Raw genomic sequence first — 57,671 nt, forward strand, 5'->3', positions numbered from 1 at the left:
CTAAAGGGTGGAGTCTTCTCAGAAAACTAGATAATACCCATCGCATACAGGGCAAGAAGCGCACCTACAATACCTAGACGCACCAGATATATCGATGCATATTTTCTGATTTCGGAGTTATCAGGACCCGTTGATAATGCACCAGAGTACCCGAAGGTACCCGGCACACCGTACGCTACAGACCCGACAGTATAGGGGTTCTGGGGTGCTGCATAAGCGGGGACACCAGACTGACCCTGCACTGGATAACCCGCCGACAAGGCAGGATGCGCCACATGGTGTTCCGCACCCCGACCCGTCAACTGTACATCGGAATTATTGCCAGATACGTTTTCTACCGGCTCGTGAGCCACATTTTACCTTTCACACCAAGAGCACTCGAATGGGGCACGGTGCGGCACCCCGCAGTGGTTATACACCGGGTTTCGTGAAGTAGTCCTTATGGTTCATCCACGAGGCATGCCGGACGAAAATAATCGAGAAAATAAGCTCTGCCACGGGTACTGCCCCAGCCACGAGGAATATGATAAAAATGGCAAGTAATCCCGAGGATCCAAACGCCGTTATCATCGCTATACCGCCCAAGAGCATTAAACCAGCAAGCACAATCCCCAGAGACGAAAGCACAATGCCAATAATGTTAATGACAAGCACCCTCACATGGTGCTGATTTTTCCTGACGGCAAGCAGCCCAAAAATATGACATATCGGGTACGCGATAAAAATGACAAGGAAAATCGACGACCCCGTGATTGCTGAGGTGTTATCTTCACGGCATATCCGCTGCGAGTATTCACTCCACGAGTAGCTGCCGGTTCCGCAGTCGCTAAGTTCGATGATCGCACCGATAAGGTTGAAAGTCATCGCAACAATACCGATCGCAATAAGAGCACCCACAATGCACAGACGCAGCAGGTACATCAGCGAACGTTTGCGGACAATCTCATCGTGCGGGTTTGCCGGATATGCAGTGTACGGGTATGCGGCTGGATTCGGCACTGCATATCCCGAATATCCGGGTACGACATGCGGATTCGCATAGGGATTTGGAGGCGTCGATGGACTCGGCGCAGGGTATCCCGGTTGTAACCCAACATACCCTGGCGCTGACGGAGCAGTCTGCTGGTTCTGGGCGTTGCCGGAGTTGTTGGGGTTTTGTTTATCCTCGGGTGAGGGATCCGACTTTGAGGTACGCCCGCTGTGTTCGTGCTGCGATGCGCCGCCGGTTCCGGCGGTTTTATGTGCGGTGCTGTCCCCCGAATGCTCGTCTACAGGCGACGTCGCCGAAGATTCCTGCGGCGTAGTTCTAGGTTCCTCAGGCTGACGGGAAGAATCATCGTTTTTCATGGGGTCTGTGCTCATATGTACATCCTCGTTACCGGTAATTTTTGTGTAGCCCGGCGCGCGGGTGCCTCGCTACACCAACGTTGGGTTATGTCATACACTACCACGCTTGCAGGGAGTAACGGCTGCAATCATGGCACGTTGGGGAGCGGATGAGCTCAGGAACTCATTACGGTATATCAGAGTCTGAGCGGTGTGTACTCTGTGCTTCGGCCTTAGTCAGCGTATGGTCGTTGACTGCCTGGTCTTCAGACAGGGAAGACTCTTCTGACAGTTCGCGAGTCTCTTGGGCTTCACGTTCGGCACGGGAGGGGAACCTGCGGAAGATCAGGAAGACGAATATAAGGGAGCATAAAATCTCGATCACGAAGGACGCCATAATCCAAATGGTCAGAATGGGGTACGAGCCTCCCAAGAGTTTCCATAGTGTTCTTGGCCCGTGAATAAACACCAAAATATAGGCGAAAAATCCGGTGATAACGGATGCCGCCAGGGCGCTGAACAGGTTTCCCACCATAACAAGCCCCATAGATTTATTCCGCGCATACGCGACCGCAAACCAGCCGTGCAGAGACAGGTACATGAGGGGAACCGCGCCGATAGGGTCAAGCCCGATAGCCTCGAAAAAATACACCAGCGTCAGTGCAGGCACCACGAGGAAAAGCATGCGGACAAGGTACAGGCGCCGCACGGGTGGCGGCGTGGAACAAGCCTGATCCCAAAAACCCGGGTTATATTTTTCGCTCATAGGTACCCTGTCTGCCGCTGGCGTTGTGAAGCACTGCCGGAGGCGCCATCGAGAAAGCACTCAATACTACGGTACGAGATGAAACTGAGATAACGCTGAAACTTACGCCCTATTTACTGAAGCGTCACCAAGAGCTTGCAGAACGCAGCAAAAATTTCAGAGTTTATCCCTCGAAAATCCCGCGGGCACGATCCTTACGCACGGTGTGCGCCGGGAAAATTCGGCCGCTCATGCTGATGTAAACGCCCGGTTCCAGCAGGTTAAGTGCGGAAATCGCAGCCCCCAGGTTGAACCCCGCATCCGAATGCGCCATGACCGCCGGCTGCATGGCACCGGTCAGCACCACAACCTTTGACCCCAGATCGGCGTGCTTGGCGATGTATCGGGCGGATTCGCTCATTGTGTCGGTCCCGTGGGTGATGAGAACCTGGTCGTGTTCAATCGCGTTGAGGGCGGCAACGAGTTCGGCGCGGTCTTCGTCGGTCATATCCAGGCTGTCTTTGCCGATGAGCGCGCGAATATCAAAACGAATGTCGGTGAGCACTCTCGACAGCACATCGTGCGCGGCAGGCTTGCCAATATCGAGGGTGCCCGCCACCGAGTAGAACTTATCGATAGTTCCGCCGGTTGCCAGGATAGTGATAACGTCCGGGTTTTTGATGGTGCTCATGGGCGCGGGCTCCTTAGGGGCTGAAACATCGCCGGGGGTGTATCTTTGCCCCGGTACCGCATATATTCTAGGGCATTGGAGCGATTTTCTTTACGTTCTGTGGCAAGAATTAGACAGCTACGCTTCACCCACTATCCGTCTAAATTTTAATGCCGGGGAATGCATCTGCTTTTATTATCAGATAAAGCATACAGAAGCATTGCCTAGATATCTCCGGGATACCATCAACGGCGGGTTTTCTAGTGTCATCAGCTGGTCGTCAACAGGAAAACGTCTCCTACCGCTCTGCCCGTAGAAGATAACAGTCTCTATCAGTATATTCTTCAGGGCAGCCTCAAGAATCATTAGAGAATATCAGTTACCCAAATCAATACTTCGAGAGATCCTTTCTAGCATCATTTACCAACTACATAGCCAGAAAAAGAACATAGGAATATTAGTTTAATTATTTTAAAACCGTAGCCAAAAACGGCGCTGAAGCACTATCTTCCACCGTGGCCACCTGCTCAGGTGTTCCCGTGGCAACGATCTGACCGCCTCCCTCTCCCGCGCCAGGGCCCATATCAATCACATAATCAGCCGTTGCGATAATTCGCATATCCAACTCGACCATCACTACCGTATTACCAGCATCAACCAAAGTCTGAAGATGCGATATCAAACGGTCAGCATCTGAACAGTGCAGACCGGTAGTGGGTTCATCAAGTACATACAGAGTGTCGCCGCGTTGTGCCCGTTGCAACTCCGTGGCTAGTTTGACGCGCTGTGCCTCACCACCAGATAACTCAGTCGCAGGCTGCCCCAAACGCAGGTAACCCAAGCCGACATCTCTCAACGCAGCCAGTGAACGCGTAACCTCCACTTCGCCGTCGAAAAACCCCAGAGCTTCCTCTACACTCATTTCTAAAATTTGGGACACATTCTTACCACGCCAGAGTATTTCTAAGGTGCTTGACTGGTAGCGGGTACCTTGGCAGTCCGGGCACTTTGTGTACACCGAGGGTAAGAAGAGTAGCTCTACCATCACCGACCCCTCACCTTCGCAGGTGGGACAGCGCCCGCCCGCTACGTTAAAGGAGAATCTGCCTGGTTTGTATCCCCGGCGTTTGGCTTCTGTTGTATCGGCAAAACGACGGCGCACATGGTCAAAGAGCCCTGTATAGGTGGCAATATTGGAACGAGGTGTTCGCCCAATAGGTTTCTGATCGATGGCAACCACGCGGCGTATACCGCTGAAATCACCTTCAACAGTTCCCCTCGTTTCAGGGGCCTGTTCGGCCCTTAAAATTTCATCTCCCTCTACGGGTGTTTCATCTACCTGCACCGTTTTACCTAGTCGATGACCTATCAGTTGAGGTAGGCACTGGCTGACTAAGCTAGATTTCCCCGAACCTGAAACACCTGTGACGGCAGTGAGAACCCCTAGTGGGATTTGTACATCCACGTTATGGAGATTATTTCGGCTAACTCCAGAAAGTTTTATCCACTGCTCAGGTTTCCGAGGAGTATGCGGTGGGAGCCCACTGCCTCCAAAGAGATAACCGCGTGTAAGAGATTCCTGGACGTGGGCTAAACCATCAACTTCACCGCTGTAAAGGACTCGACCACCATGTTCTCCAGCTCCCGGCCCTACATCCACAATCCAGTCAGCATGTTGCATTACTTCAATAGAATGTTCCACCACAAACAGACTATTTCCCCGTGCTTTGAGTCCGTCAAGAACGTCAAGAAGCGCACGGGTGTCTTGAGGATGTAGACCAGCAGAAGGTTCATCTAATACATAGACCACACCAAAAAGTTCAGACGTCAGCTGAGTAGCTAAGCGCAAACGTTGCAGTTCACCACCGGAAAGGGTAGGAGTCATTCGATCAAGAGAAAGATAGCCTAAGCCGAGGTCGATAATGGGGCGAAGACGCTCAATGAGGACAGCGGCCAGCCGAGAGGTAGCGGCAAGTTTTTCAACAGGCTGAGGGGGATTTTTATGAGCTTCCGGTTCTGTCTCAGCAACAAGTTCACTTGTGTGACTGCCTGACTCTGTAGCTTCTTCTCCCCTTTTTTGGTGTAAGCTTTGCCCGAGCGTTTCTTTCTCATCTGCCTTCATAGTGATTGTGTGGGAAGCATCTTCAACAGCTTTTTCAAGAAGATTGGTTAGCTCATAGAGAGGGAGCTGGGAGAAGTCAGCAATATCTAACCCTGCAAAGGTTACTGAGAGAGCCTCTGGTTTGATGCGTTTACCGTGGCAGGCTGGGCAAGGGATTGATGTGAGAAACTGCGCTACCTTGCGTTTCATGGAGGCACTTTTAGTATTAGCAAAAGTATCCAGTACATAGCGTTTTGCACCCACGTAGGTGCCGCTATAAGAAGGTTCAACATGTGCTTGTTTAGCCGCTTGAGCCTCAGCAAGTGTCATACGCGAATAGACCGGTACATGTGGTGTTTCGTCCGTATAAAGAATCCAGTCGCGATCTTTTTTGGGAAGATCTTTCCAGGGGATATCTACATCGTAGCCAAGTGCCACCAATACATCTCGAAGCTGATGACCGTGCCAGGCGGTAGGCCAAGAAGCTATGGCTCGTTCACGGATGGTTTTGGTGGGATCGGGAACCATGTGATCTTCGGGTACTTCATAGACTCTGCCAATTCCATAGCATTGAGGGCATGCCCCCTGCGGGGTGTTGGCAGAGAAATCCTCGGCATAGAGCATGCTCTGATGCTCTGGATATTGGCCGGCGCGTGAATACAACATACGAACCAGGCTTGAGATGGTCGTGATGCTACCAACGGTCGACCGGGAGTTTTGTCCACCTCGCTGTTGTTGCAGGGCTACAGCGGGGGGCATCCCTGTAATGGAATCGACGTCGGGCACTCCCGCTTGATCGATAAGACGGCGGGCATAGGGGGCCACCGACTCTAGATAACGGCGCTGCGATTCTGCATAGAGGGTTCCGAACGCGAGGGAAGATTTACCTGATCCTGACATGCCGGTAAAGACCACGAGAGCATCACGGGGCACAGAAAGATCAACATTGCGCAGGTTATTTTGACGTGCGCCCAATACTTGAACATTTGGCTGGATGTGAGTTTCTTTATTTGTGGTGGATTCGGGTAAATCGCTCATAGATGAATTTGACCAATCGCTTCTGTGTGAGGCACCGGTAGCCTCAAAATCGTTGTGATCTTTTGTCGTTTGCCATTTTACTCCCTATCCCGGCGATTCGTAGACAACGATTTTTATTCTCTTTCACATGGGGGGGGTGAAGATCTTGTTCTACCACCTCTATGCTATGGTAAGTTTGCTGAGGAACTAAAAGTCCCTTGAGGTTGATAAAACACTCGCTCTCCTGTGAAGTATGTTACTGATCCGCACGGTAGCATTCCTGCCGCTCAGTAATTAATTCTTGAAAAAAGGAATAGGTAGAGGGGATTAAGATTTCGCTTAATTCCCTCTATTTTTTAAGTCTTACCAATACGAGGTATTAGTTTGAGTGGCTTCAATAAATTTGGCATCAGCCCACACTTCAGACTCGATCTGAGCCACATCACGCATCCGTAAAAGTCTCCTCCGGCCGGTGCATCGCTGAACAATTCCGAAATAATCCCGTCTGAGGGTCAAACAAAGCCTTCGCGTGAGCGTCCCAATGAGTCACCCACCTACCGCCGGAACACAGAACGCACCCATACCCCAAGACGTACCCCAACCTTCTCCGGACCAGGCAAAACCGTCCGCATAAAAGCCTCCACGAACCTTTTCACCCAGGACATACCCACCTCACACACAACACTGGCAATAGGAAGGAATAGCTTCCAGAAAACCGTAGGAGCAACCATAAAAAGGAACCAGCACACAACAGGATGCTCACATAAAACTTCAAAATCTTTCATGAGTCTCTAAATCCTCCCCGCCACCATCGACATCAAAAAAATTTTCTCGAACACAACAACGCACACCCAGACCACGACGACATGAATAACTTTCATAAGTGAGTCGGGGATAAACAGGAAAAACGCAACAAGTAGAGTAAAAAACTTTCCCGACCTCAACCCGCAGAGCATCTACTAATACATCCCTTAAACCGTCTACGCTTTACACCCCCACAGGTTAGGGTGCTCTGTAGGGTGTACACAGGTGGAGACCGGATCGGCGACACCACGAAACGAGGCGCTCAATAATGTATTACGCATGTGGCAAGTAAAAACACGGCACCGCCCGACAAAAAACTTGCAACATCACACCAGCAAGCGGTTCCAAGACACAAAAAATGTAGTCACCCTAGGGAAACCGTAGGAGCAACCGCCTCAAAGCTCATATCATATTGAACCCATATGATATGACATGGAAAGGAACAAAATTACTTATGCTTCAACATTTGTAAACCTTATGAAATATTATTTCCTCGCCTTCTGAACCTTAAACCATGCGATTTCGCGGTAGAACGGGTTCTGCGGAGTCACATCCATGAAGGAATCCTGAGCCGATGCCGCATCGTCGTTCATATTGGCGGCACGGTAACGAGTATAAATATAGATAACAGGTTTCCCCCCACTGTTTCCCTGCGCATAACCAACATTTCCAATAATGCTTCCGCCTGTGCGACCTTCAAAGCTGCCAGTTTGTACTTTTTCTTTAGATAACTAAAATGAAAGAATATCAATAGTTCGAGTTGTTTTCTGTTTCGATTGTCTAGTATGAGGTCATTCACTGGAAAAATCGTTCCAAACATTCCAAAGCCCAAAAACAACTACAAAGACAATGAATAATACAATGAGGATGATAAAAATACCGAAAATCTTTTCACCGGTGTTTAGTTTTTCATCATCCCGCAAATTGCTTTTAGTGGTCATGGTTATTTTCCTTTCTTCCGATATTTTTAATATCAAGAAAATATTGACAAGACTAGGCCGAAGAAAATGACCAGAATTTCAAAATTCGTTCCAATAAAATCATCTAAAGTGACTTACGCTTCCCCTTTAGCAGTAGTGATAGTCCCGGTCTCTACCACAGACCGAACAATCGACAGCATCCGCGTAATCAGCTCTATCAGCAATCGTGACCAACAAAAACTTTGGGCTAGGCGGTAAATCCTGTTCGTATGCCCAATTAACCATCCGAAAAGACATTGAATCTATATATCCTCTAAAGGTCTTCTAAAACCGATGTTTCTAAGCCGCTACTAGAGCTGTCCACGGAGCCGCGTGTGTCAGCTCATCCGGTGCGATCTGTAATCCCCAATCCTGCAAAAGGATTACATACCGATACATGCGTGCTTGCAAAATCTACTCGGGTTCTCCTACACAGGCAGGCGTGTCAGACCGGCTTCGAGGAAAACAAAACTTCAGCTTGGATGAGTTATTTACACTTGCTGGTGCGCTTGATCTAACTGTTGGTGATCTCCTTGGAAACAGCATTGTCTCCGCACATGTTCCCGCTCCTTCGTATATAGAAGAAGGCCAAGGACGGATTAAACGAAAAGTCGCCCCGATCGGCTTCATACCGAAAGGGGCGAGATACCAGATTCTTTCTGGTGAAGAGTGCGCCCTGTGGGGCTCGAACCCACGACCTGCGGATTAAAAGTCCGTAGCTCTACCAACTGAGCTAAAGGCGCGCCGTCCCGCGTGAACGCGAAGACATCATCTACTATACACTACAAATCCGTCACGAGTCGCCTTCGCAGATATGATTTTCGTCCGGCTGAATCCTTCGAAAAACTCGTGCCCTGCCCGTTACACTAAACTCCTATGACTCATCGTGCACATCATCGCCCAGTATCTCAGCCCAGCGAAAAGTTTGAGCGCCGCGTCGGCGGTGAAGATCCCGCCGCCCGTGATGAGGCGGCGCATACGTCTGCCCGCATTCTGCTGGAGCGCGGACGCCAAAACTCTGATCCGGAGGTTGCCGCCCGGCTCATAGACTTCACTGACGAATACGGTATTGAGGCGCTTGCGCAGCTCTGGTCTCATTCACCCGCGCGTTCCCTCCCCGGCGCGCTATGGCGCATGTATTCCCTGCGCGACATGGTACGACGCTACCCGAAGGCCACCGCACAAGCGTTCTCTACCGGTATGGGTGCCGATTACCGTTCGCATCTGCTGGCGGGGGTACCAGACCCGCCAGGCGCCTCCGAGGTCGTCAAAACGGCGGACAAAATTCTGGCCGGTCTCTACAGCGGCGATATTGATATAGCTCTCGAACGTTTTGCGGCGTTCGCGCGCGTGGTGGCACTGGGGCTGCGTCTCAACTATGAGCGTGCAGATATTAGCCGACTTTCTGGCAACCCGCAGGGGGTGCATCCGCCCAGTCACGAGGTTCGCCGCGAAGGCATTGAACGCATGTTCCGCGTGCCCGAACAATCCCGAAAACTCGTGAAAATTGCCGAGGATTTGGAGGCGACCGCCGCGCACTGGCGGGCAAGCGGCGGACTCGAAGCATTGTAGCCCCGCATGGTACTCGCGCGCTATCAAATCCCGGGAAAATACAGGATTCGGAACTGATGCCGGGTGTTCTGCTTAGAGCTCATGTACCTTGACGGAGGCTCGGCGCGGGCGGATAATTTAAGACAAGATGTCGGGTTGCTAATAGGTAGCCCCGGGCTCCAAATCATTTGCCGCTTCGAGCGGCCTTCCGCCGAGAGGCGCTCCCAGCCCGACATCGCTAACGTTCACAGCGGGAAGGCTATCATGCAGCCTTCCCGCTGTTGTATTCTCAAGCCGCCGCGCGGGAAGTATCAGACCCGCGCACCCTAAGCACACCCGCGTTAGACTGTAACTATGTTGCACCGCATCTTTCCACAAGCCAACAGCTCACTCACCTCGCTTGCACAAATCTCGGTGCAGGTGGCGGAGGCGGCGGCGCTCCTCTCCGAAATGGTTGGCTCATCTACCTCCGAATACCCCGAGCTCTTCGATCGCATGCTGGTGCACGAGGCGAACTCGACCGACCTGTTCTTCATGACCCTCACCACCGTGCGAAGCTCATTTGCCACCCCGGTACCCCGCGAAGACCTCTACACGCTGGCCCGCAAACTCACGAACGCGGTCGAAAAGCTCACGAGTGCCGCGCACATCCTTTATCTGCACAAGATCGACGGTTTTGCCCCGCATATTACCGCAATACTCGATATTATTCAGCGGCAGGCTGTGCTGACCGAGGCAGTAATTCCCAAGCTCGCCGATATTAAGGGCCTGGATAACTATTGGATGGATATGCTGCGTATCTCGCGCCAGGCCGTTCGCACCGCCGAAGAGTACGATGCAGAACTCGCCGAACGCTTCCCGATGGAACGCTACCGCCGGTACACCAAGTTCATTGCCCAACTGGTCGAAGCGGCAAATGCGATGCGCGGCGTGTCTTCTGAGATCGGGCGTATTATCGTGCAGGAGTCCTAGTGGTTCTGCTCAGTATTCTGTGTGTGGGCGCGTTTCTTTCCGCGATTTTTGTGACCGGCATGCACGATGCCTCCAATGCGATCGCGGTGCCGGTACGCACCCGCACGATGGGCGATACCGCGGCTCTGATTACCGCCGCGCTGTTCAACGGTATCGGGGTGTTTGCGGCGTATCTGCTGATTACCGATATGAGTGTGCCCTGGATTGCCGTTCCCAGCGGGCATTTGGGCCTTCCGGGGCTGACCGCCGCGCTTATTACCGCCGCCTTATGGGGTGTGGCAACGTGGGCCTTACGCATGCCAGCCTCCTCAACGCATGCCCTCATCGGCGCCCTGGCCGGGGTGGCGTGGTATGCCCGGGTCGATGGCGAAGGTTCACGGTTTATCCCCGCGATTTTCGATGCCACTCTGCTGCCGCTCCTCTACCTGCCGCCCCTGATTTTTCTTCTTTCTTGGCTTTTGGTGATCCCGTTTTATCGCTTAGCGATCCGCTCTTCGCCCAGCAGTGTGAACCGGCATTCGCGTGAGGTGTTGGCGGTGTCGGCATCCGCAATTTCGCTTCTGCACGGTATGCAGACTGGGTACCTGTACCTGTTGGTGCTGCACGTGCTGGGTGCGGTTTTTCCGCTTCCCACGCGGGACCTCCTCCCCTGGCATGTGCTCACTATTGCGCTGGCTCTGGCGGCGGGCACGCTCACGGGTGGGCGGCGCATCGGCTACACCTTCGCCTACCGTATGGTGCGCTTAGATCCAATGCGCGGCGCGGTAGCTCAGGGCACCACGGCTCTTATGCAGGCGCTCGGGTACTTCCTGCTGCAGCTGCCGTTCTCGTCTTCGCACCTGGCGACCGCATCCGCACTGGGGGCTGGGGTGAATCAGCGGTTTAACTCGGTGAAGCCGAAGATCGTTGCGAACATTATGCTGACCTGGTTTGTCACGCTTCCGGCATGTTTTTTGTGTGCGATCGCCCTCATGATGGCTCTTGATGGCATATTTGGGTAGAATTTTTCCCCCTAATGTGGGCTGGAATGCTCGCTTATTCCCGCGCAACTCCGTAGAATTCTAGACAACCCTATATATTTCCGCCCTACGTGCCTTATGCGCAGGCCTTATATATTCCTTGGAGAGCTTTGTTTTCCTCTGTCGCCGTCATTGTACGCACGAAAGATCGCCCGGTCTTTCTCGCACGTGCCCTGCAGAACATCGCCGAGCAACGGTATACGCAATACACCGTATACGTGGTCGATGACGGCGGAAATCAGGAAGAATCGCAGCAGATTATTGACCGCAGCCCGGTTGCGGCGCAGACCGTTCTTCTTCATGCTGCGGGCGGCAATATGGAGGCGGCCTCTAACCTGGGCGTGCGCTCCAGTGAGTCTACCTATATCGCCATTCACGACGATGATGACCTGTGGGATCCCCAATTCCTGGAACGTACCGTCGCAACCCTTGATGAGACCGGTGCCGATATGTGCGTGGTACGGATTATTGAGCGTTTTGAGCAGCAAACCGAGGACGGTTTTATTGTTCTGAACGAACGCACCTTCCACGAAGATCTGCCCGCGATGGGGCTGCAGTTCCTATTCCGCACCAACCGCGCGGTTCCGATTGGCGTGCTGTACCGCCGCACCCTGCACGAGAAGGTGGGGTATTTTGATGAGGAACTTCCCGTGGTGGGCGACTGGGAATTCAATATGCGCGCCGCCATGGCCGGTGAAGTTCAGCTTCTGGACGAGCCGCTGGCGTACTGGTGCAAACGCCCCGATGCGACGGGTTCTGCCGCTAATAGCGTGAGCCACGAGCAGCAGCATCGTATTTTTGATGCGCAGGTGCGCGCCAACGCGATCCGTGAAGATCTTGCCGCCGGGGCGCATATTGGTCCCTACCTTTACCAGGCACACCTGACGAATGAACTTGACGGCCGTTTATTGGAAACTCTAGAGGCGCTTCAAGACGTTCAGGAACGTTTGGAACGTCTCGAAAATATGCAGCAGGAACAGTGTGAGCGGCTGCACCGCATGGAGCGGGCGATGTCGTGGAGTGGCAAACTTTCGCGTTTGCGTGCCGTTTTTTCGCCTAAAGATTCATCAAGCAAATAGGTACGCATATGACTCGTGTTCTTGTTGTCGGCGATATTGGCCAGCCCGTCTACCATGTGGGGGACGAGGCCATGACGATCAGCACCGCCGAATACCTGGCGGATGCAGGAATGCAGGTTATTTTAGCAACCCGTGACGCCGAGCAGAGCAAGCGTTATCTGGGGGCCGGGGGTTCGTCTGTATACGAATATATGCCGTTTTTACTGTTCCCGTGGGCGCCTGCCGAGCGTGAGATCACGTTGGAACGCCTCGAAGAGTTTCTTGTGAGCGGCGTTATGCCGAATCTGCCCGACTTTTGCCCGTCGGCGCAGCAGATCCGCGATTTTGTAGAGGGTATTCAATCGGTGGATGCGGTCGTCATCTCCGGCGGCGGCAACCTGAATTCGCGCTACGGCTGGCTGCTGTATGAGCGCGCCGCTATCGCATTAGTGGCGCAGTACGCAAAGATTCCGGTCTTTGTTTCCGGGCAGTCGATTGGTCCCGTGCTTTCCCCGCGCGATGAGGAAGTTCTGCTGCGTATGCTGCGTTCGGCAACCTCGGTGGCGGTGCGCGAGCGCAGCTCCTACGAGTGGTGCCGCGAGCACGATCTTAAGGCGCTTGCGGGTGTGGATGATGCCAGCGACTACCGGGTGCATACCCCGGAGATAACGCTCGATTATGCGGAAACGCGGGTTGAGGTTCCTGAGCTTCCCGAGCGTTATGTGTGCGTGACGGTGCACGAGGTTTCGGGGAGCAAAGTACACGAACTAGCCGCTTTATTAGACAAGATTTACGCCGAATATGGGCTGGCGGCGGTCTTCCTGGGGCATATGGGCGTCCCAGCGTCGGAGGGCGGGCGCACCGGTGACTATAAGGCGCATGAACTGGTTGCCGCCTCCATGAAATCTCCGGCGACGGTGATACCGATTCTGCACACGGATGCGACGGTGCGCATTCATCAGGGTGCCGCGCTGAATATCACCGACCGGTACCATCCCGCGGTTTTTAGCCTTAGCGCCGGTATTCCTGCGGTTGCGCTGGTGCCCGATGCGTTTACCGAGATGCGGATTTGCGGGGTTATGGGGCATTACGGGATGCAGAATTTTATGACTCCGCTTCATATGCTCGGCACCGACATTCCCGAGAAGCTCATTGCGTCTGCGCTCTCACTCAGCAGGGGTCAACGCCAAGAGCTGCGGGCGCGGCATGAGGCAGTGACCGCGCTGCTTCACGCGTGGCGTGAGTATCTTGCGGCCTCTGTGCGCGGGGAAAAGCAGGCGCATATGCCGGAGAGTATTTCTGCGGCTGTGGCGATTCCCGCCCTGGAACCGTCCCTAGAGGCGATTAACAATGCGGTGTGTGAGCTTTTGCTGAAGACTTCGCTGGCCGAAGGCAACGAATGGGCGCTTTCGGATCGCATGCACTCGTGGGAGGCGCATATGCGGGGTGAGTTTGAGCGTGCCGAGGATGAGCTGCAGACGTTGAAGCGTTCGCGGATGGTGCGGGCGGCGCATCGTACCAGTCGACAGGTGCAGGCGATGCGGCATATTGGGAGCCGGTTCCGGTAGCCTTACCGCCCCTAACCTCTTTTAAAAAAGAGCCTTGCCAAACATCAGAGATCCCGCTTTGTTTCGAATGAGGAGCCTTTGATGCATATCATCCAAGGGTGCAAAAGACCTGCGGCGGCACAACTTCAGGGCGGGTAGACTAGAACTATGGCACACGCATCCATGAAGGAACAATTCTTAAACTATGTCCGCGCCGGGGCTCACCGCGTTCGGGCGGGATTTTTTCAGTCTATTCAGATCACGATTGCTTCGATGGGGGCGTATCTTTTTGCGGAGCGTGTGCTGGGGCATGAGGAACCTATTTTTGCGGCGGTCGCGGCGCTGGTGTCGCTCGGGTACGTGAGCGGCTCTACCCATTCGCGGCGCATTCTGGAGGTTTCGTTCGGTGTGAGCCTGGGTATTCTGATTGGCGATCTGTTTTTGCAGATGCTCGGGCGCGGCATCTGGCAGGCCACGCTTGCCCTGTTTATTTCGGTACTTCTGGCCAGATTCTTAGATAAAGGCATTATTTTTACGATTCAGCTCAGTTTTCAGGCATGCCTGGTGATTCTGCTGCCACCGACCTCGGATTTGCCGTTTACCCGCAGCCTTGACGGCGTGATCGGCGGTGTTGCGGCGTTCCTTATGATGTTTTTGATGCCTAAAGACCCGCGAAATGGGTCACGTCAGCGTGCCGAGGCTCTTATGAGCGCTTTCTCGGATGTCTTCTTTCTGGCGGCAAAGGCGATTCGCCGGTACAACTACGATCAGGCGTATCAGAGCCTGCAGGATTCGCGTAAACTTCAGCCGCTGTATGAGGCGAGTAAGAACGATTTGGTGACGGCGCGCGGTATGGCGCAGCTTTCGTGGGCGGGAAAGAAGACCCGAATCGAGCTTGATCGACTGGCGCAGACTCTCGGGGCTATCGATTTGGCGATCCGCAACACCCGCGTGTTTAACCGACGCATGGCATCCACGATTGCGCATGTGCAGCTGCGCCCGAAGGCTCTTGAAAAGCTTTCGGCGGCGCTCGAGGAGCTGGCGCTTGCCGCCCAGAGTACGGGACTGGGTATGTATTCCAGTACCGAGCATGAGCGTGAACACTATATGGAGGTTGCCCGCGAGCGCCTGATTTCTCTTGCCGAGACTCTGGAACCGAAGCATCTGGGGGTAGAAACCTTTGAGGGCGAGTCGTTGGTGCTTATGCTGAGGCTTATAACCGTGGATATGTTAGAGGCTACCGGTATGGATCATGAGGATGCGGTCGCCACACTAGTACCGCTGGGCGAGGCCGTGACGGAGCATGCGCCGCGTACCTCCGAGATTCCGATTGTGCAGGCTGATGTTGCGGGCGCTCAGGAGGAGGATTTGCGCACCCGCACCGTTAATATCATGCTGCGCGATGAAGACCTCGAAGAGGGGCTGGGGTAGGTCTTTCCTGCTCGTATCGTATGGCTGATGGTGTGCGTCTAATCCCCATGAGATCCGTCTATAAAACCCGACCATGAGACCCGCGAGCAGATAGTATTTCGGCGAGCAGATAACGAATTGCTATCTGCTCGCCGAAATACTCTGCTCGCGGTTCACGTCACGATGTGCGGCAGTTATTTATCCTGCGGGAAGAGCAGGTTCAGCGCCTCGCCTAAGGTGGCGACCTCGCGCACGGTCACCCCATCGGGCACCTGCCCCACGCCCGTTGGGGATGCGGGCACCAGCACATGCGTGAACCCCAGCCTGCCAACCTCGGCAATACGCTGGCGAATACCCGGCACGGCACGCACCTCCCCGGCCAGGCCGACCTCGCCAAACACCGCGAGTTTACGCGGCAGCGGCTTATTCTGCGCGGCCGATGCCAGCGCCATCACGCACGCCAGATCGGCGGCGGGCTCGGCGATTTTAGCGCCTCCCACTGTGGAAACATAGCAGTCGAGTTTGCCCACGTTCAGCCCGGCACGGCGCTGCAAAACCGCCAAAAGCATCTGGATGCGCGCCGATTCCAACCCCGCCACCGTGCGCCTGGGCGCAGGTGCCACCGCTTGATCCAACAGCGCCTGGACTTCGGCCAAAAGCGGGCGGCGCCCCTCCATCGTCACGGTCACGCAGGTTCCCGCCACCGGATGCGGCGTGCGCGAAACGAACATGCCGGACGGGTCGAGCACGGGCGCAATCCCATCCTCGTGCATATCGAAGCAGCCGACCTCATCGGTGGGGCCGTATCGGTTTTTGATGGCGCGCAGCATACGAATATTGGAGTGTTTATCGCCCTCGAACTGGCACACCACATCGACTAGGTGTTCCAGCAGTCGCGGCCCGGCGATCGTGCCTTCCTTGGTCACATGCCCCACCAGCAGGGTGCACATATTGCGTGCTTTCGCGGTGGCGATCAGCGATGCGGCAACCTCGCGCACCTGCGTAACACCCCCGGCGCTGCCCTCAACATCTGCGGAGGCAAGGGTCTGCACCGAGTCGATCACCAGCATCGCCGGGTCTACCTGCTCAATATGCGCCAGCGCGGTTCCCAGGTCGGTTTCGCTCGTTAAGTACAGGGTGTCGGCAACGGCGTGGATGCGGTCCGCACGCAGCTTAACCTGCGCGGCGGATTCCTCACCGGTCACATACAGCACGTCGCGGGTTTTCGCGCGGGCACGCTCAGCGGCGGGGGTTCGCGGGGTGTATCCGCGCGCGAAGGTGGCGGCAACATCCAGCAGCAGGGTGGATTTGCCCACGCCGGGTTCGCCAGCCATCAGAATCACGGCACCGGGCACCAGTCCCCCGCCGAGCACCCGGTCGAATTCAGGGTTGCCGGTGCTCATATAGGCGGCGACGGTCGAGTCTACCTCGCCGATCACCTGAGCCGGTTTCTGCACGCTGGATGCGGTACGGGTGCGCGCCACGGTACCCCCGGCGGCTTCCTCAACGGAGCCCCAGGTTTGGCATTCACCGCATCGACCCACCCATTTGGCGGTGGTCCAGCCGCATTCGGTACAGCGGTAGGCGGGGGTTCCTTTAGTGGTTTTTGTGCGTGCAGCCATGGTTTTTATTGTACGGGCGACCCTGACGTTTTAAACACCTAGATCGTCAAAAGCCGAAGAAGAGAATATCGGGGTGGGGCGCGCACAAAGGCGGTGACACAGGCTAAAACGATACAATATATTCCGTGCAGACAGATTACAGTGAACTCCTCCTGAAGACCATTGCGCAGATCGCCCCCGGCACCGAGCTGCGTGAAGGGTTAGAACGCATCCTCCGCGGGCGCACAGGCGCACTCATCGTGCTCGGTTCAGACCGCACCGTCACAGGGCTCTCCTCCGGTGGGTTCACCATCGACACCGAATTTTCTGCCACCCGCCTGCGTGAGCTCGCCAAGATGGATGGCGCGATCATCTGTGACCGCGACGCCACCCGCCTGCTCATGGCGGCGGTACAGCTCATGCCGGATGCAACCATCGACACCAACGAATCCGGAACACGCCACCGCACCGCCGAACGCATGGCAATCCAGACGGGTTTCCCGGTAATCTCGGTCAGCGCCTCTATGTCCGTCATTTCGGTGTATGTAGACGGCACCCGGTACACGGTCGAAGACACCCAATACCTGATGGCGCGCGCCAACCAGGCAATCCAGACCCTTGAAAGTTATAAGAAACGCCTCAACAAGGTGCTTTCCACGCTGTCCGCGCTCGAAATCGAATCACACGTTACGCTCAGCGATGTCGCTATCACCCTGCAGCGCATGGAGATGGTACGGCGTATTATCTCTGAAGTCAGTCACTATGTGCTTGAACTCGGTGTGAACGGTCGCCTGGTGGCGCTTCAGCTTGAAGAGCTCCGCAGCCCCGATATGGCGGGTATCGACGTTATTCTGCATGACTATCTGCCGCGACCCACCGCGCAAAGCATCTCTATTGCAACTCGGGCTCTGCGCGACCTTACCGACATGGATATTGTGGACCTCACTATGATCGCCCAGGCCGCAGGGTTCGGCGATTACGAACTCGACACTCCCCTGCAGCCGCGCGGCTACCGCCTGCTTGACGGCATCGCCACTATTCCGAACACAATTGCCGAACGCCTCGTTGAACGATTCGGCACTTTGCAGGCGCTCATGGCCGCATCCTTAGAGGATCTGCGTGATGTTGATGGTATAGGCGAGCATCGTGCCCGCACCGTGCGCGAATCGCTTTCCCGCATGGCGGAAAGCAGCCTCGAAAAATACCTCTAACATTAGCCGGGTACGGTCCGAAGAACACCAGCCACCCGATAGAAAGAGCCTTTATTTCAATAAAGCGTTAAAAACTCTCTTTATTGAAATAACGGCTCTTTCTATACATCTTTTATATATTCCTGCCGGGGAATACCGTGGGCGCTATTTCAACAGGAAGTTCACTCGCTGCGAGGTCACCCCGTTCACGGTAGCCGTCACCCAATATGTACCCTTCGCCGTATTCTTCAGCGCATTACACCCGGAGGTATTGAGCTTACGATCCCACGCAACATCGCTGGCGGCTTCCTTACCCGCGGGAATCTCGGTCCTCTTCGTAGGAGTGGGCGTGCACTTCGCAGACGAATACACCTGGGTATCGCCCGATGTAATGTTGATCTCCACACCCTCGGCAACCTTCTCGCCGCCAATAAAGCAGGGATTACCCGCAGAATTTGTGTACACCACGTGGAACGACGGCATTTCACCGGGCGCATACTGCTTCTTTGAAGGCTCGACCGTCACCTTCAGATCCTTGGCATTGCACAGAGCCACGGCTGGCGTTGCGGATGCGCTCGCCGATCCAGACGGAGTTGCACTGCCGGATACCGCTGGGGTCCCAGAAACGGACGGGGTTGCCGATGCGTTCGGGCTGCCGGATGCTGAACCGCTCACCGACCCCGAAGGCGCAACCGTAGAAGGTGTGGGGCGCGCGCTGAAATTCTGGAAAGGTTCGCCGGTGGCTGTCGCCTCTGCGGCGGCATCGTCTTGAGGACCCTTATTAATCTGGTTCACTAGGGTGGTAATACCAACAATGCCAACCAGCAAAACAAGAATAAGCACTACCACGGCAACGATACGACGGCGGCGGTATACTTCGGGGGGTAATTCGGGACCAAGTTCAGACATACCGTTAAGAATAACGGTTTTTTGGGTGTCGTGCATGCAAAACCATATATATAAGCTACATGGAATAGATAAAAATACGTTGCCTGTATATTGTGGGTCAATTGGCACCCGATACCCAATATCACCTACTCTAGAAACAGTAATACATTACAACGCAAGCAATTATTGCCATGTTCAATTTAAAAAACTCACACGAACTACACCACCGCATAAATACTTGGTACCAGCACCATGCCCGCGACCTGCCCTGGCGCCGCGCCGACTGCACGGCCTGGGGTGTGATGGTGAGCGAATTCATGCTGCAGCAGACCCCTGTGAACCGCGTGCTTCCCGTTTGGGAAGAGTGGATGCGCCGCTGGCCCACGCCCGCATCCCTCGCTGCCGAAGACAGTGCGGAGGCGGTGCGCGCCTGGGGTCGTCTGGGCTACCCGCGCCGTGCCCAACGACTGCACGGTGCGGCGGTCGCTATTACGAAGCATCATGACGGCGAGGTTCCGGCGGATTATGACGAACTTCTTGAGCTTCCCGGCGTAGGGGCATACACCGCAGCGGCGATTACGGTCTTTGCCTTCGGCAGACGCGCCACCGTTATCGACACTAATATTCGCCGGGTGCACGCCCGCGCCGTCATGGGCAAGGCACTGCCCCATAAGCATTTGAACGTCGCCGAAACAACCCTTGCCGAAGAGCTGATGCCGCAGAATACCGCCGTATCCTGCGTGTGGAACGCCTCTGTTATGGAGCTGGGCGCACTTGTGTGCGTTGCCAAGAACCCCCGCTGCGAACAGTGCCCTCTTGGGGATATCTGCGCGTGGGTGAAGGCGGGAAAACCACAGGCCGAGTATACGCCTACGGGGCAGAGCTGGCACGGCACCGACCGGCAGCTGCGCGGTGCTATGATGGCGGTTCTGCGCGCCGCGCACGCACCGGTGCCGCGGGAGCTTCTAACGGACTTCTCCACCGATATTACAGTTCCCGATGCGCTCAAGGTTCCGGTGCAGGATTTACGCAAACTCGACTCGCCCCAAGAACAAATCGATCGATGCTACAGCGGGCTTCTCAAAGATAAACTCGCGAAAGAGCGTAAAGACAGAGTTTCGCTTTAGGTTTTGGCCTTTTATGCACTATTCCCCAACTCACGATAAACCCCGAAAAAATATTGTTTTCACCTGAAATCTTTGGAAAAATGGAGAAAACATTCTGGAAAGCTCATTTCTTTATGAAGGAGGACTCCATGAAAATAGCGGTCATAGGGGCAACCGGCACTATCGGCTCGAAAATCGCCGCCGAACTGGAAAAACGCGGTCACGAGGTAGTGCCGATCAGCCGCTCACACGGGGTAGATGTTTCATCGCTCGCAGATTTAAGCGCGGCGCTGACCGGAGTGGATGTTGTGATCGACGCGATTAACAACATGATCATGAGCAGCAAAAAGGCGCAGACAGCCTTTATCAGCACCTCCAGCAATATCGCGCAAGCGGCGGCTGATAACGATGTGAAGCGCATCGTCTGCGTCTCGATCGCCGGAGTAGAAAACCCGGCGGTTAGCCGCGGATACGGCTACTATGCGGGCAAGGCGGCACAGGAGAAAACCTATCAGGATTCCGCCGTAGACACCGTTATTATTCGTTCGACGCAGTGGTTTGAGCTTCTTGACCCCATTGTTCAGCAGGTTACGGTGGGGCCCGTCTCGGTGCTGCCGACCATGAAAATAGCACCTATTCCCGCAGAGGCGGCAGCACATCTGGTATGCGATGTTGCCGACGGTTCCGAGAAGGTACCGGGTACGGGCATCGTCTCGATCCGCGGTGAAGAAGAAGGAACAACGACGGAGTTCGTGAAGCGTCTTCTCACGGCACGCGGCGAGGTCGGCGGCAAAACGCCGAAGGTGGTGCGGCAGCTGCCGTATTTCGGTTCCGCTATTGCCAAGGGCGGGCTGATTCCCGATCCCGCAGATCACACCGTCTCCACCACGCTTGAGGAGTGGCTGGCAAGCCTGTAGCGGTTTCGATATTGCGCGAACCGATGTGGTCTTCGTATGTACGAAGACCGCATCATCGCGTTAAGCGCTCATACACCTATGCGCCCTTATGCTCAAGAAACCCGATAAGCCTGTCGAGCAGGTCTTGCAGCTGTTCACGCTCTTGTGAAGTGAATTCGGCGCTCATGGCACGCTCGACGGCGCGAACCTTCTCGTCGGCCTGAACAACCAGTTCTTCGCCCGCATCGGTGAGGGTCACGATATTCACGCGGCTATGAACTTCTGAGGGCACACGGGTAATCAGGCTTTTCGCATCCAGACGAGCAAGAATGGTGGCCATCGTCTGCGGGGTTACCGCTGCGGCACGCGCCAACTGCGCCGCCGACTGCCCGGGCACATAGTAGAGCGAAGTCATGGCGGCATACTGTGCGACGCTCAGATCGTACTCGCGCAGAACCTTAGATTTGACCGCCATCATCGCCTGCTCGGCGCGTTTAATCGACGACCCTATGCGCGACCGGGTTTCGGCGAGATAGGCTTCTTGCCCCTGTCCCGGCTGCGGAGGGTATTTTACAGACTGCTGTGATTTTTCCGATGATGCGGGCATGTACTAAGCATACTATCCCCCGACTCCGTCTCGCTTTATTATTCACCGACATACACACTTATCAGAAGCGCAGCGATATTGGGAGGGGTACAGCAATAATTATCAGAAGCACGGCAAAAACACCCTGCACAACTAAGGCTTGTCCCCGAACCCTCACGCGAAGGATTCGGGGACAAGCCTTAGTTAGTAACTCCCGCAGGATTGCCTACAGGGGAAAGCCGCTAGTCAGAGGCCCCTCCGGTAATCTGCTCGGCTTCTTCCACGGCAGATTCCGCCATCTTATTGACGGTCTCCAGGGGTAAATCCCGCATCTGCTGCGAGGAGAAGACGAACTTCGCATCGTCGCCTTCACCCTCGACACCCACGGTAATCTTCTCGCCAGGCTTGATTTCGCCGAAGAGGATCTTCTCGGAGAGAGCATCCTCAATATTACGCTGCATTTCGCGGCGCAGCGGGCGGGCACCCATCGCCGGGTCGTAACCCTTCGAGGCCATGAGAACCTTTGCGGCATCCGTAAGCTCGATCGACATTTCCTGATCTGCCAGGCGCTTTGCCAAGCGACCCACGAAGAGATCCACAATCTGCAGAATCTCGTTCTCGGAGAGCTGCGGGAACACGATAATATCGTCCACACGGTTCAGGAACTCGGGGCGGAAGTGTTCCTTGAGGTTCTCCATCACGCGGGCCTGCATGCGCTCGTAATCGGCGTCGCCGTGATCCATCGCCTGGAAGCCCACGGGAACGCGACGGTTCACATCGCGTGAGCCGAGGTTCGTGGTCATAATGATCACGGTGTTCTTGAAGTCCACCACACGACCCTGTGAGTCGGTCAGGCGACCGTCTTCAAGAATCTGCAGCAGCGAGTTGAAGAGATCGGTGTGAGCCTTCTCGACCTCATCGAAGAGCACCACCGAGAACGGCTTGCGGCGCACCTTCTCGGTCAGCTGTCCGCCCTCGTCGTAGCCCACGTACCCGGGAGGCGCACCGAAGAGTCGAGACACGGTGTGTTTCTCCTGGTATTCGGACATATCCAGGGTAATCAGGGCGTCTTCATCGCCGAAGAGGAATTCTGCCAGAGCCTTCGCAAGCTCGGTCTTACCAACACCGGTTGGACCAGCGAAGATAAACGAGCCACCGGGGCGGCGCGGATCCTTCAGACCGGCACGGGTGCGGCGAATCGCACGGGAAAGAGCCTTGATAGCGTTATCCTGACCGATCACGCGCTTGTGCAGCTCATCCTCCATCTTGATCAGACGCGAGGACTCTTCTTCGGTGATCTTGTACACCGGAACACCGGTTGAGGATGCGAGTACCTCAGAGATAACCTCGGGGGTCACCTCGCCGAAAGCATCGCCGTTTTCGCGCCAAGCCTTCTCAGCCTCAGCCTTCTCGGCGAGTACCTTCTGCTCCTGATCACGCAGTGCGGCGGCCTTCTCATAATCCTGACCCTTGATAGCGTCTTCCTTCTGCGTGCGCAGCTTCGACGCCTTCTCGTCAAGAATCTTAATCTCGGGCGGGGCGGTCATCCGCTTGATGCGCAGGCGAGCACCTGCCTCATCAATCAGGTCAACGGCTTTATCCGGTAAGAAGCGGTCGGAAATATAGCGTGCCGCCAAGTTCACGGCAGCCTCGATCGACTCGTCGGTAATGGTTACGCGGTGGTGAGCCTCGTACTTATCGCGCACACCCTTGAGAATCTGTACGGCGAGCTCCTGGGAAGGCTCGTCCACCTGAATCGGCTGGAAGCGGCGTTCCAAGGCGGCGTCCTTCTCGATGTGCTTGCGGTACTCGTCCAAGGTGGTGGCACCGATGGTCTGCAGCTCACCGCGAGCCAGCATCGGTTTTAGGATGGAGGCAGCGTCGATAGCGCCCTCTGCGGCACCGGCACCGACAAGGGTGTGAATCTCGTCGATGAACAGGATAATGTCGCCACGGGTGCGAATCTCCTTGAGCACCTTCTTGAGGCGTTCCTCAAAGTCACCGCGGTACCGGGAGCCCGCAACCAGGGAACCCAAATCCAGGGTGTACAGGTGCTTATCTTTGAGAGTTTCGGGGACATCGCCGTGTACGATGGCCTGCGCCAAGCCTTCAACGACGGCGGTTTTACCAACACCGGGTTCACCGATAAGCACGGGGTTGTTCTTGGTGCGGCGTGAGAGAACCTGCATTACGCGTTCCATCTCGTGGTGACGACCAATCACCGGGTCAAGCTGACCCTCGCGTGCGGCGGCGGTGAGGTTACGCCCGAACTGATCGAGAATCGTCGAACCCGCCGGGGTGCCCTCGCGGGAGTTGCCCGCGCCAACACCGGCAGTTTCCTTATTCTCGTTGTTGCCGGGGTATCCGGAAATAAGATCCATCACGGCCTGGCGAACCTCGGCACCCTGCACGCCTACTTTGGAGAGAACCTGGTTTGCCACGCCTTCGGAGGCGCGCACCATGCCCAGCAGGATATGTTCGGTGCCGATATAACCGTGGTTAAGCTGAATGGCCTCACGCATGGAAAGTTCGAGGACCTTCTTGGCGCGCGGGGTGAAGGGAATGTGACCGCTTGGCGCCTGGGGGCTGGGGCCCACAATGCTCTGCACCTGTTCGCGCACGGCATTCAGGGTAACCCCGAGGGACTCAAGGGCACGGGCACCGATGCCCTCGCCCTCGTGAATCAGCCCGAGCAGCAGATGCTCGGTGCCGATGTAATTGTGGTTGAGCATGCGTGCTTCTTCTTGGGCAAGCACCACAACGCGCCGAGCTCGGTCGGTAAAGCGTTCAAACATTGCGCACTCCTTGGAAATTTTGCTTGATACTAGATTACGTGGAAAAGCGCGGTTACGGTGCACTGTTCGCCATCAAGAGAACGTCTGTGTCGCTATTTTTCGGGGAGCCTTTTACCGAGTCAAAACCGGGATGCGCATCGGGCGTTTCTCGACGGTCATAAACATTTTCATGAAACTTTTATCGGGCTCTATCAGAAGACCTAATATTGCTTTAGCTTATAGCAATACTAATGTACCTCCGCGCCCTTTACTAAAACGTTATAATTCTGCTTCGGTATTTAGATTCTTAGGGGACATTCTTGAGGATTGCTCTCATAAGATAACGGGGATTCCATAAACACCAAGAAAAGGCCCGGGGCGATACCCGCCACGTGATTACCTAAATACATATCACGGGGCTAATAAAAAAGCCGGAAGATGATAGCTCTTCTCATGAAGGGCTTTTTCTAAAACCTCGTTATACAGAAGGCGGGATAACACTTGATGTGTCATCCCGCCGTCGGCAGATGAAATACCATCACAGAATTAGCGATGGTATCAATACTATTTACTTACCTTCTGCCTTCATAGCTGCGTAGTAAGCATCCTGAATTTCCTGGTGGATGCGGCCGCGATCAGAAACTTCGTAACCATTTTCGCGTGCCCACTTACGAATTGCAGCGGTTTCAGGGTTACGCTTCACCGGAGCGGAAGAGCCACGACCACCGCGGGAACCGCGCTGGGAGGCGCCTACCTGAACGCGACGACCCTTAGAGGCGAACGGACGAATTGCATCACGAAGACGAGCGGCATTAGCACTGGATAGGTCAATCTCGTAATGAGCTCCGTCGAGGCCGAATCGTACAGTCTCTTCTGCGGGACCACCATCAAGGTCGTCCTCAAGAATAATGCGCACCTTCTGTGCCATAGGGGTTTTCTCCTTAGTTTGGTTTATTGCTCCAACTATGAGTTTTTACACTGCACGTTGTCACACTCTCTAATTTATCTCCTTCATAATAACAGAAATAAATGACTAATGACTACCAACATAGAGAATTCTAAGGAATGACACAGAATAGTGTTGTCATTTAACGGTTATATTTATTGACGCTCCGTTTTATTACCCGTTTTATCAGTACCAAAAGGATTTACCGTTCCTTGTGAACCCTTTACCTTCTCGTACCACTGTTGAGCGTCTTTTTCGACATCACGCTGTGCTGAACGTTCGGCGCGATCCGCTCGGTTAATCCAACGCAAAATGAAATATAACGCAATCCCGGCAAAAATAGGAGGCAGCAGCGCAATCAAAATCTCCATGAAAATCCCTCACAACCTTTCGTGCTGATGACAGCATACCCGATAGCGCAAAATGCCGCCCGATAACGCATACTCGTTACGAACGGCATCTACGGTTTAACACGGTTTACAGACCTTTACGAAAGAAAAGCCTCGATCAAGCCCGAAATTACGACTCCGGTTTCATCAGCGGGAACAATATAGTTTCACGAATACCTGGCTGACGCACCACGGTTCCAGGGCGTTCAGGGTCCTGTTCACCCGCCAAAAGCATAATCAGACGGTCAACGCCCAGCCCGAGACCGCCCATCGGCGGTGCACCGTGCTCTAGGGCGCGCAAGAAGTCCTCATCAAGTTCCATCGCCTCGTCATCGCCCGCAGCAGCCTTATGGGACTGCTCAGTCAAACGCTCGCGCTGAATCACAGGGTCGATCAGCTCAGAGAACGCGGTACCGCGCTCCATACCGCCAATAATCAGATCCCACGCCTCAATCGTGCGGGAACCATCACGGTTTGGCCGCGCCAGAGGCTGGGCGCTTGGCGGGTAGTTATATACAAAGGTCGGGTTCAGCAGTGTTGGCTCCACGATTTCGCCGAAAAGCTCAATCACAAGTTTCTCAGCATCCCAGGCGGGATCCACCTCAACCTCATGCTTGGCGGCGATCTCGCGCAGCGTCTCAGCGGGGGTATCCGGGGTTATTTCAACGCCCACAGCCTCAGACAGTCCGGGGTAGACGCTCAGCCACGCCCACTCACCGCCCAGGTCGATCGTGCCATCCTCGGTCTCAATCGCGGTAACCCCGAGCTCCTGTGCGCACGCAACGATAATCTCCTGCATACGCTCGGCCATCACGTACTGATCGGCGTAGGCTTCGTAGCATTCCAGGGTTGTAAATTCGGGGCTGTGCGTTGAATCCACGCCCTCGTTGCGGAATACGCGACCAATTTCGTAGACGCGCTCAATGCCGCCCACCACGGCACGCTTAAGCGGAAGTTCGGTGGCGATGCGCATCGTCATAGGCTGGTCGAAGGCATTCAGGTGGGTGCGGAACGGGCGAGCCGTCGCGCCGCCGTGCACCAGCTGCAGCACCGGGGTTTCCAGCTCAATATAGCCGTGATCTTCCAGCACGCGGCGCACAGTGCGGGTAATCAGAGCGCGCTTTTTCACCAGGTCACGGGCCTCGGGGCGAACCATTAGGTCTAGGTAGCGGCGGCGCACCCGAGTTTCTTCGTTCAAATCCTTGTGCAGCACGGGCATGGGGCGAATCGACTTCGCGGCCATCCTCCACTCACGCACCATAATCGACAGTTCGCCGCGGCGAGAGACCACCACGCGGCCGGTCACATACACGTGATCGCCCAAATCCACCAGGGATTTCCAGTCGGCAAGCGACTGTTCGCCAACCTCATTGAGCGAGAGCATCGCCTGAATGCGGTCGCCATTCGTACCCGCCTGCAGGGATGCAAAGCAGAGTTTACCGGTATTGCGCACGAATACAACACGACCCGGCACATGCACCACATGGTCGGTTTCGTCCCCGGCGGTGAGCTCGCCGGACTCTAATTTCGGGTCGTATTGAGCGCGAATATCGGCGATATGATCCGGTTCGATGCGCTTGCCTTCGACATCCAGAAGCCCAACGGGATACGCTTCACCCGCGGTCTCCAAGAACTTAGCGCGCTTCTCCAAGCGAATCTTCATCTGCTCGGACATATCTGCAATGGCCGGTGTGGCGCTCTGCTCGTTGCTCAAAAGGTACCTATCTCGTGTTTTAGGAGGTCAAATGTGACGGTTTGCTACAGCAAATCCATGTTGTCGATCAGGCGTGTGGAACCCACATATGCCGCAACTAGTGCAAGCACCCGCTCGGAATCGGCGGTCGGCGGCTGGAAATTGCTCGGATCCACAAGCTCCAGGTAGTCCAGGCGCACACCCTCGGTTGAGTTAATACGTGCCCGTGCACTCTCTAGATCGATACTCTCAAACCCGCGGTTCAGCGAGTTTTCGCGCATCAGTGCGAGGGTTCGAGAAATCACCAGCGCAGCCTCGCGTTCCTGCTCGCTGAGGAATTCATTCCGTGAGGAAAGAGCCAAGCCGTCGTCGTCACGCACAATAGCGACAGGACGCAGGGTAATGTCGTGGTTGAAGTCGTGAATCATGCGCTGCACGAGCAAAACCTGCTGGGCATCCTTCTGCCCGAAGTAAGCGTTCACCTCGTGCGAGCCTGCGGCGGGGCGCACAATATTGAAGAGCTTGTTCACGACGGTGAGCACGCCGTCGAAGTGGCCGGGGCGGGTGATTCCCTCAAATTTATTGCCCAGTTCGCCGCTGGAAATGCGAATAAGCGGCTCGCCTTCGGGATACATTTCATCCACGGAGGGCGCGAAGATAATATCAACGCCCGCATCGGCGGCGACCTGCGCATCCGTTTCCAGGGCGCGCGGGTATTTGTCATAGTCTTCGTTGGGGCCGAATTGAAGCGGGTTAACAAAGATCGACGCCACCACAACATCGTTCTGTTCACTCGCGCGGCGCAAAAGCGTGGCGTGCCCTGCATGCAGAGCACCCATCGTAGGTACATACCCGAGCGTAGCGCTGCGGTACTGCACCTCGCCTTCCTGTTCGGCGGCTTCGGCACGGGCGCGCTCATTCAGCCGTTCCTGGGCGGCAGCAAGCGCCTCCGCAATAGCGGAGCGAAGCTCGGTAATAGTCGTGACGATGCGGGGCATCGAGGTCTCAGTCATGACGAGAACTCCTTATCGTCAGGCATCGCACCGGATTGACGCGTGCCCGTGGTGTGGGTTCGCAGGGTAGATTCAATCCGAGCCTTCTGGTCGTCGTTTAATAAGTTTCTATTATGCGCCCTAGATGCGGTTGCGCGCACCATGGCGGCATATGAGTCAGCGATATCCTGTGTATTTTCGTGGTCGGTGTACTCTATCAGCGCATCAAGATGCGCATCCAGGGTACCTGCATCGCCGCGTGCCACGGGACCGGTCAGCGCGCCTTCGCCACTCGCAAGCGCGTTATCGACGGTCGCACGAACCAGCGGACCGAGGTAACGCGCCGGGTCTTCAATACCGATACTAGCAAGCATCTGCTGGGACTGTCCCAAAAGTGTGACGAGATGGTTCGAGGCGTGCGCCAGTGCGGCGTGATAAAGCGCACGATCGGCTTCGGCAACGTGGACGGGCTCACCGCCCATTTCAACGACGAGCGCCTGAGCTATAGGGATAAAAGGCGCGGGCCCGGTCACGGCAAAGCTCGTACCGGTGAGTCGTTGTAAATCCAGGGACAAACCGGTGAAAGTCATGGCGGGGTGAATCGCCAAGCCGATAGCGCCCAATGTGGTTGCGGGAGCGAAAATATCGGTGCCGTGCCGCCCGGAGGTGTGCACAAGCAACTGCCCACTGGTTAGAGACCCGGAAGATGCCAAATACTCGATCAGACCAGCCAATTCATCGTCGGGGACAGCCAACAGCAGCAGCTCGCTGCGTTCGGCAATCTGTTCCACCTCAAGGAGCGGTACGCCGGGTAAGAGCACATCCGCCCGTTCTTGAGAAGCTTCAGAAACCGCATGCACACCCACCAGGGAATGCCCGGCAGCGCGCAGGGCGGCACCGAGCACAGCGCCAACTTTACCGGCGCTGATAACGCCGATGCCGAGGCGTGCGGGTTTCAGATGATTCGTGGTCACACTCTTAATTATATGAGGTACAGCAAAATCGGCGTGTTTTTCAGCGTTCACCAGGTGCGTCGAAGATCATGGCAGATCGTTACAGGGAATTATGCCGAAGGCGATGTGTAATAGGCCCGGGTGCCGTCAGTACGGGCGATGATCTCGGCGGCAATGCGTTCGGCATCGTGCGCCTCTAGGTTCTGGACGGCGGGTTTGACCGGCCCCGGAACGCTGCCCAAATGTATGCACGCGGTTTTGAGGATGCGATTGAGCGGCCCCTGCGACCATTGCACCGCGAGCACCTGCCGTTCGGGGACTACCGAGAGGAACCGCAGCAGGCAGCCGCCACGCAGCAAGAGAAGATCCCGGGTGGGGGCGTGTTCCGAAGGGTGCGGGTCGGCTTCAGCTTTCGCATGTTCGGTATTCACCCGCGCGAAGCCGTCACGCCGGAAGGTGAGCGGGTTAAGCCAGCGTGTTCGGCGCGGTGCCGTCACCACGCCTAACTCGCGGCTGTCGGCGGGGTTGTACCTTGATGATTCCATGACCGCCTGCACGATTTCGAGGCTGTGCGGTGAAACATTCGGCAGCAGCAGGTGAAGAAGCCGCTGCATTTCGCGGGTGGTACCCACGGGCAGGGCGGTGTTGCGGGTAAATAAGTCGTCGGATGAACCCTCCGTATTTACCGCCACGCCCGCAATATTGACCACCACCCGGTACCACCCGAAGGGCTTCCACAATAGAGGCTGCTCAATCTTGAGGGCTTGAATACGCTGCGGGAACAGGGTTTGCGTATGCGTTCCCGTGAATCCGTAGGTGATGCGCAGGCTGTCGCCGCGCGCATCCGAAGTGTTCTGGCGAATGCGCTCCACCGTGAAATTTGCGCCCTGATCGAAGCTGCTCCACAGCTGCCAAAGAAAACCGAGAATTGGAATCAGGGACGGAAAAATAAACTGCGATATCTGCCCCAGGTCCTTTTGGGGGTTCATCAGCCACCCCACGATCGTACCGCCCACCCAGATAATCGCTACCGGGAGTGCCCACAGCAATGCGCTGAGCACAATCGCGGCAAGAACCCGCAAATTGGGGACTTTGAAGAGCACCCGTTCCGGCTTGTGGCCTTCCTCTGCCTGCTGCTCCCCTGCGAGGTTTACCTCGTGATCCTTCTCAGACGGAACGCTCACAGCATCGGCGGATTCTGGCGTATTGGCGGCACGCAGGGTACTCACCCTGCGCAGCAGGCGTTCCTGCAAATTCTGCGCTTTCGCATGCGAGAGGTATTTGATATGCAGGGCTTCTTCGGCACCGTCCGCAGCCTCAAGTCGAAGCTCGGACAGCCCCAAAATACGGGCGACGAGCGGGCGTGAAATATCGACGCTTTGCACGCTTTCCAGGCGAATCTGCCGCTGTTTCTTGAAAAATATTCCGTTGTGGCGGTATACCGAATGCGCGCTCACGCTGTAGCGGGTAAACGTCCACGAAAGAATACTTCCGCCAAAAATAAGGACCGCCGCAGCACCGTAGCCATACAGCATTACCGGGTTATGTCCAACGTGGTTTAGCAGATATTCGGGCAGCTGCCGCAGAATATTCCAGTAATCATTCTCGGCATTATTGTTGAAGGAATTCTTAATATAATCCCACGCGAGATAAATAATAAAAGCAAAGAAAACCCATATGTTCATGATGAACGTGCGCACATCGGTACGCCACCACGTGAGGGTTTCCGCAGCTTCACCCGGGGTTATATGGTGTTCAGAGGTGTTAGAAGACTCGACAGACCGCACGTCCTGGTTATTCGAGTTTCGGGGTTCCTGTGTCATTACAGCGCCGCCATGCGTTCATCGGCGCGGCGTATCAAAAGCTCGCGCAGCTGCTGCCCACGTTCAGTGGGAATACCGTACAGCGTCACCTTAGAAGCGGTCACCCCAGCGGTGCGGATCGTCAGACGCACCAGGTGATGAGCACGCTCCAAGGGACCGGAATCTACATCTACATACTGGATGCGCCCATACGGAATGGACGTCACATGCCGAAACAGCACACCCTGGCGCGCCATCAGATGGTTGGGGCGCAGACTATAACCCAGCGCTCGGGTGCGGCGCGGTAGCAGCGCCGCCCACCAGATGCCCCACACCACCAGGACAGCGGCGATCGCCCCAGTAAGAGCGGGCAGCCACGTGGTTTTGGGCAGAACATCGGAAGAACGCATCATCTCAAACATCACGGTCAGCGCCGCAAAAACGACTACCAGCGTGGCGAAAAACCCTACGACCTGTATCAGCCGAATCTTGGTATACGAAGGATGCGCGCGCACCCACTCGCCCTCGGTCGCAGTCACCGAGCCCTCACCCTCGTGCGAGAAAGAAGCATCCTCAGCATGTGAAAGTTGTGACATATATACCCTCTATCGTCGATCGCTCGTACGGGAGTATCCGTCAGCGGCAAGCTTACCCGAATTCGAACCGCCCGAAGACGAATTACCGTCCGGATCGTCCGGCGGAATACGGCACAGATACTGCGCCCACAGCCCGCCCGCCAGCAGCAGCACAGCACCAACCAGATTCACCACAGTAGACCAGAAAAACCCGGGAATACCGCGAGCGCTCGCCAGCGCTACATCGTAGACGATAAGCCCGAGCATCCAGCCCGCCAACAGCGCCCCGGTCAAAATCGCGCCCTGCGCACACGCCAAAGTACGCGCAGCCATGAGAGAGTTCATGGACTTCGCTTTACGCCGGGTCTCAACATTGCGAAAACGCGCCACCTGAAACGCAAACCAGAGCGTAATACCCGCTATTACCACGCAGATCAGTGCCACTACAGGCGACATTGCGAGTTCACCGCCGCCTGCGTTCACCACCAGATTATTCAGGATCGTTGCAGCAACAAGCCCCAGCGCCACGGCACACGCAATAACGGATATTCGGATGGGCTTCATACGCCCTCGCTTTCAGCACCACTATCAAATAGGTTCTTGGGCAAATTCATGTCTCGCATAAATCGTACCGCGTTAACCCCCGCCCGTTCATCGGCTGCGCGTACCCTGCGAGCTAAATCGGCAACGAGATGCCGCGTCTGTTCGCCCGTAGCGGCATCACGAGAGGGTATTACCGCCTGCGGATTTGCCTGTTCCCACGGAACCAGAACGAAAGCGCGCTCATGCGCACGCGGATGCGGCAGCGTCAGAACCGGATCGTCGCTGACAAGGTCGTCATAGGTAATAACGTCAATATCGAGAGTGCGCGGGCCCCATCGCACAAGCCGCACCCGGTGATGATGCGCCTCCACCTGCTGGCACAGCGCTAACAGCGCGTAGGGGTCAAGGCTCGTGTGCACTTCAAGGACGGCGTTGATATAGTCCGGCTGGTCGGCGGGGCCGCCTACCGGTTCCGTCACGTACAGCCCGGAGGCACGCACTAGCCGCACTGCACCCCCGCTAAGATGCACTAGGTCGGCGGCGGCCTGCTCTAACGTGGTTTCGCTCTCGCCCAGGTTTGACCCCAGGGCCAGCACCGCCGTATGCGCTAACGCGTCCATGCCGGGCGCAGGGTGCGATTGGTTCGCGTTCGGTATATTACCCACGCGCGCATGCACCCTTTCCGCCCTGAATCTGCGTGCCTTCACGCTCCCGGAATACGGTCACTGCCACGTTCCCGAAGGTCACCTCAATCGGGGCCTTCGGTTTATTGACGGTCACCTCAAGCGCATGCACATACGCGCATTCGTCCAGAATGTTCTGGGCAATCCGCACGGCAAGAGTCTCAATCAAATCGAGGGACTCCCCCACAATATGCGTGCGGATAATCTCGGCAACTTCCGCATAGTTCGTGGTTTGGGCGAGGTCGTCGGTCGCAGCAGCCTGCGTGAAGTCGGTGTATAAAACCGTATCTACCACGAAGGGTTGACCTTCACGTTTCTCAAAATCAAGCGCTCCGTGAAAACCCACGGCGGCAACACCGGTCAGGGTAATGCGGTCGCAGGAGGCATAGGCGTGCGCTGGGTTCGGCATGGTGTTCCTTAGCTGATGTGAATACTGGTACATAATTTTAGGTCTGTTTGGTGCGGATAATAGTGCGTAAAGTATTCGCTACGGTCACGGCATCCACCGTGGGGGGCACATTGTGCACGCGAACCCCCCACACTCCCTGGGCCGCCACGAGCGCAGAGAGAGCGGCGGATGCGGCATCACGGTCTTCGGGGGCGCGTGCTGGCGGCATTTGGTCGGGCACGGTGTTCGCGCTCGCGGCGGGATTCTGGGTTTTGGTGCGCGCCGCATCTGCCGCGTTCAGTGCATTCGCCAGAAAACGTTTACGCGAACCGGCGATTAGTACCCGGTGCCCCAGCGTGTGCAGCTGCCCAAGGGCGGCGAGCAGTTCCCAATCCTGCATGCCGCCCTTCGCAAACCCCAGCCCAGGGTCAAGGATAATGTTCTCGGCATGAACCCCGGCGGCAACCAGGCGATCACGCAGGGCGGCGAGCTCGTCCAGAACCTCGGTAACAGTGCCGCGCGGGTAGGCGGCGAGCGCATCCATTGTGGTTGAGGTGCCGCGCGCATGCATCAGAATATAGGGTACGCCCAGCTCGGCTACGGTCTGTATCATCTCATCGCTCACGCTCATGCCCGAAACGTCGTTAATGATCTGCGCCCCGGCGGCTACGGCGGCGCGGGCGGTAGCTGCGTTCATGGTGTCTACGCTGATGGTGATACCGGTTTCGGCAAGCCCCTCGATCACGGGCAGGATGCGCCGAAGTTCCTCATCAACACTGATGCGCACCGCACCGGGCCGGGTGGATTCGCCGCCTACATCAATAATGTCTGCACCCTGCGCGATCATGCGTTGCGCGTGGGCGAGAGCGTCGTTCGCGGCGTAGTGTTCGCCGCCGTCGCTGAAGGAATCGGGGGTGACGTTCAGGATTCCCATCACCAGGGTTCGCTCTGCGGCTGCGGCGTCGCAGGGCAGATGTGTGGGGGGCTGCGGGCTCATCATTGCGTGCATGATTTAATCCTAACGGATGCGCGCCTGCCCCCTTCATGCCGCGAGCAGGTGGTTTCTGGTACGAGCAGGTCGGAAAATCCTACCTTGTCGGCGAAAAACAACCTTCTCGCGACCGGATTTAATATTGCATGGTTTATGCGCATTTTTTCATGCAGGGCGTAGCGGGGGTATGCTGGATTTATGACCATAGAGTTCTGTACGGCTACGGTGCCGGACGGAATGTAACGCATCGTAGAGACTGACGGTTTTGGAGGTTTAGATGAATCTGAAAGTTGGCGCCTGGATTCTTGGCTTTATCGCTCTTGCGGCGTTTATCACGGTTGTTCTGGCGAATGGACTTACCGCCGTGCGCTGGGTCGCGTTCGGTGTCGCAACCTGCGCAGGGTTCCTCTCCCTGGGTATGGTCGTAACCCTAGCCCTCGGCTGGGATGACCCCACGGGAACGAAAACCGAATCCCACTAGTTTTATCTCGTGCAGAGGCGTTCCGCTAGGATTAAGCCATGCCGGATGCCCTCACGATTCGACCCGCCACCCCCAACGATGCGCAGGCAGTAGCGCGCATCCGTGTTCAGGGGTGGCGGTTTGCATATCAGGGTTTAATATCTCAGGACTACCTCGATTCGCTCAGCGTCGCCAAAGACACCGAGCGGATGCGCGGGTACCTCAGTCAGTTTCCCCAGAACTCGCCACCCAGCAGGTCAGCTTCCGTGCAAGGTTCGGGCGACGGTGAAAAACGGTCGTTTATGCTCGCTGTACGCGGCGATGCGGTGCTGGGGTTCTGCGGTTTCAGCGCCGTACCCGATAAGGCTTACCGCCCCGAAAGGGCTGTTCCGGCCGGGACGATGGTCGGAAGACTCCACTCACTCTACATAGACCCGGATGCCCTCGGGCAGGGTATTGGGCACACCCTCATGAACCATGCGCTCAGCACCTTTGCCGCATGGGGGTGTGAGTGCGCAACTCTCTGGGTGTTGGAGGGAAATTCCCGCGCCATCAGCTTCTACGAACGGCAAGGCTGGCGGCGCACGGGTGCTACAAAGGTAGACCGATCCTTTGGACTGCGTCTGGTTGAGCACGAAATGGCGGTTCAGCTTTAACGCGAAACCGCCCGGACGATCGTGCGACTTGTTGAGGCAGGTTCACGATTCATCTAGGCGGTCGCTAAGTTAGTCGACGCTATTAGCCGCTGGCTAGTATAACGCCCTCGCAGGGTGGGCACTCATAGTTTTAGCAGACTGGGTGCTCACCCGTAATTGCTACTACCTTACCCTATATCGTGCGTATGCTCCACCCTCTAAAACAGCATCTGTAGCAGGAACCACCCATGCACACGCGGGGCAGATCATAGCTTCACTCCGGCAGGATGCCTCGCTTCAGGCGGATATACTCGTCAGCGCTCATGCGCTCGACTTTCTGAAGGGTCCCGTTAGCTTTGGGAGTGAGGCTTCTGAGATTCTGCGGGGTCATGATCGCCGAACGGCTAGAATGCTCATACGCATAGGTTGTGAAGATCCAGTCTGCGAGCTCGCGCGCATCCTGGGAGTTAAACCCCAGCCCATAACGCGGTTCAGGGTTCGTGAGCACGGATTGAATTTGCCGATACCAAGCACCGCGGCTGCGCATCACAAGCCAGAATCCGGGTTCGCTTTCCTGTTCATCGCGCAGATAACGCGCCAGACGGTATAACACCAATCGGGCGCTAAAATCCGAATAGACATTGTGTAAATCTTCAACCCCGCTCACCCACGATGAACGAAACGGATACAACTCCACGTTGCAGGTACGCAGATTCTTAATAGTCTGATGCACATAATCGCCCAAAGTTCCCGCACGGTAGTGTCTAAGGAGCAGCTTGCGAAAAGCCTCATAATATTGGCCATCAACGTCATTGACCAGAAGCGCTGAATCATAATTACGCAGATAATAACGCTCTGTGCGGGTAAAAGATTCTTGATCGGTTATATCAGGTCCAATAATGTTTTTGAGTTCGCGGTACAGGATATTTTCAGGGCACATCACATGATTTAGTACGTCATCTGGCGTCAGGTCGTAACTCTGCGTCTTGGTGCCATAAAAAGCAGAAAAGTTGAGGGTGCGATCCGGGTGTTTGTTGTTCCGTTCGTGAAAATCGCGAACATTCTGTGCTAGGTCTAAAGAGCTGTCGATGCTTGGGTTGAACAGGCAGTGCATCAGCCGGGCGTTCACCCAACGACCATGTACGTGCTGCGGAATAGCGTAGGCCAGGGACTGTACAAGTCGTATCAACCGTTCAGGCCTTACCCACGCAAAACCTTCCTCTGCTGCGCATGGCTTCTCCCCCGCACCCATCGCGGCACAAAACTCTTCGATCTTCCGGTAGCCGCTCCTCCCGGGTAACCACGGCGAGCCTAGTGCGGCCTCTAGATGGTTTTGATCGGAAATTCTGCCCGCATCATCAATCTCATCTGCCCACAAAAGGAATTTCGGCAGGATTCTAGGGGTTCTCATATACATCCTTGTAAAAACAAATATTTCTAGGTTAGTAGCGCCGGAGTTTAACGCGAGCAGGTGGTTTTCGACCGAAAAGATAGGATTTTCCTACCTGCTCGGGTCAAAAACCACCTGCTCGCGGAATAAGAAGCTAGTGCTTCGAGAAAATCAAGCTCATCGCCTCGGCGCGAGTTGCCGCGTTCTTGAGCTGCCCGCGCACCGCACTCGTGACGGTTTTCGCGCCGGGTTTGCGCACGCCGCGCATCGACATGCACATATGCTCGGCCTCAATCACGACGATCGCACCGCGCGGACTCAGGTGCTCCTCCAGCGCCTCCACCACCTGCGTGGTCAGCCGTTCCTGCACCTGGGGGCGACGCGCATAAACCTCAAGCACCCGCGCCAGTTTGCTCAGCCCCGTCACCTTGCCGTCAGCCCCGGGAATGTACCCAACATGCGCCACCCCGTGGAAAGGCACCAGGTGATGCTCGCACGTGGAATAGAACGGGATATCCTTCACCAGCACCATCTCGGAATGGGCAATATCGAAGGTCGTGCCCAGCACATCGGCGGGGTCAGCGTGCAAGCCTGAGAAAAACTCCTCGTAGGCGCGAGCCACTCTCGCCGGGGTGTTCTGTAAACCGTCACGGTCAGGGTCTTCACCGATTGCCAGCAGGATTTCCCGAACTGCCGCCTCAATGCGCGGCTTATCCACCCCCGAGCCGTTATCCTCGCTCATCCGACCCTCCATAGGGGTTCTGGTTCGGGTTGTTATACGGGTACGGGTTCTGCTGCTGCTCATTCTGCTGACCCGGATACTGCTGCTCAGGATACTGGCCGGGGAACTGCTGCTCAGGGTATTGCTGCGGAGGCATCGCCACGGTCGGGTCGGTATCCTCAATATCCTGCGTGCCCGGATGCGGCATCTGCTGAGGCTGACCACCCTGACCGGGCAGGTTCTGGCCCGGTACCGTGTGCTCGGGCGCAGTCGGCATAGATGCAGTCGTAGGAGCCTTCATCGCCACGGTCGGATCGGAATCGCCCTCCAGAGCATTCTTCTCTGCGGCGAGTTCGCTCGGGGCCTTCACCGGCGGAATATCGGTGCGTTCGCGGCCTTCCTTGGAGTACCAGTGCTCGCGTTCGGGGCGCTTACGAACATCCTTGAAAATCTCCGCGATCTCGTTCTCCAGCAGAGTCTCTTTCTCCAGCAGGGCGAACGCCAGGCGGTCAAGCACATCGCGGTTCTCCACGAGAATCTGGAAAGCCTCATCATGAGCTTCTTCCAGAAGTTTACGCACCTCGATATCGATCTTGTAGGCGGTCTTGTCAGAGTAGTTACGTGCCGCCGAAGGATCGCCGCCCATGAACGGTTCGGTGTCGTCGCTGCCGAGCTTTACCGAACCCAGCAGGGCGCTCATACCGTAGTCGGCTACCATTTTGCGCGCGGTATCGCTCGCCTTCTGAATATCGTTTGCGGCACCCGTGGAAGGATCGTGGAATACGATTTCCTCAGCTGCGCGGCCACCCATCGCATAGGCCATCTGATCCAGTAGCTCGTGGCGCGTGGTCGAGTACTTATCGTCCTGCGGCATGACCATCGTGTAACCCAGTGCACGGCCACGCGGCAGAATCGTAATCTTGGTAACCGGCGCGGAGTTGCGCAGGGCGGCAGCTACGAGCGCGTGACCGCCCTCATGGTAGGCGGTTACCTTACGCTCGTGCTCACTCATGATGCGCGAAGTACGCTGCGGACCCGCCATCACGCGGTCGATAGCCTCATCGATAGCACGGTCATCAATCACGTTGCCGTTATCGCGGGCGGTCAGCAGGGCTGCCTCGTTCATCACGTTCGCCAGGTCTGCACCCGTGAAACCGGGGGTACGCTTAGCGACCTGCCCCAAATCGACGCGACGGTCGATCGGCTTACCGGCGGCATGCACCTCCAGGATGCGCTGGCGGCCCTTCATATCGGGCGCATCCACACCGATCTGGCGGTCGAAACGACCCGGGCGCAGCAGGGCGGGGTCGAGCACATCCGGGCGGTTGGTTGCGGCAATCACGATCACGTTGGAGTTGCCGTCGAAACCGTCCATTTCGACAAGCAGCTGGTTAAGGGTCTGCTCGCGCTCGTCGTTACCGCCGCCCATACCGACGCCGCGGCGGCGACCGACCGCATCGATCTCGTCCACAAAGACGATTGCGGCGGGGTTAGATTTTGCTTCCTTGAACAGATCGCGCACGCGGGATGCGCCCACACCCACGAACATCTCAACAAAGTCGGAACCGGAAATCGAATAGAAAGGCGCGCCAGCCTCACCCGCAACAGCTTTCGCGAGCAGGGTCTTACCGGTACCGGGAGGGCCGTACAGCAGCACACCCTTAGGAATCTTAGCGCCTAGTCGGGTGAACTTTTCGGGCTCCGCAAGGAACTCGCGCACCTCTTCAAGCTCAGCCAGTGCCTCATCAACACCGGCGACATCGGAGAAACGCACGGTCGGGTTATCTTTGTTGAACTTCTTCGCGCGCGACTTCGCGAAGCTCATGACCGAAGAGTTACCGCCCATGCGGCCCATGAGCAGCCAGAAAATTGCACCAAAAAGAAGCACCGGCAGCAACAGAGAAATCAGCGAACCCAAGAAGCTATTTTCCACCGGCTGATCGGTGTAGCTCTCCAGCTGGGCACCGTTCATGGCCCGCACGACTTCTTCGGCACGCGGCTGCACATAGTAGAACTTCACAGAGGAACCGTAGTTGTTGCTGCCCTGCTTATAGTCTTCCTTCAGCTGCAGCTCAACACGCTGGTCGCCATCATAGATTTTCGCGCTCTTCACCTGGTGGTCGTTGAGCAGCTGCAAACCAACGTTGGTATCTACCTGGCGTGCGCCCTGCGCAAAAAGCGAGCTCAGCGAGAACGCCACGACAACAATTGCAATAACGATAGCCCACAGCCAGCGACCATTGATCAGCCTGCCTAAAAAGTTATCGGGGCCGTTCGGCGAGTTATTGGATTTTTGCGCCAATGCTTAATTCCTTACGTTTACGACGGCTACACGCCGGGTACGCGCCGCAGCGTGCCGGAGCACTCCGTGACGATAGAAAGATGCAACTTTAAATGTACCCTAACCCCGCCGGATTACGCCTGCATCGGCGGCATTTCACCTCAAGGCTAAAAGGAGTCAGTGCGGGCGTGCAGAAGTATGTCTAGGCGGTCCCCAGACCCTGTTCCCTGCATACCTCCAAAAAGGTTTGCAGGCTTGTCATACCTTCCCGGTGCAAATCGGCAACGTTATCTGCGTAAAAATCTGCGCCACCATTCAAACCAACAAATTCACCGCGCAGCACGTCTGTTTCCAGATCGTATTGAATGACAGCCTTATGACCATCAATAATCATCACGTTATTCATAGATTTCACTCTACAGCTCGTCAAGGGAAACCTTTACCCCTGGCTGCGGATTGGCTAGGCGATAACGCACTGTTTCGAGAAGCTCTGCGCGCAGGCATAAGCGGACCCGCGCATCCTGATAAAAATTCTGGATGCGCGGGCACCAAAATCTTGTACGCACGCTGCGCACGACCGAGTTTTAGGAGTATACGTGCGGATGTAGCGTCGCCACGCAGTCGAGGTTGCGGTACTTCTCAGCGAAATCGAGCCCGTAACCAACCACGAACTCAGGTTCGATATCCCAGCCCACGTATTTGACCTGAACGTCAGTCTTGACGACCTTCGGCTTACGCAGCAGGGTGCAGATTTCCACAGATTCCGCGCCGCGCGATTTGAGGTTCTGCTGCAGCCACGCAAGAGTCAGCCCGGAATCAATAATGTCTTCAACAATCAACACATTACGATCGGTCAGGTCGGTATCAAGGTCTTTGAGAATACGAACCACACCCGAGGATTTCGTGCCGGATCCGTACGAAGAAACCGCCATCCAGTCCATCGTGTAATGCCCCTTGAGCGCGCGGGACAGGTCTGCCATCACCATAATGGCGCCCTTGAGAACCCCCACGAGGAGCACGTCTTTGCCTTCGTAATCTTCGTCGATGCGCGCCGCCAGCTCGGCAACTTTCGCATTAATCTCTTCCTTGGTAAAGAGTACGTTCTTCAGATCGTCCTGCACGTCTTGAGCCTGCACGGATTCTTCTTTCTTGCCGGGGCGTCTTCACGCCGAACCCGCCCAAACGTTCCGCCGGGTCGAGTATATTTTCTTGGTCCGCTTTAAGTATGACTTAAATTCTGATGCGCGGCTTACGTTTCACGGGTGTCTGCTGGGGTGCTTTGGAAGAATGCTCCCGAAAACACGGATAAACCGCTACCGCGCCGCCTTCGCCGTCTGCTCAACCAGGTAGGTTGCGGTTTTCAGATCAAGATTCAGCTCTGTGCGGCGCAACTCGCGAATCAGCTGAACCTCATCCTTCGCGGGGTCAAGACCCGCCTTGTCCGCTACGGAACGAGCCCAATCGATGGCGGCTTCCATCGGTTCGTCTGCCTTCGCGAAGAGAACGGCAAGTTCCGCCCTCGGGTTCTTATCGCTGCCAAAAAGTCCCATACTTTTTCCTTCCGCGTGCCGCTGAATCCTTGTGATATATCGAGATTTAAGGGTTTTCAGTACCCTGCTATTTTAACACTGCACTGTAGTCGCTTTGAGAGCTGCAACACAATAACTGAATTATGAAGTCGAAGGTTTTCTCTTACCGCTGGGAAATAAGTACCAGTGCATCCACGCGTGTATCGGTGCGGGGATCGTGCACCCTGCGGCGGCGGTAGACGCTCACATGCCCGGGCAGCTGCACCGGCCCGGCAGTGGCGTGCTCGGCGACGAACTCGTCAAGCGCCTGCAGCCGCTCAAACCCGGGGTTCTCCCCCTGCACGGCGCGGGTCGCCAGGGCGAGCACGCGCATCCGGAGGGCAGGATGCAGTGCCGCCGTTTCCGCGCGGTTCAGGGTAATAACTGTGGGAGTAGGTTTCTCAGAGGCGGCCTCCGTGGAGTGGTCGCCGGACACCGTATCAGCCCCGGGAATGTCCGGCAGATGAACTCCAGCGGGCAGCTTCAGGCGGGTGTACTCGGTGGCAGCGAGCGCATCCAAATATTCGGCGTCAGGCCCGGCGACTGCGGCGGTTCGCGCCAGAGAGAGTGCCACATCCCCACCAAGATGCTCTTGCAGGAACGGCAGGATTGTGTGCCGAATGCGAGCGCGCATGAGCGTCTGATCGGTGTTAGTGGGGTCGTTCCAGGGGGTGGCACCTTCGGCTTCGCAAATATTCAGCATATCGGCGCGGCGCAGAGTAAGGAAGGGGCGCAGGTAGGTGACTCCATTTTCGATGCGCGCGGGCGGCATTCCGGCGAGGGAACGTGTGCCCGAGCCGCGCCCAAGCCCCAGGAGCACGGTTTCCGCCTGGTCGTCAAGGGTGTGACCCAGCAGAACAGCCCGTGCGCCGGTATCTTGCACTGCGCGTTCAAAGGCGCCGTAGCGGGCGGTGCGCGCCGCCATTTCGGGACCCATGCTGCCCTGCGGAACCTGCACGCGCTCCGTGAGCACGGGATATAGCCCCAGGTTCGTGAGGGTTTCTACGGTGGCTGCGGCAACCTCGGCGGAGTCGGCTTGCAGTCCGTGATCGACCACGACGGCGCCCACACGCACATCGGAACGACGCGCAAAGTGCGCGGCAATACAGGCAAGCGCGAGCGAATCTGGCCCGCCGCTGCACGCAACCAGCACGAGGGGCTTCTCGGTTTCTGCGCCCTGCTGCGATACGGTCGAGCCTCGCCGCGCACGCCCGGTCCCCTTGATGGCGCCTTCACCCAGCAGGTTCGTCAGCGCGCGAGCCAGTTCCCGGCGAGCCTTCCCCACCGCCGGATGCAGCCGCCCCTGCCGTCCATGTTGCATGTGTTGTCCTTCTCTGTTGTATATGCCGTCTACAGACAATTCCGCAAGAATCCCCCCCTCCTGGGGCGATTCACGGTAGTTATGGTGTGATGAGACGATACACCGTATTCCGCGGTCCCGCCGATGCGTCCATTTCCACGTATCCTTCACGCATAAGTGCGTGAAGGACGTAGCGTACCTGTCGCGCCGTTAACCCGGTGAACCGCGAAATTTCGGTGACGGATCGGTCTTGCCCTTCAAAAGCATCCATGACCACCTGGGCGTTCTTCAGCGATTTTAGTGTTGGATAAACAGCGCTAGGTTCTGGTTCGTGGGGTCGGGGAAGGTCTGTTACCGTTTGAGGGGCACTATACGAGCGCCGAGATACTTCAGGTATCACATGGCTGACCGATGTTTTAGGAAAGAAAATAATAACCTTGAATTTGACACCCGTATTGATGAATTGCGGCTTGGGAAGCTGGTAGGTGTGCGCGAGTTCAAGAACCTCACGGATTCCACCGCCTTCGCCCTCGATAACTTGAGCTCCGTCGGGTGTGCGCAGATGACGCACAATGTTGTAGAGACGCTGATTCACTGCAACCTGCGCATGCTCCGAGCTTTCCAGTTGACGGACAGACAATCCGATAACGCCTCCAGGGCTTTCGACCACGAGGCGATCCGGCAGGATTCGCACATGAACGCTTTTGCCCAGTCCCAAGGTGTAGGGTCCCAAGTTCCGGTGTACAAGCGCATTAGCGATAATCTCTCGGGCGATAGCAAGTGGAATGATGGGAACGTTCCTGAGGTTGCCGTCGTCCCCGTAGTAGGCGGTGGTAGGTAGGTTCCCTTCCGTCCAGCGGAGCATATCGCTGAGCATTTCGGGGAGGGGCCCATCAAATGTTTGCAGGTTTTGGTGCCGCCCGGGAGCATCTGCCGGAAGGATGACGGCTGCGGTTGCCTCGAGTGCCGGGCGTGGACCCTGCGGGTAACTCGCGAGCGCATAAAGTCCAGCAAGGGTAAGTTCACCGGATGCAGTTGTCACGCTTGTCTGGCGCAGTATGTCAGTATCGCTTTTCTCACGCAGACGTCGGCTTGTTTGGCGGATGGCTCCCACATATTCCTGGGTGAGCGATTGGTCGAGATTCTGCGCGCTGGTGCCGGGTACGGGGGCTTCATCATAAGAAACCTGCTCGTCAGCGTGAAATTTGGCGACTTCGAGCATCCGCAGTTCGGCATCGTTCATAGGGTAATCTCCATCAGCCTGCCGCAAATATGCTTTGCCTTTGTAGCGGGCTGGTTTATCGCCGATGGGTAATCCTTGTACCTCGGCGACGAGAACAGTTTTGCCGTTAAGAACCGGGGTAGAAAACTCTATGTACGGTGATGGGGAGATATTATTGCGAGCCAGCGATACGATACTTGCCTGAAGTTGTGCCGGTTTTTCAATGTCCGTAATGGCGAAATTGTCTTTTTCATCGACTCCGAGAATGAGGGTTCCGCCGTCAGGCATATTTGCGAAAGCGCACAGAGTTGGACCTAAGTTTTGAGGCATGCCGCCGCTGGCTTTTTTGAGTTCGAGGTAGGGGCTGTCACCACCGTGAGAGCGAAGAGCATTAAGGGCCGTCGTAATATGTTCTGCAGTCCACTCCATAGTTCTGGTGTTCCCCTAATGTTGACAGAATTTTGTTACGTGACATGTTATACGACAAATTTTGTCATATAACAGGGCATTTTGTCACATAAAGTGTCACGTAAAAGGGTTTTACGTGACAAAAAGTCATGTAAATCTAGAGTTTTGTCACGTAATTTTGTCATATAAACACAAAGACTCATAGCGATTAGTCCCGCTTTGTACCGGGGATTTACGGGTTTATGCACCCACGAGCACTCCCGCGTTTCGTGACATTTTATGTGACAAAAAATTGTCACGAAACACGCGGTTTTGTCATATAACCCGTTCTGGGATTACCCGGTATTCTCTTCGTCTCTACCACCAGCCACGACCGCCTTAGCATCCTCGTCCAGCACACGCTTGATCCAGGCGTCCGGGTTGTGAATCTCCCGCTCGGTCGGCAGGTTCTCGGGTCGCTCCCACACGACGTTGAAGCGTTCCATGCCGACCGTATCCACAACATGCTGCACGAACTTCTGCCCATCGCGGTACTGGGCCATCTTTTTGTTCATGCCCAGCAGACGGTAAATAAGCTTCGTGAGGAACTTCTGGGTTGAGCTGCGGCGGTTGAACCTGCGGCGAATCGTCTTGACGGTCGGCACAATCTGGGCGTCCACGGCATCCATCACCACGTTTGCGTGCCCCTCCAGCAGGCTCATAATGGCTGTCAGCTCGCTCGCGATTTTGCGTGCCTTCGCGGTGGCTTCTTTCACAGGATGCGCCCGCCCCTCCCCGGGTTCTTCGGCGCGGGCCTGGGCTGCGGCACGGAACGTATCTTTGAGGTCGAAGGTGCTGGCGGCGCTATCGCCCAGCTCCGTAATCTTGGCGAGAAAATAGTCGCGCAGCCACGGCGCGGCGGCAAACTGCACCCGATGCGTCTGCTCGTGCAGGCACACCCACAAGCGAAAATCTTCGGGTTCAACGTTGAGTTCACGCTCAACGGCGACCACATTCGGTGCGATCAGCATCAGACGACCGCCCGGCTGCCCGTACCCTGCCAGCGCCGCATAGGGTTCATATTGCCCAAGCACTTTGGTGGAGAGGAACGAGAGCACGGCACCGACCTCGAAGGCCAGCCCTTCTTGGAGTTTATTCAGGTCAGCATGCGGTTTTTTCTGCTGGATCTTCTCGAATGCGGGCTTGACGAAGGGTACGAGCATGATCGAAAACGCCTGTGCGTTCGCCTTCGCCCAGGTACTTCGATCAACCACCAAAACCTCGGAGTCGCGCAGGTCTTGTGCCGCATCAAGCCCGGTGATGCGGTGCACATGGTCCACGGATTCTTCCGCCGCTTTGCGCAAAGATGCGACCACGCCAGCCATCTCCTGGGGCTTCATGCGCGGCCCGGCGGGCGCCAGGCTGCCCACGATTTTGGCGATGCGCTCAACATTTAGCAGGTTCTGTGTGTTGTTCTCGCTCATATGCACAGTGTATCGAACTGTGCTGAGGTGAAGCCTCATACTCAGGGGGTAAAAGTGGGAGCGGTTTTCAACTTGGCTCGTTTTCTCGCCAGCTTCAGATTGTTATGTGATACCTCGCGTACTCGGTTATCACGCCCCTCAGCGCATGAAGAAACCGTTCCCGGAATTAACGGGAACACAGGCGTATTCTACAAATGTTTCTCTAATTCCCACCGACGATGGCTCAGCTCCCGCTCCACCCCATACCGTTGTGAGCCGGTGAACGGCAATCGATCCCAGGACACACTAGAGGCTGCCTTTATAGCAGTTTTATGCAAGTAGCGTTGCAGGTTCTCAGGAATTCCTGCGTGGTAGGCAAATGCATCCCAATCGCGTTTCTTCAAATTTTTAACACGTGAATTTATACTCAGCGCCATATCATCTTTGAAGTAAACCCAAGAACTTGGCACATCATAAACTGGTGCCACTTGCCAACCTTTCTTCGGGGTTTTAAGCAAAGAAATATTTTTAGCGTGTAAATCCCCGTTACCGGTAAGCCAGGCATATAGAAATTGCACATATATATTACGAGCAGCAAGCGCAGGGGATGCCGCGCGTTCTGCCACTGCTGTCAGAAGAGATTCGCTGGTAACGTCACCGTCTGCACTATACTTGGCGACTGGGGGAATATCTAGAATTTGAGCCGCGTCTTCAAGAGCGTAGCGTTCACCAGAAGGCCCACGGTCAAATCGTGAAACTAAGATTCCTGGAACACCTTCTCGATCAGACACTAACACGCTTTGCGCCACAGGAATTTTGAGAGCATGTGCGGCACGTAAATGTTCAAACTCATTTTCAACCAAATGTGGGATACGGTCAGGACTTATTTTGAGAAGGGCTTCTTCACTATTCCAATTTACCGGCAGGGTTCGCATAAGGGCGCTCACACGGGCACTGAGTTTTGCTTGCACACCGGGCAAACTTTTACGGTCCACTACCCCCATCAAGTCGTGAAATGATACCGATTCAGCATCTGTAACAAGAACAGCTGGTACTTCCAGCGGTACCTCGCCTGCAGGAACAACTTGTATATCTCCCGGCACATCTGCTCCCAAGGCTAGGAGAAGACCCAATTCATTGCTTTTGCTGGTTTTTAGGCTCGCTGCAAGGGCGTTCAGGCGGTATCCCTCCGGCAAGAGATTAGCAAAGAAATTAGGAAGAGTGCTCTGAGGTGTCACCCGCTCTATACCTAAAGGTAACGACCAGGCAAGAGGTTCACCTGTATACCCCGGTAAATAAGCAAAGTGAACAGAATAATCACTGTGCTGTGTGAGCCGCGCGGCTAGATGTCCCGCTTTATAGATGTCTGCCCTGAGGAGTCCTGGATTAGGCATGATCTGCACCTTCTACAACGAGGTATATACCCAGCACTTCAGCGGTTTTGAGCACAGACCCAAAAGATGGTCCCGGCTTACCACGTTCAATATCACGAATCGTTTTATCGCTTACACCCACCATATAGGAAAGTTCCAGCTGGGTAAGCCGCTCTTCCTTACGGATGCGCCGCACTCGCTGCCCGAAGTTCTGAGCAAACTCTTCTGCATGAAAAGCCATCGTGTGTGCGGCATGATGGCCGCATCCCCCTTAAAAATACGAATAATAGTTCGGTTTTAAGAATTTTACACCGCAGGGAGACTAAAAATACAGTAAATACGAACTATTTTTCGGAAAAATTTTGAGGTTCTCTAGATGAGAAGACACTCATACACAAGCGGGAGCGGTTTCTTTATTTGGGAACACTTAAGGTGCTCCCAAATAAAGAAACCGCTCCCGAAACATGCAGATGCACTAGCAGGTGCAGCGTAAGAAAGAAGCGAGCTAGGAACGCCTCTCGTCATGATCAAGAGGCATACGGTAGCGATTATCCGGCAGGAACAGATCCTTGACCGCAGGGTCATCAACCTCAGCGCTCTTCTGCATCGTCTCAGCACGCTCCTGCGCAGCCTCACCAAACATCTCACGAGTCATCTGCTTGGTCTGCTCAATCTTGCTGCGCACCTCTGTCCGAGTGAAACCAGGCTTCCAGGGCTTAAACCGTGCCGCGTAGGCCAGATAGAAAACTAAGGCACAGACCCCCACCACGACTGCTCGCCCTATATCTTGAGTTACTGCCAGTGCCACAACCAAGTACACCGGTGGAGGCACTAAGATTTCGTATGCAGCAAACAGCCTCCCTCCTGGAGAGGGGTGCTGTGCACGCACCACCAACGGACGCTGCACCAATGCGCGTACTAGCGGAAAGATGAGGTAAGAAATCAGTACGGTCTTAGTCGCCTGATACAAAGAGAGGGACAGGGCAGAAAGCCCCAAGGCGGACACAACAGCCCCGCTGCCAAGAATCACGAGAAAGACACAGAACGACTCGAAAAAACCAGCGAAATAAACACTCATCAACACAACGCTCAGCGGTACATACTCTGGATGATCCGGCGTATACTGACTACTCTTCATGTACGTCTTCCTTCCCGCATTCTCCACGTGTTGGAGTGTTTTCACCGCTTACGCGGAAGTGCTCCTCGTTTTTCATATTTGAGAGGTATACGGTAGCGATTACCCGGCAGAAATAGGTTCTTAATAGCTGGGTCGTCAACCTCGGCATACTTCTGCATAATCGCAGCACGTTCCTGCATCATCCCGGCGTACTCCTGCGCGATATCGCCCACCAGTTCACGGGTCATCCGTTTAGTCTCTTGAATTTTGTGGCGCACTTGGGTACGGGTGAAACCAGGCTTCCAGGGTTTAAGCCATGCCGCGTAAATCAGATAGAAAACTAAGGCACAGGAACCTACTGTTGCCGCCTTGCCTACATCCTGAAACATCCCTAGTGTTACCACCAGATACACCAGCGGCGGCACTAAGATATCGCATGCAGCGAATAGCAACCCTCCCGGAGAGGGATGCTGCGCACGCACCACCAACGGACGCTGCACCAATACGAGTACTAGCGGAAAGATGAGGTAGGAAATCCACACGATACCAGCGATCTGCAGCCGCGGAAGAGACAGCGCAGAAAGCTTTAAAGCTGGTACAACAGCCCGAGCACCGAGAATCACGAAAAAGACACAGAACGATTCGAAAAAACCACTGAAATAACCACCCTTCAGTGCACTCGTCAACGCTACATACTCTGAATGATCCGGCGTATACTGACGCTCCTTCGTGCGCCCTCCACGCAACATAGACACGCTGCCCCAAACGAGTGATACCACATAAAGTTGCGAAGATAGCCTCTGGAAGGCAGGCTGAGGTAACTCCTTCAAGGGTGAGTATTGCTTCCCAAGGATTTGCGGCGCATTCACCGACCTCATCGACAAGGTCCTCTGACGGACAGCGCTCCCCAGACCAGACACACTATCCCAAAGCCGCTTCGTTTTTCGGCTCAACCCAATGGCTTTACTATATTCCGCTATTGTGTCGGTCAGAGCTAACACGCGCGTTAGCAGGGCGACAACGGGCTTAGTTTTGCCAATAGTGCCGTACGACGTATTACTTACATTTTTGATATCAAGAACCTTGCGCATTACGTTCGGGGCAGTAGCCCGCGCAGCAACATCAGCACCCGCGAAAATCGCAGAAACCCCTGCCGTGGCAGTTAAACGAATGGCATTTCGACATTCACATATCAAGCCTTTCATTTATACTCCTCACCACGGCGTATCTATTTCAAGGACGTCATATGCTGCAAATTTTGGCGCACAACAAACTCTTAATTAAGAAATACATAATGCTATATCGCGTACAGATACCCAGATTATGGGCTAATTATCCGTCTCTGCATGCATATAAAAGATTTAATGAACAGCGTATTATTTCCCACACTATACGTTCACGTAGCGCAGTGCAACGACAATAAAATTAATTTTTAATAAAGCTCCTCGGGAAAACTGCGGCTCCATAATAGCAACCACAAGAACCGCTCTTGCCCCCCCCCTAATACAAACGGGAGCGGTTTCTTCATGCGGGAGCAAATAAAGTGCTCCCGAATGAAGAAACCGCTCCCGATGTTAACAGGAACGTGAGTAAGACCTAGTGGCCTTCGGCAGCGAAGCGGTCGATCGCCTCCTGAACCATCTTCTCTGCCGCGGCGATGTCGTCCCAGCCTTCGCCCTTCACCCATTTGCCGGGTTCCAGATCCTTGTAACGCTCGAAGAAGTGCTGAATCTCAGCCTTGAGCTGCTCGGGCACGTCCGCCAGCGACTTGATGTGATCGTAGCGCTTATCGGTGGGCACGCACAGTACCTTCGCATCGCCACCAGCCTCGTCAGTCATGTTAAATACAGCAACCGGGCGAGCCTCCACGATCACACCGGGAACAATATCAACGTCTAGAACCAACATGGCGTCCAGCGGATCGCCGTCCTCGCCGAGTGTGTTCTCAAAGTAGCCGTATGCGGTGGGGTACTGCATTGAGGTGAACAGCACGCGATCTAGATACAGACGACCGGTTTTGTGGTCTATCTCGTACTTCACCCGGGAGCCGCGGGGGATTTCAATCGTGACGTCGAGTTCCATGGGAGCCTCTTTCTATGAATGTAAGCCTCTGCACCGCGCATCAAGGCGGCGAACAACTCCCCCATTGTACCCCCTGAACGCGTGCACAACACCCATTCAATGCCACAAAAATCGTGCTTTCGAATACGTTGCCGCGAACATCATCACGCTATCTCCAGGCGAGCTGGTAGCGTGTAGTCCTCGCGATGCGCGTAACCGGCTCGGTATTTCGCGGCGGAATTCGTTATGCTCTTAAGATGCGTTCACCCCAACCGATAAACACCCCGTTCACTCGCCGCGCCCTGCTCGGTGCAGCACCCGCGCTATTCCTTGCCGCATGCTCAAACCCAAGCGGCGGACAGTCGCAGAGCGGCACCGCATCCGTAACCCCGTCGGTCACCCCCACGCCGAGCCCCACTCCGGTGCTGAATACTCAGCAGATTCAAGACCTGAAAACCCAGCTTGACAAGCTCTTTCAGGAGCGCACCTACCCCGCCCATTCCATGCTTGTGACTGCCCTCGACGGCACACGTGAACTCTATGTGGATGCCCCGGATACCCCGCGCCTGCCCGCATCGAATTTGAAGATTCTGACCTATTTTGCGCTCGTGCAGACCGCGCCGGAACGCATTTTCACAACCTCGGTGGCGCAGGGTAAAAATGGGCTGTTTCTGGTGGCAGGCGGCGATACTCTGCTCGTGGAAGGAGCCACGGAACCGGCCACCGCGGGTTCGCCGACGATGCGCGCCGGGCTGAGCACGCTCGCTGCGGATACCGTACAGCAGATGAACGAACGCAAGGTCGCGCACGGCACCTTCCCCGTCTACCTCGACACCACGATTTACACGGGTTCCGCGACAAACCCCGGCTGGGAGCCCGGCGACCTCGAATCCGGGCAGATCACCCCGATTAACCCGATCGCGCTGGCCTCACACACCGTGCCCGGGCAGTCCACCCCCGATAAACCGGCACGCCCGCAAGACGCCGGAATCGCCGCCCTAGAAGCGTTCGTGAAGGTGCTCAATAAGGCGAGTGAAGAGCATGCAGAGGTCAAAGCAGGGTACGTATTTACGGTTGCCGACCGCCGCCCCCGTGAGGCCGATGCTGAGCAGATCGCTCAGGTTCAGTCGGCGTCCGCGCTCGATCAGGCCTTTGTGATGATGTTAGAGTCCGATAATGTGCTCGCCGAGGTGCTAGGGCGCAATATGGCGATCGCTGCGGGGCGTGAGGGCAGCGCATCCGAGGCGCAGAAACTTGTGCGCGAGAAACTGCAGGAAGCGAAGATTTCGGTTACCGGGCTGGTGCAGGCTGATGTGAGCGGTATGTCCCTGCAGAACCGGGTGACGGCACGCACGCTGGCGCAAACCTTGGGGGCGTTGGCGGCGCATCCGAAGCATGAAGAGCTTGAGCGCAGATTCCCGGTTGCGGGTGTTTCGGGTACGCTCAAGGATCGTTTTAGCGGAGAAGCGAATAAGTATGCGCGCGGGCATGTGGCGGCAAAGACCGGCACGCTGTTCACGGCCATTTCACTATCGGGGTATGCGACCCGCCCAGACGGCACACGCCTGATTTTCGTGAGCCTGCTCAACGATGTCGGCGGTGCGGAAGCTCTGCCCGGCGCGAAGGATACGGTTGATAGCGCCGCGGCGATTGTGGCGGCGCGTACCGAGCCTCCCGCGAACCCCACGGGAACGCCCGCACCTTCGGGCTCACAGGTACCGGGTTCATCTTCGTCTCCCGATGCGACAGGTTCGGGTTCCGCCCCGAATTCCTCGCAGGCCCCGAATGGTTCGCCTTCCGCTTCGCCTGCCGGTGAGAACGTGCCGCAGGAGGATGCACCTTCCCAGGCAGTGGGTCAAAATCCAGCCGAGGTTCCCAGCTCGAAGTAGAGCACGAATATGCAAAGTATTGTATATTTATCTGACTGCCGAGTACGTCCGCGGGCATACAGCACCCACGCATCACAAGCACCCCTGCGGTTATTCGCGCATATTCACTCACCCCGTTCCGAAGGATAGTTTCGTGTCTTCACCCTCTGCCGCATCCGTGCCCAACGATCTGCCGAGAGTCGCCGTTACGGAGCTTTTGCGTGTTCACCACTGCGAGACGGCGCTCTACGCCGATTTTTCGCGGCATACGGCAGGCACCCGGGAGAACGAACACGACGCCACCGCGAGCGAGTTCTCTCATGTCGTGCGTAGTGATAGCGGTGCGCCCCAGCTAAACCCAGAAGTCGTGGCACTTCTGGATGCAGCACAGGCTTCATGCGGCACAGACACGGGGAATGCGGCGGCTGCCGAGGTGGAAGTACACACCGCGCAGGGCACGGAACGCTACCCGCTCGCGCGGCTGATCCCGGTGCTGGAAACCCTCACGGAACGCTACGAATTTTTGCGCGCATCATGGCGGGAGGGTATAGCGCTCACCGATATTCCCGATCTGCTGAGCTGCGGTGACTGCCCGGCGTGCGCGGCACGTGTGGAGGCCGAAGCTGGCGCATCCGAAACGCTTGACGAGCCAGAGCTCGTCCCTCATAGCAGCGATGATTCAGGCGAAGAATCCTGGGCGGATTCCGGTGACTCCGCGGCGGAATCGACGTTTGAGGGCATTCCCGCGAAGGCACAGCATCCGTACCGGGTGCGTCCTGCCGTCCCTGCCGACGATGATGAAGAGTACGCTCAGCTTGAGCGCCTGCGGGAACGCCTTGCCGAGCTCGAAAAGCAGAATCAGAAGAATCGGGGGCTATCTGCCGAAAATTCCCGGTTGGCGATGCTCCTCTCCGGTGTCGATTTCTATCGCCGCGAAAAGGCGCCGTTTTGGCGGGATCATCTGCGCCGCCTGCACGAGCCCTACGAGAATTGGGCGAATACGCGCAATTGCGTGATTTTCGAGAGTGTTGAGACCGCAACCGATTGGGAGCGCGTGCGCGGGGCGAAAATGCGTACTCTGCGCGCGGTCGCTACCCTGGCGGATTCGCACACTCTCAAGGCCGACGATACCGGGCATTATCTGCTTTATAGTGCCGACGATGCGCCTGCGAAGGCATACGAAAGCATCGATTCCCAGGTGGAGGCGTTTCGCGCGACTAACCCGCAGGTCCGCGTGCCAGATACACTGCATAGACTCGGGTTTTTCGGGGCAAAAATTATGTCTCTCGAACCGTATGAGGAACCGGGCGAACCTGCAGAGGACGCTACTTTGGCGACAGGCGGCGGGCAGCGTGTTGTGATGGTAGTTGCCGAGCGCATCCGTGTGAACGATGAAGAACATGCGGCCTTCCCGCTGGGGCTCACCCCGGGCGCACCCGTGACAACGAAACAGTTAGAGGCGTCGCTTGTGCGCGTAGCGGTCGAGGCTGAAGGCTCGTTCCCCAACGTTGCCGCGACCGGGACGCTTGACCTTATCGAACGCCGCCCGCCGCGGCTCAAAACCCGCGAGAGCCTGCCCCAAGAGACGGAGTTTTCTCACGCCGAGCTGCCCACTGTTGAGGCGGTGCTCGCGGCGGTTCGTGACCTTGACCGTTCCTATGTGGCGGTTCAAGGCCCGCCCGGGTCTGGCAAGACCTTCTTGGGGTCGCAGGTGATCGCCAGGTTGGTTGCGGCGGGCGCGAAAGTGGGTGTGGTGGCGCAGTCTCACGCCGTCGTGGAGAATATGCTGACCGCGTGCCTGGAACGTAACCTGTTTCCCGCCGAGCGGGTGATGCGCGCCAAGGGCAAATCTCAGCTCCCCAATTACCCCTGGGTTGAGGTCAGTGATAAAGATCTGACCGCTTTATTAGATAAATCCGGTGGGCTCGGCGGCGAAAAATCCGGTGCCGGAGCTTCGCCCGGCGTTCTTTTTGGCGGGACCGCCTGGGATTTTGCGAATCCGAACCGTATTCCTGAGGGCTCGCTCGACCTGCTCGTTATTGACGAAGCCGGGCAGTTCTCGCTCGCTAACACCCTGGCGGTTGGAAGGGCCACACGGAATCTGCTTCTGCTGGGTGATCCGCAGCAGCTGCCGCAGGTTGCGGTGGGTGAGCATCCGTACCCGCTGGATACCTCGGCGCTGGGCTGGCTGTCCAGCGGGCAGTCGGTACTGCCCGCTGCATTCGGTTATTTTCTGCAAGTCACCTGGCGTATGCACCCGCAGCTGTGCGCACCGGTTTCCGCGCTGTCCTACAGCGGGAAGCTGCACTCGGCAGCGGCGGCGAGCGAGCGCATCCTCAAGGTTCCTGAGCGTGAAGAATCCGTTCTGCCCTCCGATCCTGGGCTGTATATGTACGGCGTTCATCACGAGCACTGCACCGTACGTTCCGAAGTAGAGGCGGCAGCCGTCGCGCGCCTAGCGGGCGAGTTCGTGGGTGCTTTATGGACTCCCGGGGCGAATCAGCCTGCACGCGAGCTCACCGGCGAAGATATTGTGGTGGTCGCCGCCTATAACGCGCAGGTCGATACGGTTGCGGAGCATCTGCGCCACGCCGGGCTTCTGGATGCGGACGGTCACGGCGTGCGCGTAGGGACCGTTGATAAGTTTCAGGGTCAGCAGGCGCCGGTGACGATCGTGTCAATGGCCTCCTCAAATGCCGGAATATCGGGGCGAGGCGCAGAATTTCTGCTCTCCCCTAACCGCCTGAACGTGGCGCTCTCACGCGGGCAGTGGTGTTCCGTGCTGGTCGCATCCGACAGCCTGCACCGGTTCGTGCCGCAGAGCATCCCCGAACTCTTGGCGTTGGGCGGATACCTGGGTTTGGTACGCTCCGCCACCCCCTGGGGATCACCCGCATTCGAGTGCTGACAAGGCATATTAGACAGTTTTATGCGGCGCGCCCGGTCATCGGTGCCAAATCCGGCGCGATTGTGAGAAACAGCATCGCCCGGGCGTGCTTGCCCCTGCCAACCCGTGCTGCGAAACCCTATCAAAACCCGAGGCGCTCAGGCATAATGGAGGGGTGTTCGTGTTAACCTTCATCCAACGTTCCCCCCAGGTTTCATTGCCTGCGCTTCTCGACAAGCTCTCCAAGCTCAACCCCCGAGTTGAATTCGCACAAACCTATCCGGACGAAATTCAGGGTGCCTTCGAGAGTTCCGCAGACGCCCTGCAGGCGGCCCTGTATGCTTCGCGCGAGCAGGGATTCTGGGTTGGCATCGGAGTTGGCGAGCTACGCATTCCCCGATTCGCCGGGGCACTGGGAACGGTCAGCACGAACGACTGCACCGGCGACGCCCTCGAATTCTCACGGCTCGCCGTGGAGGCGGCACGCACCGGCGCCCCCGCCCGCGGTATTGCGGTATCGGCACACAATCGCGCAGTCGCAGACATGGCTTCGGGGCTCACACGCCTGCTGTATCGGGTATGTTCCGACCGTACCGAGGCCGAATGGCGGGTCGTCGATCTACTGGTTCCCGGGGTCCGCGGGCAACAGCGGGCAGTTGCACAGGCGCTCGGCATTACCACCCAAGCAGTCAGCCGCACGCTCATGCGCTCGCTCTGGCACGAAGAGCAGGCGGCACGCCCGGCGGTACTCGACCTGCTCAACCGGCTGGATTCTGCCAGCCCGACAAAATAAAACGATGAGGTCATCCAGATTATCTGGATGACCTCACTACGTTATGCAGGTATAAACCTCAATATTGATAATCTACCGATTAAAAATATTACGAATCGGATTCACCACCGTTGTCCACCAAGGCTGTGGAGAATCTTGAAACTTGCTTTGCTGACGTTCTTTGACCTGCTGAGAAATGCTTCGCCGTAGCTCACCAACTTCGGTATCTACGACCTTCTTATAATCAGAACGTAAACGTGCAGGTTTTCCATTGCGCATGACGGAGCTATATAGTCCTTCAGCAGTGTGAGTACTCATAGCACGTTCCCTTCCCTCACCATTAGTTATCTCAGTTTACCGTGTTCGGCTCACTGTTGGAAGTAGCCTCATCGTTCTCATCAGATACCTCATCTGGACCGTATGGAGTCGCAGCTGAATTATTTCCGTGCGTCGAATCCGGGTGAGCGTGTGCCCGCTGAGTTGGCGGCGACGGGTTTCTTTGGCATGCGCGTGCTGGCGGTGGCGCAGGGCGGTTTCCGTGCCGGATCTGAGGATTCTGCGGACCCCGAAGAGACTGCCGCAGAGGCTGTCGAAGAGTCGACCGGCGAGTTCCTAGAGGTGCTTCTGCAGGAGCGCATCCGCGTGAAGGATGAGCCGCACGGTGCCCTGCCTTCGGGTATTGGTCCTGGCGATCCGGTGTCTATGGCGACGATTGAGGCGGCCCTGCAGGCTGATGTGCACGGGCTGCTTTTCGACGGTACTCTCATGCCTAGCGCGCTGATGCCTGACCTCCCCGCATCCGGTGAAGATTCTGATCCTTCCGAGGCTCCCGCCTCCCCCAGCACCCTGCCGAGCGTGCTCGATGCGGCGGCTTCGCTGACGGGGGTGGAGAGCGCATCCGCGGATTTGCTGTTCCGCCGTGTGCCGCGCCTGAAGAAGAACGCCTTGAACGCCAAAAATGCAGAAAATCTACCCCGTGAGGTTGATTTTCCCACCTCTGACCTGCCCACGGTGGATGCCGTGCACGCGGCGGTTCGCGCTCTCGACCATTCCTATGTGGCGGTTCAGGGCCCTCCCGGTGCGGGTAAGACCTTCCTCGCCTCACACGTGATTGCGCGCCTGGTGGCGGAGGGCGCGAAGGTGGGCGTGGTGGCTCAGTCGCATGCGGTGATTGAGAATCTTATGTTGGCGTGCTGTGCCCGTGATGGTTTTGATGTTTCGCGTGCGGTGCGTCTGCGCGGTAAGTCGGTGACCCCCGCCCCGTGGTCTGAGGTGTCTGATTCTGAGCTGGTGGAGCTGATTTCTGGTGCGGGCGGTTTGCTGTTTGGCGGCACGGCGTGGGATTACGTGAGTGAGCGTCGTGTGCCTGCCGGGTCGTTGGATGTGCTGGTGGTTGATGAGGCTGGCCAGTTCTCTCTGACAAATACGGTGGCGGCAGCTCGTGCGGCGCGTTCGGTGCTGCTGCTGGGCGATCCGCAGCAGTTGCCGCAGGTGTCGACGGGTGTTCATCCGTACCCGGTGGATGTTTCGGCGCTGGGTTGGTTGTCTGATGGGGCGGCGGCGCTGGATCCTCGTTGTGGCTATTTCTTGGGTGAGTCGTGGCGTATGGATTCGGCGCTGTGCGAGCGGGTTTCGTGGCTGTCCTATGATGGCGCGCTGGCGAGCGCGGCGGCGACGGCTGGTCGCGCCCTGCAGGGTGTTGCGCCGGGTGTGGTGTCGTATCCGGTGGAGCATGTGGGCTGTTCGGTGCGTTCTGTGCAGGAGGCGCAGGCGGTGGTGGATTGCGTGCGCGAGTTGTTGGGCCGTGAGTGGGTTCCGGCAGCTGGTGCTGCGCCGCGCCCGTTGGCGGCGGAGGATTGCATTGTGGTGGCGGCGTATAACGCGCAGGTTGATTGTGTGCGTGAGGCGCTGATTGCCGCTGGTCTGGCTGATTCTTCGGGTGCTGGCGTGCGTGTGGGTACGGTGGATAAGTTCCAGGGTCAGGAGGCTGC

At 56.4% G+C, this 57,671-nt stretch carries 51 protein-coding genes and 1 tRNA gene (1 of these 52 running past the window's edge); 15 read left to right on the forward strand and 37 right to left on the reverse strand.

The features are described 5' to 3' along the window. Positions 1–26: 26 nt before the first annotated feature. The 7 genes from HMPREF3164_RS08725 to HMPREF3164_RS08760 form a co-directional block, all read right to left on the reverse strand. Complete coding sequence (locus HMPREF3164_RS08725) at positions 27–353, reverse strand: hypothetical protein (RefSeq protein WP_246822661.1); 327 nt, start codon at positions 351–353, stop codon at positions 27–29. Positions 354–411: 58 nt separating this feature from the next. Then, positions 412–1,362 (reverse strand): hypothetical protein, encoded by a 951-nt coding sequence (locus HMPREF3164_RS08730; protein WP_070450541.1) that lies wholly within the window; start codon positions 1,360–1,362, stop codon positions 412–414. A 151-nt stretch (positions 1,363–1,513) separates the two neighbouring features. Then, positions 1,514–2,092: a peptidase gene (locus HMPREF3164_RS08735; RefSeq protein WP_246822662.1), complete on the reverse strand. Its 579-nt coding sequence runs from the start codon at positions 2,090–2,092 to the stop codon at positions 1,514–1,516. A 163-nt stretch (positions 2,093–2,255) separates the two neighbouring features. After that, positions 2,256–2,762, reverse strand: coding sequence for an asparaginase domain-containing protein (locus tag HMPREF3164_RS08740; protein WP_070450547.1), 507 nt, complete (start codon positions 2,760–2,762; stop codon positions 2,256–2,258). A 445-nt stretch (positions 2,763–3,207) separates the two neighbouring features. Continuing rightward, complete coding sequence (locus tag HMPREF3164_RS08745) at positions 3,208–5,880, reverse strand: excinuclease ABC subunit UvrA (RefSeq protein WP_070450550.1); 2,673 nt, start codon at positions 5,878–5,880, stop codon at positions 3,208–3,210. Between the two features lie 1,574 nt (positions 5,881–7,454). After that, positions 7,455–7,604, reverse strand: a complete 150-nt coding sequence (locus HMPREF3164_RS11225; protein WP_168160765.1) for a hypothetical protein — start codon at positions 7,602–7,604, stop codon at positions 7,455–7,457. A gap of 688 nt (positions 7,605–8,292) precedes the next feature. Beyond that, positions 8,293–8,365: transfer RNA gene (locus tag HMPREF3164_RS08760), tRNA-Lys, on the reverse strand. A gap of 133 nt (positions 8,366–8,498) precedes the next feature. Between HMPREF3164_RS08760 and HMPREF3164_RS08765 the strand changes: the two genes are divergently transcribed. From HMPREF3164_RS08765 to HMPREF3164_RS08790, 6 genes are all read left to right on the forward strand, one after another. Continuing rightward, complete coding sequence (locus HMPREF3164_RS08765) at positions 8,499–9,194, forward strand: histone acetyltransferase (RefSeq protein WP_070450559.1); 696 nt, start codon at positions 8,499–8,501, stop codon at positions 9,192–9,194. 333 nt (positions 9,195–9,527) lie between these two features. Continuing rightward, positions 9,528–10,145, forward strand: coding sequence for a DUF47 domain-containing protein (locus HMPREF3164_RS08770; protein WP_004005702.1), 618 nt, complete (start codon positions 9,528–9,530; stop codon positions 10,143–10,145). Next, a complete protein-coding gene (locus tag HMPREF3164_RS08775) occupies positions 10,145–11,146 on the forward strand; it encodes an inorganic phosphate transporter (protein ID WP_013397959.1) in 1,002 nt (333 codons plus the stop codon). Before HMPREF3164_RS08770 ends, HMPREF3164_RS08775 begins: the two co-directional genes overlap by 1 nt. A 128-nt stretch (positions 11,147–11,274) precedes the next feature. Further along, positions 11,275–12,243: a glycosyltransferase family 2 protein gene (locus HMPREF3164_RS08780; RefSeq protein WP_239652956.1), complete on the forward strand. Its 969-nt coding sequence runs from the start codon at positions 11,275–11,277 to the stop codon at positions 12,241–12,243. A gap of 8 nt (positions 12,244–12,251) precedes the next feature. Then, positions 12,252–13,790 (forward strand): polysaccharide pyruvyl transferase family protein, encoded by a 1,539-nt coding sequence (locus HMPREF3164_RS08785; RefSeq protein WP_070450565.1) that lies wholly within the window; start codon positions 12,252–12,254, stop codon positions 13,788–13,790. 147 nt (positions 13,791–13,937) lie between these two features. Beyond that, positions 13,938–15,200: an FUSC family protein gene (locus HMPREF3164_RS08790; protein WP_048753170.1), complete on the forward strand. Its 1,263-nt coding sequence runs from the start codon at positions 13,938–13,940 to the stop codon at positions 15,198–15,200. A gap of 173 nt (positions 15,201–15,373) precedes the next feature. Here the strand turns inward: HMPREF3164_RS08790 and radA are convergent, their stop codons facing one another. After that, the gene (gene radA / locus HMPREF3164_RS08795; protein WP_070450568.1) at positions 15,374–16,801 is read right to left on the reverse strand and encodes a DNA repair protein RadA; all 1,428 of its coding nucleotides are present in this window, start codon (positions 16,799–16,801) and stop codon (positions 15,374–15,376) included. Between the two features lie 125 nt (positions 16,802–16,926). Here radA and disA point away from each other — a divergent pair, with 125 nt between their 5' ends. Further along, positions 16,927–17,991 (forward strand): DNA integrity scanning diadenylate cyclase DisA, encoded by a 1,065-nt coding sequence (gene disA / locus HMPREF3164_RS08800; protein WP_004005745.1) that lies wholly within the window; start codon positions 16,927–16,929, stop codon positions 17,989–17,991. A gap of 144 nt (positions 17,992–18,135) precedes the next feature. Here the strand turns inward: disA and HMPREF3164_RS08805 are convergent, their stop codons facing one another. Then, on the reverse strand, positions 18,136–18,915 hold the full coding sequence (locus HMPREF3164_RS08805) for a hypothetical protein (protein ID WP_070450571.1): 780 nt from the start codon (positions 18,913–18,915) through the stop codon (positions 18,136–18,138). A 134-nt stretch (positions 18,916–19,049) separates the two neighbouring features. On the opposite strand from HMPREF3164_RS08805, the gene HMPREF3164_RS08810 reads away from it, so the two are divergent. Both HMPREF3164_RS08810 and HMPREF3164_RS08815 read left to right on the forward strand, forming a co-directional pair. Continuing rightward, the gene (locus HMPREF3164_RS08810; RefSeq protein WP_070450574.1) at positions 19,050–19,985 is read left to right on the forward strand and encodes an HhH-GPD family protein; all 936 of its coding nucleotides are present in this window, start codon (positions 19,050–19,052) and stop codon (positions 19,983–19,985) included. A 128-nt stretch (positions 19,986–20,113) separates the two neighbouring features. Further along, positions 20,114–20,881: an SDR family oxidoreductase gene (locus tag HMPREF3164_RS08815; RefSeq protein ID WP_070450576.1), complete on the forward strand. Its 768-nt coding sequence runs from the start codon at positions 20,114–20,116 to the stop codon at positions 20,879–20,881. Between the two features lie 76 nt (positions 20,882–20,957). Here the strand turns inward: HMPREF3164_RS08815 and HMPREF3164_RS08820 are convergent, their stop codons facing one another. The 13 genes from HMPREF3164_RS08820 to folP all read right to left on the reverse strand — a co-directional run bounded on the left by HMPREF3164_RS08820 (position 20,958) and on the right by folP (position 34,193). After that, positions 20,958–21,467, reverse strand: coding sequence for a MarR family winged helix-turn-helix transcriptional regulator (locus tag HMPREF3164_RS08820; RefSeq protein WP_070450579.1), 510 nt, complete (start codon positions 21,465–21,467; stop codon positions 20,958–20,960). A gap of 221 nt (positions 21,468–21,688) precedes the next feature. After that, positions 21,689–24,241: an ATP-dependent Clp protease ATP-binding subunit gene (locus HMPREF3164_RS08825; protein WP_013397971.1), complete on the reverse strand. Its 2,553-nt coding sequence runs from the start codon at positions 24,239–24,241 to the stop codon at positions 21,689–21,691. Between the two features lie 547 nt (positions 24,242–24,788). Further along, the gene (locus HMPREF3164_RS08830; RefSeq protein WP_070450582.1) at positions 24,789–25,148 is read right to left on the reverse strand and encodes a histone-like nucleoid-structuring protein Lsr2; all 360 of its coding nucleotides are present in this window, start codon (positions 25,146–25,148) and stop codon (positions 24,789–24,791) included. Positions 25,149–25,321: 173 nt separating this feature from the next. Beyond that, positions 25,322–25,537: a hypothetical protein gene (locus tag HMPREF3164_RS08835; RefSeq protein ID WP_004005752.1), complete on the reverse strand. Its 216-nt coding sequence runs from the start codon at positions 25,535–25,537 to the stop codon at positions 25,322–25,324. 148 nt (positions 25,538–25,685) lie between these two features. Then, positions 25,686–27,218 (reverse strand): lysine--tRNA ligase, encoded by a 1,533-nt coding sequence (gene lysS / locus HMPREF3164_RS08840; protein WP_246822669.1) that lies wholly within the window; start codon positions 27,216–27,218, stop codon positions 25,686–25,688. 95 nt (positions 27,219–27,313) lie between these two features. Continuing rightward, positions 27,314–28,261 carry a pantoate--beta-alanine ligase gene (gene panC, locus HMPREF3164_RS08845; RefSeq protein ID WP_070450584.1) on the reverse strand — a complete coding sequence of 316 codons (948 nt, stop codon included), beginning with the start codon at positions 28,259–28,261 and terminating at the stop codon, positions 27,314–27,316. After that, positions 28,258–29,214, reverse strand: a complete 957-nt coding sequence (locus tag HMPREF3164_RS08850) for a Rossmann-like and DUF2520 domain-containing protein (RefSeq protein WP_070450699.1) — start codon at positions 29,212–29,214, stop codon at positions 28,258–28,260. Before HMPREF3164_RS08850 ends, panC begins: the two co-directional genes overlap by 4 nt. Positions 29,215–29,303: 89 nt before the next feature. Then, positions 29,304–31,016, reverse strand: coding sequence for a PH domain-containing protein (locus tag HMPREF3164_RS08855; RefSeq protein WP_070450586.1), 1,713 nt, complete (start codon positions 31,014–31,016; stop codon positions 29,304–29,306). Continuing rightward, positions 31,016–31,591, reverse strand: coding sequence for a PH domain-containing protein (locus tag HMPREF3164_RS08860; protein WP_246822663.1), 576 nt, complete (start codon positions 31,589–31,591; stop codon positions 31,016–31,018). The genes HMPREF3164_RS08855 and HMPREF3164_RS08860 overlap by 1 nt, the downstream gene beginning before the upstream one ends. A 9-nt stretch (positions 31,592–31,600) precedes the next feature. Further along, positions 31,601–32,134 carry a DUF3180 domain-containing protein gene (locus tag HMPREF3164_RS08865; protein WP_004005758.1) on the reverse strand — a complete coding sequence of 178 codons (534 nt, stop codon included), beginning with the start codon at positions 32,132–32,134 and terminating at the stop codon, positions 31,601–31,603. After that, the gene (gene folK, locus HMPREF3164_RS08870; protein WP_070450703.1) at positions 32,131–32,733 is read right to left on the reverse strand and encodes a 2-amino-4-hydroxy-6-hydroxymethyldihydropteridine diphosphokinase; all 603 of its coding nucleotides are present in this window, start codon (positions 32,731–32,733) and stop codon (positions 32,131–32,133) included. Before folK ends, HMPREF3164_RS08865 begins: the two co-directional genes overlap by 4 nt. A gap of 37 nt (positions 32,734–32,770) precedes the next feature. Next, on the reverse strand, positions 32,771–33,205 hold the full coding sequence (gene folB / locus HMPREF3164_RS08875; RefSeq protein WP_037231372.1) for a dihydroneopterin aldolase: 435 nt from the start codon (positions 33,203–33,205) through the stop codon (positions 32,771–32,773). A 37-nt stretch (positions 33,206–33,242) separates the two neighbouring features. Next, entirely contained in the window at positions 33,243–34,193 is a 951-nt protein-coding gene (gene folP, locus HMPREF3164_RS08880) for a dihydropteroate synthase (protein ID WP_070450588.1), read from the reverse strand. Between the two features lie 259 nt (positions 34,194–34,452). Between folP and HMPREF3164_RS08885 the strand changes: the two genes are divergently transcribed. Both HMPREF3164_RS08885 and HMPREF3164_RS08890 read left to right on the forward strand, forming a co-directional pair. Next, positions 34,453–34,656 carry a hypothetical protein gene (locus tag HMPREF3164_RS08885; protein WP_013397981.1) on the forward strand — a complete coding sequence of 68 codons (204 nt, stop codon included), beginning with the start codon at positions 34,453–34,455 and terminating at the stop codon, positions 34,654–34,656. A gap of 38 nt (positions 34,657–34,694) precedes the next feature. Further along, the gene (locus tag HMPREF3164_RS08890) at positions 34,695–35,291 is read left to right on the forward strand and encodes a GNAT family N-acetyltransferase (RefSeq protein WP_070450590.1); all 597 of its coding nucleotides are present in this window, start codon (positions 34,695–34,697) and stop codon (positions 35,289–35,291) included. 253 nt (positions 35,292–35,544) lie between these two features. Here HMPREF3164_RS08890 and HMPREF3164_RS08895 read toward each other — a convergent pair whose 3' ends face one another. From HMPREF3164_RS08895 to ppa, 14 genes are all read right to left on the reverse strand, one after another. Beyond that, positions 35,545–36,681, reverse strand: a complete 1,137-nt coding sequence (locus HMPREF3164_RS08895; protein WP_141744124.1) for a hypothetical protein — start codon at positions 36,679–36,681, stop codon at positions 35,545–35,547. Between the two features lie 133 nt (positions 36,682–36,814). Beyond that, the gene (gene folE, locus HMPREF3164_RS08900) at positions 36,815–37,402 is read right to left on the reverse strand and encodes a GTP cyclohydrolase I FolE (RefSeq protein ID WP_070450594.1); all 588 of its coding nucleotides are present in this window, start codon (positions 37,400–37,402) and stop codon (positions 36,815–36,817) included. Then, positions 37,389–39,683 carry an ATP-dependent zinc metalloprotease FtsH gene (gene ftsH / locus HMPREF3164_RS08905; RefSeq protein ID WP_070450596.1) on the reverse strand — a complete coding sequence of 765 codons (2,295 nt, stop codon included), beginning with the start codon at positions 39,681–39,683 and terminating at the stop codon, positions 37,389–37,391. Before ftsH ends, folE begins: the two co-directional genes overlap by 14 nt. Before the next feature lie 181 nt (positions 39,684–39,864). Then, positions 39,865–40,068, reverse strand: a complete 204-nt coding sequence (locus HMPREF3164_RS08910; protein WP_070450598.1) for a type II toxin-antitoxin system HicB family antitoxin — start codon at positions 40,066–40,068, stop codon at positions 39,865–39,867. Positions 40,069–40,246: 178 nt separating this feature from the next. After that, positions 40,247–40,798 (reverse strand): hypoxanthine phosphoribosyltransferase, encoded by a 552-nt coding sequence (gene hpt / locus HMPREF3164_RS08915; protein WP_048753308.1) that lies wholly within the window; start codon positions 40,796–40,798, stop codon positions 40,247–40,249. 177 nt (positions 40,799–40,975) lie between these two features. Then, positions 40,976–41,212 carry a hypothetical protein gene (locus HMPREF3164_RS08920; RefSeq protein ID WP_070450600.1) on the reverse strand — a complete coding sequence of 79 codons (237 nt, stop codon included), beginning with the start codon at positions 41,210–41,212 and terminating at the stop codon, positions 40,976–40,978. A gap of 142 nt (positions 41,213–41,354) precedes the next feature. After that, a complete protein-coding gene (tilS, locus tag HMPREF3164_RS08925) occupies positions 41,355–42,551 on the reverse strand; it encodes a tRNA lysidine(34) synthetase TilS (RefSeq protein ID WP_070450602.1) in 1,197 nt (398 codons plus the stop codon). Positions 42,552–42,630: 79 nt separating this feature from the next. Beyond that, the gene (locus HMPREF3164_RS08930) at positions 42,631–44,181 is read right to left on the reverse strand and encodes an ATP-binding protein (RefSeq protein ID WP_070450604.1); all 1,551 of its coding nucleotides are present in this window, start codon (positions 44,179–44,181) and stop codon (positions 42,631–42,633) included. Positions 44,182–44,495: 314 nt separating this feature from the next. Beyond that, a complete protein-coding gene (locus tag HMPREF3164_RS08935) occupies positions 44,496–45,623 on the reverse strand; it encodes a zinc-dependent metalloprotease (protein ID WP_070450606.1) in 1,128 nt (375 codons plus the stop codon). 188 nt (positions 45,624–45,811) lie between these two features. After that, the gene (locus tag HMPREF3164_RS08940; protein WP_070450608.1) at positions 45,812–46,996 is read right to left on the reverse strand and encodes a type II toxin-antitoxin system HipA family toxin; all 1,185 of its coding nucleotides are present in this window, start codon (positions 46,994–46,996) and stop codon (positions 45,812–45,814) included. Beyond that, on the reverse strand, positions 46,989–47,216 hold the full coding sequence (locus HMPREF3164_RS08945) for a helix-turn-helix transcriptional regulator (protein WP_004005772.1): 228 nt from the start codon (positions 47,214–47,216) through the stop codon (positions 46,989–46,991). The genes HMPREF3164_RS08940 and HMPREF3164_RS08945 overlap by 8 nt, the downstream gene beginning before the upstream one ends. Before the next feature lie 264 nt (positions 47,217–47,480). Then, on the reverse strand, positions 47,481–48,113 hold the full coding sequence (locus HMPREF3164_RS08950; protein WP_070450610.1) for a hypothetical protein: 633 nt from the start codon (positions 48,111–48,113) through the stop codon (positions 47,481–47,483). 41 nt (positions 48,114–48,154) lie between these two features. After that, positions 48,155–49,297, reverse strand: a complete 1,143-nt coding sequence (locus HMPREF3164_RS08955; protein ID WP_246822664.1) for a hypothetical protein — start codon at positions 49,295–49,297, stop codon at positions 48,155–48,157. Between the two features lie 391 nt (positions 49,298–49,688). Continuing rightward, on the reverse strand, positions 49,689–50,174 hold the full coding sequence (gene ppa, locus HMPREF3164_RS08960; RefSeq protein WP_070450612.1) for an inorganic diphosphatase: 486 nt from the start codon (positions 50,172–50,174) through the stop codon (positions 49,689–49,691). Positions 50,175–50,410: 236 nt separating this feature from the next. Between ppa and dacB the strand changes: the two genes are divergently transcribed. The 3 genes from dacB to HMPREF3164_RS08975 all read left to right on the forward strand — a co-directional run bounded on the left by dacB (position 50,411) and on the right by HMPREF3164_RS08975 (position 55,701). Beyond that, entirely contained in the window at positions 50,411–52,042 is a 1,632-nt protein-coding gene (gene dacB / locus HMPREF3164_RS08965) for a D-alanyl-D-alanine carboxypeptidase/D-alanyl-D-alanine endopeptidase (protein ID WP_246822665.1), read from the forward strand. A 133-nt stretch (positions 52,043–52,175) separates the two neighbouring features. Further along, positions 52,176–54,929: a DEAD/DEAH box helicase gene (locus HMPREF3164_RS08970; protein WP_070450616.1), complete on the forward strand. Its 2,754-nt coding sequence runs from the start codon at positions 52,176–52,178 to the stop codon at positions 54,927–54,929. Between the two features lie 154 nt (positions 54,930–55,083). Next, complete coding sequence (locus tag HMPREF3164_RS08975; RefSeq protein ID WP_070450618.1) at positions 55,084–55,701, forward strand: recombinase RecJ; 618 nt, start codon at positions 55,084–55,086, stop codon at positions 55,699–55,701. Positions 55,702–55,773: 72 nt separating this feature from the next. Here HMPREF3164_RS08975 and HMPREF3164_RS08980 read toward each other — a convergent pair whose 3' ends face one another. Continuing rightward, entirely contained in the window at positions 55,774–55,998 is a 225-nt protein-coding gene (locus HMPREF3164_RS08980) for a hypothetical protein (protein ID WP_004005780.1), read from the reverse strand. Between the two features lie 102 nt (positions 55,999–56,100). Between HMPREF3164_RS08980 and HMPREF3164_RS08985 the strand changes: the two genes are divergently transcribed. Further along, positions 56,101–57,671 carry the 5' portion of an AAA domain-containing protein gene (locus HMPREF3164_RS08985; protein WP_238382423.1) on the forward strand. Its footprint extends 205 nt past the window's final position, so only the first 1,571 of its 1,776 coding nucleotides appear in the window; the start codon lies at positions 56,101–56,103; the stop codon falls past the right edge of the window.

Origin of the sequence: Rothia sp. HMSC08A08, assembly GCF_001808385.1 — a bacterium.
GTDB classification, from domain to species: Bacteria; Actinomycetota; Actinomycetes; order Actinomycetales; family Micrococcaceae; genus Rothia; species Rothia dentocariosa.

Excerpts from the sequence above, each read along its gene's own strand:
- HMPREF3164_RS08805 (WP_070450571.1), bottom strand. The coding sequence starts at position 18,915 with ATGCACGACACCCAAAAAACCGTTATTCTTAACGGTATGTCTGAACTT.
- radA (WP_070450568.1), bottom strand. The coding sequence starts at position 16,801 with ATGGCTGCACGCACAAAAACCACTAAAGGAACCCCCGCCTACCGCTGT.
- HMPREF3164_RS08770 (WP_004005702.1), top strand. The coding sequence starts at position 9,528 with ATGTTGCACCGCATCTTTCCACAAGCCAACAGCTCACTCACCTCGCTT.
- HMPREF3164_RS08740 (WP_070450547.1), bottom strand. The coding sequence starts at position 2,762 with ATGAGCACCATCAAAAACCCGGACGTTATCACTATCCTGGCAACCGGC.
- HMPREF3164_RS08885 (WP_013397981.1), top strand. The coding sequence starts at position 34,453 with ATGAATCTGAAAGTTGGCGCCTGGATTCTTGGCTTTATCGCTCTTGCG.
- HMPREF3164_RS08910 (WP_070450598.1), bottom strand. The coding sequence starts at position 40,068 with ATGAATAACGTGATGATTATTGATGGTCATAAGGCTGTCATTCAATAC.
- HMPREF3164_RS08895 (WP_141744124.1), bottom strand. The coding sequence starts at position 36,681 with ATGAGAACCCCTAGAATCCTGCCGAAATTCCTTTTGTGGGCAGATGAG.
- HMPREF3164_RS08825 (WP_013397971.1), bottom strand. The coding sequence starts at position 24,241 with ATGTTTGAACGCTTTACCGACCGAGCTCGGCGCGTTGTGGTGCTTGCC.
- HMPREF3164_RS08945 (WP_004005772.1), bottom strand. The coding sequence starts at position 47,216 with ATGGCTTTTCATGCAGAAGAGTTTGCTCAGAACTTCGGGCAGCGAGTG.
- HMPREF3164_RS08955 (WP_246822664.1), bottom strand. The coding sequence starts at position 49,297 with ATGAAAGGCTTGATATGTGAATGTCGAAATGCCATTCGTTTAACTGCC.
- HMPREF3164_RS08930 (WP_070450604.1), bottom strand. The coding sequence starts at position 44,181 with ATGGAGTGGACTGCAGAACATATTACGACGGCCCTTAATGCTCTTCGC.
- HMPREF3164_RS11225 (WP_168160765.1), bottom strand. The coding sequence starts at position 7,604 with ATGACCACTAAAAGCAATTTGCGGGATGATGAAAAACTAAACACCGGT.
- folP (WP_070450588.1), bottom strand. The coding sequence starts at position 34,193 with ATGCACGCAATGATGAGCCCGCAGCCCCCCACACATCTGCCCTGCGAC.
- folB (WP_037231372.1), bottom strand. The coding sequence starts at position 33,205 with ATGCCGAACCCAGCGCACGCCTATGCCTCCTGCGACCGCATTACCCTG.
- HMPREF3164_RS08865 (WP_004005758.1), bottom strand. The coding sequence starts at position 32,134 with ATGAAGCCCATCCGAATATCCGTTATTGCGTGTGCCGTGGCGCTGGGG.
- HMPREF3164_RS08745 (WP_070450550.1), bottom strand. The coding sequence starts at position 5,880 with ATGAGCGATTTACCCGAATCCACCACAAATAAAGAAACTCACATCCAG.
- HMPREF3164_RS08820 (WP_070450579.1), bottom strand. The coding sequence starts at position 21,467 with ATGCCCGCATCATCGGAAAAATCACAGCAGTCTGTAAAATACCCTCCG.
- dacB (WP_246822665.1), top strand. The coding sequence starts at position 50,411 with ATGCGTTCACCCCAACCGATAAACACCCCGTTCACTCGCCGCGCCCTG.
- HMPREF3164_RS08860 (WP_246822663.1), bottom strand. The coding sequence starts at position 31,591 with ATGTCACAACTTTCACATGCTGAGGATGCTTCTTTCTCGCACGAGGGT.
- HMPREF3164_RS08730 (WP_070450541.1), bottom strand. The coding sequence starts at position 1,362 with ATGAGCACAGACCCCATGAAAAACGATGATTCTTCCCGTCAGCCTGAG.
- HMPREF3164_RS08785 (WP_070450565.1), top strand. The coding sequence starts at position 12,252 with ATGACTCGTGTTCTTGTTGTCGGCGATATTGGCCAGCCCGTCTACCAT.
- HMPREF3164_RS08940 (WP_070450608.1), bottom strand. The coding sequence starts at position 46,996 with ATGCCTAATCCAGGACTCCTCAGGGCAGACATCTATAAAGCGGGACAT.
- HMPREF3164_RS08765 (WP_070450559.1), top strand. The coding sequence starts at position 8,499 with ATGACTCATCGTGCACATCATCGCCCAGTATCTCAGCCCAGCGAAAAG.
- HMPREF3164_RS08835 (WP_004005752.1), bottom strand. The coding sequence starts at position 25,537 with ATGGAGATTTTGATTGCGCTGCTGCCTCCTATTTTTGCCGGGATTGCG.
- HMPREF3164_RS08790 (WP_048753170.1), top strand. The coding sequence starts at position 13,938 with ATGGCACACGCATCCATGAAGGAACAATTCTTAAACTATGTCCGCGCC.
- HMPREF3164_RS08935 (WP_070450606.1), bottom strand. The coding sequence starts at position 45,623 with ATGAGCGAGAACAACACACAGAACCTGCTAAATGTTGAGCGCATCGCC.
- HMPREF3164_RS08830 (WP_070450582.1), bottom strand. The coding sequence starts at position 25,148 with ATGGCACAGAAGGTGCGCATTATTCTTGAGGACGACCTTGATGGTGGT.
- tilS (WP_070450602.1), bottom strand. The coding sequence starts at position 42,551 with ATGCAACATGGACGGCAGGGGCGGCTGCATCCGGCGGTGGGGAAGGCT.
- HMPREF3164_RS08815 (WP_070450576.1), top strand. The coding sequence starts at position 20,114 with ATGAAAATAGCGGTCATAGGGGCAACCGGCACTATCGGCTCGAAAATC.
- panC (WP_070450584.1), bottom strand. The coding sequence starts at position 28,261 with ATGACTGAGACCTCGATGCCCCGCATCGTCACGACTATTACCGAGCTT.
- HMPREF3164_RS08920 (WP_070450600.1), bottom strand. The coding sequence starts at position 41,212 with ATGGGACTTTTTGGCAGCGATAAGAACCCGAGGGCGGAACTTGCCGTT.
- lysS (WP_246822669.1), bottom strand. The coding sequence starts at position 27,218 with ATGAAGATTCGCTTGGAGAAGCGCGCTAAGTTCTTGGAGACCGCGGGT.
- HMPREF3164_RS08950 (WP_070450610.1), bottom strand. The coding sequence starts at position 48,113 with ATGAAGAGTAGTCAGTATACGCCGGATCATCCAGAGTATGTACCGCTG.
- HMPREF3164_RS08980 (WP_004005780.1), bottom strand. The coding sequence starts at position 55,998 with ATGAGTACTCACACTGCTGAAGGACTATATAGCTCCGTCATGCGCAAT.
- HMPREF3164_RS08890 (WP_070450590.1), top strand. The coding sequence starts at position 34,695 with ATGCCGGATGCCCTCACGATTCGACCCGCCACCCCCAACGATGCGCAG.
- HMPREF3164_RS08855 (WP_070450586.1), bottom strand. The coding sequence starts at position 31,016 with ATGACACAGGAACCCCGAAACTCGAATAACCAGGACGTGCGGTCTGTC.
- HMPREF3164_RS08810 (WP_070450574.1), top strand. The coding sequence starts at position 19,050 with ATGTTCAATTTAAAAAACTCACACGAACTACACCACCGCATAAATACT.
- folE (WP_070450594.1), bottom strand. The coding sequence starts at position 37,402 with ATGAGCGAGGATAACGGCTCGGGGGTGGATAAGCCGCGCATTGAGGCG.
- HMPREF3164_RS08735 (WP_246822662.1), bottom strand. The coding sequence starts at position 2,092 with ATGAGCGAAAAATATAACCCGGGTTTTTGGGATCAGGCTTGTTCCACG.
- ppa (WP_070450612.1), bottom strand. The coding sequence starts at position 50,174 with ATGGAACTCGACGTCACGATTGAAATCCCCCGCGGCTCCCGGGTGAAG.
- folK (WP_070450703.1), bottom strand. The coding sequence starts at position 32,733 with ATGGACGCGTTAGCGCATACGGCGGTGCTGGCCCTGGGGTCAAACCTG.